This is a genomic window from Sphingomonas sp., assembly GCF_039594485.1.
GTDB lineage: Bacteria > Pseudomonadota > Alphaproteobacteria > Sphingomonadales > Sphingomonadaceae > Sphingomonas.
Map to the genome: position 1 here is coordinate 1 of NZ_JBCNNI010000033.1, position 44212 is coordinate 44212.

At 66.9% G+C, this 44212-nt stretch carries 34 protein-coding genes, 1 tRNA gene and 1 riboswitch; of the genes, 21 read left to right on the plus strand and 14 right to left on the minus strand.

Annotated features, from left to right (window positions below; genetic code table 11):
* The 4 genes from ABDV78_RS14865 to ABDV78_RS14880 form a co-directional block, all read left to right on the plus strand.
* On the plus strand, positions 1 to 1276 hold a 1276-nt coding region (locus ABDV78_RS14865), incomplete at its 5' end, for an aminotransferase class III-fold pyridoxal phosphate-dependent enzyme (RefSeq protein ID WP_343528204.1).
* Between the two features lie 35 nt (positions 1277 to 1311).
* A complete protein-coding gene (locus tag ABDV78_RS14870; RefSeq protein ID WP_343528205.1) occupies positions 1312 to 1806 on the plus strand; it encodes an Lrp/AsnC family transcriptional regulator in 495 nt (164 codons plus the stop codon).
* A 32-nt stretch (positions 1807 to 1838) separates the two neighbouring features.
* Complete coding sequence (locus ABDV78_RS14875) at positions 1839 to 2999, plus strand: M20 aminoacylase family protein (protein WP_343528206.1); 1161 nt, start codon at positions 1839 to 1841, stop codon at positions 2997 to 2999.
* A 221-nt stretch (positions 3000 to 3220) separates the two neighbouring features.
* Positions 3221 to 5401 carry a TonB-dependent siderophore receptor gene (locus ABDV78_RS14880; protein WP_343528208.1) on the plus strand — a complete coding sequence of 727 codons (2181 nt, stop codon included), beginning with the start codon at positions 3221 to 3223 and terminating at the stop codon, positions 5399 to 5401.
* A 94-nt stretch (positions 5402 to 5495) separates the two neighbouring features.
* On the opposite strand, the gene ABDV78_RS14885 is transcribed toward ABDV78_RS14880, so the two are convergent.
* From ABDV78_RS14885 to ABDV78_RS14925, 9 genes are all read right to left on the minus strand, one after another.
* Entirely contained in the window at positions 5496 to 7112 is a 1617-nt protein-coding gene (locus tag ABDV78_RS14885; RefSeq protein WP_343528209.1) for a long-chain-fatty-acid--CoA ligase, read from the minus strand.
* A 2-nt stretch (positions 7113 to 7114) separates the two neighbouring features.
* A complete protein-coding gene (locus ABDV78_RS14890; RefSeq protein ID WP_343528210.1) occupies positions 7115 to 8464 on the minus strand; it encodes a hypothetical protein in 1350 nt (449 codons plus the stop codon).
* Between the two features lie 16 nt (positions 8465 to 8480).
* Entirely contained in the window at positions 8481 to 9524 is a 1044-nt protein-coding gene (locus ABDV78_RS14895; protein WP_343528212.1) for an alpha/beta hydrolase fold domain-containing protein, read from the minus strand.
* Positions 9524 to 10816, minus strand: coding sequence for a family 1 glycosylhydrolase (locus ABDV78_RS14900; RefSeq protein WP_343528213.1), 1293 nt, complete (start codon positions 10814 to 10816; stop codon positions 9524 to 9526). The genes ABDV78_RS14895 and ABDV78_RS14900 overlap by 1 nt, the downstream gene beginning before the upstream one ends.
* Positions 10813 to 12153, minus strand: coding sequence for an alpha/beta fold hydrolase (locus tag ABDV78_RS14905; protein WP_343528214.1), 1341 nt, complete (start codon positions 12151 to 12153; stop codon positions 10813 to 10815). The genes ABDV78_RS14900 and ABDV78_RS14905 overlap by 4 nt, the downstream gene beginning before the upstream one ends.
* 13 nt (positions 12154 to 12166) lie before the next feature.
* Entirely contained in the window at positions 12167 to 14929 is a 2763-nt protein-coding gene (locus ABDV78_RS14910; protein ID WP_343528216.1) for a TonB-dependent receptor, read from the minus strand.
* Positions 14930 to 15011: 82 nt separating this feature from the next.
* Positions 15012 to 15980: a FecR domain-containing protein gene (locus ABDV78_RS14915; RefSeq protein ID WP_343528217.1), complete on the minus strand. Its 969-nt coding sequence runs from the start codon at positions 15978 to 15980 to the stop codon at positions 15012 to 15014.
* A complete protein-coding gene (locus ABDV78_RS14920) occupies positions 15977 to 16543 on the minus strand; it encodes an RNA polymerase sigma factor (RefSeq protein ID WP_343528218.1) in 567 nt (188 codons plus the stop codon). The genes ABDV78_RS14915 and ABDV78_RS14920 overlap by 4 nt, the downstream gene beginning before the upstream one ends.
* A 63-nt stretch (positions 16544 to 16606) precedes the next feature.
* Positions 16607 to 17266, minus strand: coding sequence for a TetR/AcrR family transcriptional regulator (locus tag ABDV78_RS14925; RefSeq protein ID WP_343528219.1), 660 nt, complete (start codon positions 17264 to 17266; stop codon positions 16607 to 16609).
* A 140-nt stretch (positions 17267 to 17406) separates the two neighbouring features.
* On the opposite strand from ABDV78_RS14925, the gene ABDV78_RS14930 reads away from it, so the two are divergent.
* Positions 17407 to 18117: a GDSL-type esterase/lipase family protein gene (locus ABDV78_RS14930; protein WP_343528220.1), complete on the plus strand. Its 711-nt coding sequence runs from the start codon at positions 17407 to 17409 to the stop codon at positions 18115 to 18117.
* On the opposite strand, the gene ABDV78_RS14935 is transcribed toward ABDV78_RS14930, so the two are convergent.
* Both ABDV78_RS14935 and ABDV78_RS14940 read right to left on the minus strand, forming a co-directional pair.
* Positions 18048 to 18422, minus strand: coding sequence for a tyrosine-type recombinase/integrase (locus tag ABDV78_RS14935; protein WP_343528221.1), 375 nt, complete (start codon positions 18420 to 18422; stop codon positions 18048 to 18050). The two genes, ABDV78_RS14930 and ABDV78_RS14935, sit on opposite strands and share 70 nt — an antisense overlap.
* Before the next feature lie 446 nt (positions 18423 to 18868).
* Positions 18869 to 18955 (minus strand) — tRNA-Leu (locus ABDV78_RS14940).
* A 104-nt stretch (positions 18956 to 19059) separates the two neighbouring features.
* Here ABDV78_RS14940 and ABDV78_RS14945 point away from each other — a divergent pair.
* The 8 genes from ABDV78_RS14945 to ABDV78_RS14980 all read left to right on the plus strand — a co-directional run bounded on the left by ABDV78_RS14945 (position 19060) and on the right by ABDV78_RS14980 (position 30284).
* A complete protein-coding gene (locus ABDV78_RS14945) occupies positions 19060 to 19992 on the plus strand; it encodes a complex I NDUFA9 subunit family protein (RefSeq protein ID WP_343528222.1) in 933 nt (310 codons plus the stop codon).
* An 83-nt stretch (positions 19993 to 20075) separates the two neighbouring features.
* Positions 20076 to 20885: an undecaprenyl-diphosphate phosphatase gene (locus tag ABDV78_RS14950; protein ID WP_343528224.1), complete on the plus strand. Its 810-nt coding sequence runs from the start codon at positions 20076 to 20078 to the stop codon at positions 20883 to 20885.
* A 153-nt stretch (positions 20886 to 21038) separates the two neighbouring features.
* Complete coding sequence (locus ABDV78_RS14955) at positions 21039 to 22490, plus strand: NAD(P)-dependent oxidoreductase (RefSeq protein WP_343528226.1); 1452 nt, start codon at positions 21039 to 21041, stop codon at positions 22488 to 22490.
* A complete protein-coding gene (locus ABDV78_RS14960; RefSeq protein ID WP_343528242.1) occupies positions 22490 to 23071 on the plus strand; it encodes a DUF2059 domain-containing protein in 582 nt (193 codons plus the stop codon). The genes ABDV78_RS14955 and ABDV78_RS14960 overlap by 1 nt, the downstream gene beginning before the upstream one ends.
* A gap of 3 nt (positions 23072 to 23074) precedes the next feature.
* The gene (locus tag ABDV78_RS14965) at positions 23075 to 23674 is read left to right on the plus strand and encodes a DUF2059 domain-containing protein (RefSeq protein ID WP_343528227.1); all 600 of its coding nucleotides are present in this window, start codon (positions 23075 to 23077) and stop codon (positions 23672 to 23674) included.
* Positions 23671 to 28188 (plus strand): glutamate synthase large subunit, encoded by a 4518-nt coding sequence (gltB, locus tag ABDV78_RS14970; RefSeq protein ID WP_343528228.1) that lies wholly within the window; start codon positions 23671 to 23673, stop codon positions 28186 to 28188. Before ABDV78_RS14965 ends, gltB begins: the two co-directional genes overlap by 4 nt.
* A gap of 270 nt (positions 28189 to 28458) precedes the next feature.
* The gene (locus ABDV78_RS14975; protein ID WP_343528229.1) at positions 28459 to 29550 is read left to right on the plus strand and encodes an AI-2E family transporter; all 1092 of its coding nucleotides are present in this window, start codon (positions 28459 to 28461) and stop codon (positions 29548 to 29550) included.
* A gap of 152 nt (positions 29551 to 29702) precedes the next feature.
* The gene (locus ABDV78_RS14980) at positions 29703 to 30284 is read left to right on the plus strand and encodes an OmpA family protein (protein ID WP_343528230.1); all 582 of its coding nucleotides are present in this window, start codon (positions 29703 to 29705) and stop codon (positions 30282 to 30284) included.
* A 57-nt stretch (positions 30285 to 30341) separates the two neighbouring features.
* On the opposite strand, the gene ABDV78_RS14985 is transcribed toward ABDV78_RS14980, so the two are convergent.
* Entirely contained in the window at positions 30342 to 31412 is a 1071-nt protein-coding gene (locus ABDV78_RS14985) for a low specificity L-threonine aldolase (protein WP_343528231.1), read from the minus strand.
* Between the two features lie 46 nt (positions 31413 to 31458).
* Positions 31459 to 31569: riboswitch (SAM-I-IV-variant riboswitch) on the minus strand.
* A gap of 141 nt (positions 31570 to 31710) precedes the next feature.
* On the opposite strand from ABDV78_RS14985, the gene ABDV78_RS14990 reads away from it, so the two are divergent.
* Together ABDV78_RS14990 and ABDV78_RS14995 are read left to right on the plus strand one after the other, a co-directional pair.
* On the plus strand, positions 31711 to 32781 hold the full coding sequence (locus ABDV78_RS14990; protein ID WP_343528232.1) for a LacI family DNA-binding transcriptional regulator: 1071 nt from the start codon (positions 31711 to 31713) through the stop codon (positions 32779 to 32781).
* Positions 32782 to 32948: 167 nt separating this feature from the next.
* Positions 32949 to 34373, plus strand: a complete 1425-nt coding sequence (locus tag ABDV78_RS14995; RefSeq protein WP_343528233.1) for a sugar porter family MFS transporter — start codon at positions 32949 to 32951, stop codon at positions 34371 to 34373.
* A gap of 87 nt (positions 34374 to 34460) precedes the next feature.
* Here ABDV78_RS14995 and ABDV78_RS15000 read toward each other — a convergent pair whose 3' ends face one another.
* A complete protein-coding gene (locus ABDV78_RS15000) occupies positions 34461 to 35705 on the minus strand; it encodes an ROK family transcriptional regulator (protein WP_343528234.1) in 1245 nt (414 codons plus the stop codon).
* Between the two features lie 148 nt (positions 35706 to 35853).
* Positions 35854 to 37053 carry a PQQ-dependent sugar dehydrogenase gene (locus ABDV78_RS15005; protein WP_343528235.1) on the minus strand — a complete coding sequence of 400 codons (1200 nt, stop codon included), beginning with the start codon at positions 37051 to 37053 and terminating at the stop codon, positions 35854 to 35856.
* A 177-nt stretch (positions 37054 to 37230) separates the two neighbouring features.
* Between ABDV78_RS15005 and rimP the strand changes: the two genes are divergently transcribed.
* The 6 genes from rimP to rbfA all read left to right on the plus strand — a co-directional run bounded on the left by rimP (position 37231) and on the right by rbfA (position 43824).
* A complete protein-coding gene (gene rimP, locus ABDV78_RS15010) occupies positions 37231 to 37809 on the plus strand; it encodes a ribosome maturation protein RimP (RefSeq protein ID WP_343528236.1) in 579 nt (192 codons plus the stop codon).
* Positions 37809 to 39428 carry a transcription termination factor NusA gene (nusA, locus tag ABDV78_RS15015; RefSeq protein WP_343528237.1) on the plus strand — a complete coding sequence of 540 codons (1620 nt, stop codon included), beginning with the start codon at positions 37809 to 37811 and terminating at the stop codon, positions 39426 to 39428. Before rimP ends, nusA begins: the two co-directional genes overlap by 1 nt.
* Positions 39428 to 39664 carry a 4-oxalocrotonate tautomerase family protein gene (locus ABDV78_RS15020; protein ID WP_343528239.1) on the plus strand — a complete coding sequence of 79 codons (237 nt, stop codon included), beginning with the start codon at positions 39428 to 39430 and terminating at the stop codon, positions 39662 to 39664. The genes nusA and ABDV78_RS15020 overlap by 1 nt, the downstream gene beginning before the upstream one ends.
* 76 nt (positions 39665 to 39740) lie before the next feature.
* Complete coding sequence (locus tag ABDV78_RS15025; protein ID WP_343528243.1) at positions 39741 to 40448, plus strand: DUF448 domain-containing protein; 708 nt, start codon at positions 39741 to 39743, stop codon at positions 40446 to 40448.
* Entirely contained in the window at positions 40445 to 43321 is a 2877-nt protein-coding gene (gene infB, locus ABDV78_RS15030; RefSeq protein WP_343528240.1) for a translation initiation factor IF-2, read from the plus strand. The genes ABDV78_RS15025 and infB overlap by 4 nt, the downstream gene beginning before the upstream one ends.
* A gap of 101 nt (positions 43322 to 43422) precedes the next feature.
* Complete coding sequence (rbfA, locus tag ABDV78_RS15035) at positions 43423 to 43824, plus strand: 30S ribosome-binding factor RbfA (RefSeq protein ID WP_343528241.1); 402 nt, start codon at positions 43423 to 43425, stop codon at positions 43822 to 43824.
* Positions 43825 to 44212 lie beyond the last annotated feature (388 nt).

The following is a 44212-nucleotide window of genomic DNA, read 5'->3' on the forward strand; positions in this document are numbered from 1 at the left end:
CGACGGCATGTACCTGACCGACATGGACGGCAACCGCCTGCTCGACGCGTTCGCCGGGCTGTGGTGCGTCAATGTCGGCTATGGGCAGGAGACGATCGTCGAGGCGGCGGCCGAGCAGATGCGGCGGCTGCCCTATGCGACCGGCTACTTCTCCTATGCGAGCGAACCCGCGATCCGGCTGGCCGAGACGCTGGTCGGACTGTCGCCCGCCAACCTGACCCGCGTCTATCTGACGCTCGGGGGGTCGGACTCGGTCGATTCCGCCGTTCGCTTCATCACCCATTATTACAATGCGACGGGGCGCCCGGCGAAGAAGCAGATGATCGCCCTCGACAAGGGCTATCACGGTTCCTCGACGACCGGCGCGGGGCTGACCGGGCTGCCCGCCTTCCATCGCCAGTTCGATCTGCCGCTCGGCTGGCAGCATCACATCCCCGCCCCCTACCCCTATCGCAGCCCGGTCGGCGATGATCCGCAGGCGGTGATCGACCGCTCGGTCGCCGACCTGCGGGCCAAGGTGGCCGAACTGGGGGCGGAGAATGTCGCCGCCTTCTTCGCCGAGCCGGTGCAGGGGTCGGGCGGGGTCATCGTGCCGCCGCCCGGCTGGCTGACCGCGATGCGGCGCGTCTGCACCGAACTCGACATCCTGCTGGTCGTGGACGAGGTCATCACCGGCTTCGGGCGGACCGGGCCGATGTTCGCCTGCGAGACGGAAGGGGTGGAGCCCGACCTGATGACGCTCGCGAAGGGGCTGACCGCTGGTTATGTACCGATGGGGGCGGTGCTGATGTCGGAGGCGATCTATGCCGGGATCGCCGACGGGCCGGACAGCCATCTGCCGGTCGGCCACGGCGCGACCTATTCGGGCCATCCGGTCAGCGCCGCCGTCGCGCTGGAGGTGCTGCGCCTCTATCAGGAGGGCGGGATCCTCGCCAACGGACAGCAACGCGCGCCGCAACTGGCGGCGGGCCTGGCCGAGCTTGGCCACCACCCGCTGGTCGGCGACGTCCGACAGGCGGGGATGCTGGCGGCGCTGGAACTGGTCCGCGACAAAGCGACCAAGGCGCGCTTCCCCGGCGAACTCGGTCTGGCCGAGCGGCTGGCACAGGCGGGATATCGCCACGGCATAATCTTTCGCGCATTCGGCGACGGGACGATCGGTCTCGCCCCGGCCCTGAGTTGCAGCGAGCAGGACATGGCGATCCTGGTCCAGCGTTTGCGCGCGACTCTGGACGAGGTACTGGCCCAGCGCGAGGTTTGTGACATAATGGCATAATCTGCTGCCAATCCGTCAGGATGATCCTATCGCTTATGAAGCACGCTCCCAAACTCGACCGGCTTGATTTCAAGATCCTGGCGCATCTCCAGCGCAACGGGCGCGTCACCAACGTCGAGCTGGCGGATGCCGTGGGCCTGTCGCCCAGCCCCGTGCTGGCGCGCGTCAAGCGGCTGGAGAGCAGCGGGTACATCACCGGCTATGGCGCGCATCTGTCGCTGGCCAAACTGGGATCGACCCTGACCGTCTTCACCGAAATGACGCTGAAGGATCACCGCAGCGCCGATTTCTCCCGCTTTGAACAGCGGGCCAAGAACGTGCCCGAAATCGCCGAATGCCATCTGGTCAGCGGCGGCTACGACTATCTGGTCCGGTTCATCGCCCGCGACGTCGCGCATTATCAGGAAACGATGGAAGCGATCCTCGACAGCGATTTCGGGATCGAGAAATATTTCAGCTATGTCGTGATCAAATCGCCGATCGTGAAGCGCTTCGATCCGCTGGAGACGCTGTTCAGCGAGCGCTTCTGATCGCCCGTTCCCTGCCATCATAGGAGGCCGTCATGGCCCTGTCCGTTTCCCCCCGTGCGATCGAAGCGCTGACGGCGCTGCGCCACGACCTTCATGCGCATCCCGAACTGGGGTTTCACGAGCATCGGACGGCGGGCATCGTCGCCGAACGGTTGCGGGCACTGGGGCTGGAGGTGACGACCGGGATCGGCGGCACCGGCGTCGTGGGGACGCTGCGGCATGGCGACGGGCCGGGCGCGCTGGGCTTTCGCGCCGACATGGACGCGCTTCCTTTCCAGGAGGAGGGTGAACCCGCCTATGCCAGCACCCGTGCGGGCATCTTCCATGGTTGTGGCCATGACGGTCATACCGCCACCCTGCTGGGCGCGGCCGGGCATCTTGCCGAAACGCGCCGCTTCTCGGGCACGGTGCACTTCATCTTCCAGCCCGCCGAGGAAGGGTTGGGCGGCGCGCGCGCCATGGTGCAGGATGGGTTGTTCGAGCGTTTTCCCTGCGACCGGGTCTTCGCGCTCCACAACTGGCCCGACCTGCCGGTCGGGGCGGCGCGCACGCGGGCCGGGCCGATCATGGCGTCCGCCGACAAGTTCCGCATCACCGTCTCTGGCCGGGGTGGCCATGCCGCCATGCCGCACACCACCCCCGATGCGATCCTGGCGGCGGCGACCCTCGTGCAGCAGCTCAACATGATCGTTTCGCGCCGCGTTCCGGCGCAGCGGTCGGCGGTGCTGTCGGTCACCCGGATCGCGGGCGGCCATGCGCATAATGTGCTGCCCGCGCAGGTCGAGGTGATGGGCACGGTGCGCACCTTCGATCCCGTGGTTCAGGACCGGATCGAGGAGTCGATCCGCGCCATCGCCGCGGGTGTCGCCCAGGCGACCGAAACCGAGATCGCGATCGATTACGACCGCTATTATCCCGCGACGATCAACGATGCGGAGGCCGCCGTGCAAGCGCTCGACGCCGCGCGGACGATATGCGCCGATGTCGCGATGGCGGAGGATCCGGCCTTCACCTCGGAGGATTTCGCCTTCCTGCTGCGCGAGCGGCCCGGCGCCTATCTGTGGCTGGGGCAGGGGGATGCGGCCCATGGCGCCCCGCTCCATCATCCCCGCTATGACTTCAACGATGCCGTCCTTCCGCTGGGGATCGGCTGGTTCACGGCGCTGGCCGAACGGCTGTTGCCGACCGGCTGAGCGCACCGGCATTTCCTGCGCATCGGAAAAGTCTTCGCGCCATAAACGTGCGGCGCTGTCACCGATTCGCAACAAAATGCCTGTGAGCGGCGCGCATGATCGGCAGGTCAGAAACCTGTTCGTGACACGCCAAGCCATAGCCTGATTGCAAATACATACAAAGAAGCAGCGGGGCGACAGGTCAGGAGAACGGTCAAAACCGACATTTCTCAAAGGGGGCCATGATGACGTTTCGCACATTTCTTTTGCTGGGCGCGGCCAGTTGTCACCTGATCGCGGGGAACGCCGCGGCACAGCTTTCTCCCAGGGCGGAGATGCAGGACGGTGACCCGTCGGGCGCCGAGCAGGGCACCGGTGATGTCGTCGTCACCGGACAGCGTCAGCAATATGTCTCCGACATTCCGGCCATCGAGGTTCCGCAGAGCGTTCAGGTCCTCACCGCTCAGACATTGCGCGACGCGGGCATCACGCGCCTCGACAACGCGCTCGACTTTGCCAGCGGCATCGCGCGGCAGAACAATTTCGGCGGCATCTTCGACAGCTTCGCCTGCCGCGGCTTTGCCGGCGACGAGAGCTCGGCCAGCAACTATCTGGTCAACGGTTTCAACGCCGCACGCGGCTATGGCGGGGCGCGCGACACGTCGAACGTCGAGCGGATCGACATCCTGAAAGGGCCCAATTCGGCGCTGTTCGGTCGCGGCGAACCCGGCTGCACCGTGAACATCATCACCAAGAAGCCCCATTTCGAACTCGGGGGCAGCGGCACGCTGTCCTATGGCAGCTTCAACACGCTGCGCAGCGAAGGTGATATCAATGTGCCGCTTTCGGGCTCGCTGGCGATGCGGGTGACCGGGGCTGCGGAAAAGACGGACAGCTTCCGCGACTCGCTCCATACGCGGAAATGGACGGTCACGCCCTCCTTCCTGTGGAAAATGGCCCCGGACACCAGCCTGTCCTATGAACTCGAATATATCCATCAGGAGGTTCCCTTCGATCGCGGCATCGTCGCGGTGAACGGCAAACTCGATACCCTGCCCATCTCCCGCTTCCTGGGCGAACCGGGCGACGGGCCGATCAAGGTGCAGGCGCTGGGCCATCAGGTGCAGCTCCAGCACGACTTCAGCCAGGACTGGTCGATGATCCTGGGGGCAGGCTATCGCGAAACCTCGCTGCTGGGCTATTCGACCGAGGCCGAACTGGCGGCGGGGCGGCAGAAGCTCTATACCGACGGCCGGACCCTCTCGCGCATCCGTCGCTATCGCGACTACAACACGACGGACATCACCTTCCGCGGTGAAGTCAGCGGCAAGTTCGACACCTTCGGTCTTGGTCACCACCTGCTCGTCGGGGCGGACTGGGACGATTATGAGATGATCATCGTCCAGGGGCGCTATCGCCCCCCAGCGGTCGCGTCACAGCGGACTGCGGCAATCGGCAACAGCGTCGATATCTTCGCGCCCTCCTATGGCAAGCTGCCGGCGACGCCGACCTTCCAGAATTATATCGAGCGCCAGTTTTCCTATGGCGTCTATTTCCAGGATCAGATCGATGTCACCCGCCGCCTGAAGGTCCGCGTCGGTGGCCGTTACGACAATTTCGAACAGGATATCCTCAACCGTTTCGCCGGAACGCGCACCGGGCAGAGCCGGTCGACCTTTAATCCGCAGGCGGGCCTGTCCTTCCTGCTGTCCGACGCCCTCTCGCTCTATGCCAATTACGGTCGCGGCTTCCGGCCGAATACCGGCACGACCTTCGACAACCAGCCCTTCACGCCGGAACGAACCCGCTCCTATGAAGGGGGCGCCAAGCTTTCCCTGTTCAACGAACGCCTGACCGGCACGCTCGCCTATTTCAACACCAAGAAGACGAATGTGCTGACGGCCGATCCGATCAATTCGGGCTTTTCGCTGGCCGTGGGCGAGGCGGAGAGCCAGGGGGCCGAATTCGAACTGTCGGGGAAGCTGCCCGCCGGGTTTCGGGTCCAGCTCAACTATTCCTATATCGATGCCCAGGTGGCGAAGGATGCGATCGACCCGAACTTCGGTTTCGCGCTGCGCAAGGGGGATCCGTTGATCGGGATTCCCAAGAACAGCGCCAGTGCCCTCGTCTTCAAGGACTTCGAGATCGGCGAGTTCGCCCTTACATTGGGCGCCGGGGTGAATTATGTGGGCAAGCGGTTGGGCGAGACAGGTTTCCGTTTCTCTGATGGATCGTTCTTCTACCTTCCCGGCTATACGCTGACCCGTGCGCTCATGACCTTCTCACCCACCAAGTCCATCCGCATTTCGGGTGAAGTCACCAACTTGTTCGACACCAATTATTACGCGAGTTCCTATTCGCGCCTGTGGGTGACGCCGGGAACGCCGCGACAGTTCATGGGTCGGATCGGCTTCTCCTTCTAAACCGAGAGCGGCTCGCGGTGATCGCCGATGCCGGCCTTTGGCCGGCAGGGGAGCGCCCATGATGCAAAGGCCGCGCGGACCATTCGCGCGGCCTTCATCCGCCGGCCACGCTCAACGCGCCGATTCGAAGGGCCTTCTTGTCGATCTTGCCGACGCTCGTGCGGGGCAAGGCGTCGAGGACGATCAGTCGGTCCGGCAGCGCATAGCGGCTGATGACGCCCTGGCGGACGAATTGCGAAAGGTGGACGAGGATCGTCGGCAGGTCCGGTGCTTCGGCCACGGGTACGATGAATGCGATCGGCCGCTCGCCCCAGCGATCGTCGGGTACGCCGACGACTGCCGCCGCCGCGACCTGCGGATGGCGCATCAACAGTTCTTCGATCTGGATCGAGGATATCCATTCCCCGCCGGACTTGATGACGTCCTTCAGCCGGTCGCGGACGACGATGTCGCCGCGCGGGGTGACCTGCACGACATCCTGCGTGTGCAGCCACCCCCCGCGCCACAGTGCGTCCGACGCATGCCGGTCGTCGCCATAGCCCATCGTGAGCCACGGCGCGCGTACCGTCAATTCTCCCTCCATGGCGTCGGCACCGCGCTCGTCGACGACGCGAACCTGGACGAGCGGGATGGGACGCCCGGCGAGGCAGCAATGCTCGGTGCTGTCGAGCGAGTCGCCCGGATCGTTCCGCGCGATCGATACGACCGGCGCGGTTTCGGACATGCCATAGCCGGCGAACACCATGATGCCGCGCTCGCGGGCGGCATCGCACAGGCTGCCCGGCAGCGCGGAGCCGCCGACGACCATCTTCCACGGGCGCTCGAGCGTGCGTTCGCCGAGCGCCTCGACCAGCATCTGCACAATGGTCGGGACGCCGTGCGAGAAGGTGACGCCCTCGTTCTCGCCGAGTGCCACGATCCGATCGGCGAGATACCGGCCCGGATAGACCTGTTTCAGCCCCAGCAGCGTCGCGACATAGGGCAGGCCCCAGGCGTGGACATGGAACATCGGCGTCAGCGGCATGTAGACGTCGTCGCGACGCAGCGCCTGATGGTCGGGCTGTCCGGCCATCGTCGCGAGGCCTGCCAGCGTGTGGAGCACGATCTGCCGGTGGCTGAACGCGACCGCCTTGGGCAATCCGGTCGTTCCCGTCGTATGGAAGGTCGTCGCGAGCGCATGTTCGTCGAAATCGACGAAGGGGAAGAGGTCGGAGCCCGCCGCCAGCAACGTTTCATAGTCGCCGGCGACTGCCATGTCCCCCACCGGCGATCCGTCGTGCATCGCGATCCTGCAGGTCAGCGCCGGCAGTTGCCCTTCGATCGTGCCGACAAGCGTTGCGAAGTCGGCATGGAACAGCAGCAACCGGGCACCGCTATCGGCGATCGTATAGGCGATCTGGTCGGGCGACAGGCGGACATTCACCGTCTGGAGCACCGCGCCCATCATCGGCACGGCGAAATAGGCTTCCAGATAGCGGTGGCTGTCCCAGTCCATCACCGCGACCACGTCCCCCGGGCCGATCCCATGATCTGCCAGCACCGCAGCGAGACGACCGACCCGCCGTGCGAATTCGGGATAGTCGTGGCGGCGGCCATCGGTGCCCACGATCTCGCACGGGCTGCGCACGTCGAGCGCGCTTTGCAGCAGGTGGCGGATCAGCAGCGGATAGGCATAGGCTTCCGGCGCCGGGGTGGCGAAACGATAGCCCATGGTCAGCGCAGTTCCGCGTCGGGCTTGCGGCCTTGTTCGACCCAGACACGCAACGCATTCCATGCGGCCAGCGTCTGCCCCTTGTCGAAACCGCAATGGGTATAGCCCTCGATCCCGCCGATGGGCAGCGGGGCGCGGGTCGGTGGGACGGTGAACTGCGCCAGCTTCGCGGTCCGTCCGGCCTTTGCCACCGCAGCGGCCAACTGCGCTTCCTGTGCGTAGGGGACCAGGGAATCGATCCGGTTGTGGAGGGTGACCAAAGGCACCTCGATCCGGCCGGTGGCGGTGCGCCATTTGCGGAGATAGGCGATGGCCTGTGGCGCGGCTTCGACCCGCTGGATGTCGCGGTTGAGCGCTGCGTTCTCTTCGGCCGTCAGCGATGGTGCCGCATAGACCTTGCCGATATTGCCATGGACCCAGCCGCCGGCGGTGGTCGCCATGTCGTCGGCGCCGAGTGCAGCGGTGACGAGCGGATAGGCAAGCGAGGCGGCGTCATAGTCGAACCCGCCGATTTCGGTGACGGCGTGGACGATCCGTGCCTCGCGGCCGGTCGGGTCCTTCTGCGCGGCGGTCCACAAGGCGAGTGGCGGCATGCCGACCTTGGCGATCTGGCCGAAGACATAGGCCTGTGCCGCCGTGTCCGGGGTTCCGGCGGGCGGACGTGACGACATCGCGTCGTGGCGAACGTCCTGGTTGCCGGGCAGCGCATAGGGCGTGCCCTTGGTCAGGGCATTATAGGCCAGGCGCATGTCGATCAGACGTCGGAGCAGGTCCTGCCAATTGGCAACGACGCCGCAGCGGGCGAAGCCACCGGCAAAGGCCCTGGGGTATAGTTCGAGGAGCGTGACGACGATCCCGCCGCCCATCGAATCGCCCATCACGTAGAGGCGCTTTCCGCCCATCCTTGCCAGCAGGTCGCGCAGGCGGGCGGTGGCTTTTGCTCCGGCTTCCACGCCCAGCCCGGCCTTGGCATAGGCGCTGTGGCCGACCGCGAAGCCCTGTGCATAGGCCTCGCCAAGTGCCCCGGTGCCCGGTCCCTTGTCGACCGGATCGGGCGATACCGCCACCGGCGTGCCGGGAGCCGAATAGCCATGCGCATAGAGCAGGCCGTCGCCCGTCCATTCCCGCGGGAAGGCAAGCGCGAACTGGTTGCCGTCGAGCCGGCCGTTGATCGTGACACCACCATCCGCTCGAGCCGTCGCGGTGACCTCGGTCGCCCCCAACCGTGTGGCCTTCGCCGCGAGCATCTGCTGGCTGGACGCCGGAACGTCCCGTCCGACGACCGGCACGATCGGGGTGGACAGCGCCACGGCACCGGCAATGAGCAGGGACGGTAAGGGAAAGGCGCGCATCGGGCATACTCCTTGGCTATCGGGGGCGCCGGCCCAGATGCCGGTCGAAGAAGCTCGCGATCAGGCGAAAGGCTTCGGTGGATTCTGGCATGTCGGGCCACATGAAGAAGGCGTGCGGCAGGCCGTCGAACAGTTGCAGCTCGCTCGTCACCCCGGCCGCGGCCAGCCGCCGATGGGCGCGCGTCAGGGCGCTGACCGCGAAGTCGCGTCCGCCCGCGAGCAGCAAGGTCGGCGGCATCGCGCGGGTCTCCGCGTCTGACTGGAGGGGATAGGCCGTCGGATCGCTGCCCGCCACGCCGGCCATGTACGGCGTCGGCAAGGTCGCGGGCAGCACGGGCGTCGGCACGATGTCGCCGCCCGTGATCGGCCCGGCAAGGTAGGGGCTGTCCCCTGAATAGGGGGCTCCGGTGCCGCAGAACGTCCCGATCGCGCCGGGGCGGGGCAGTCCGATCTTGCGGATCCAGGCGGTCGCCTGCGCGGTGATGATGCCGCCGGCGGAGCAGCCATAGATGCCGATATTCTCAGGGCGATGCGTCTTGAGCAACGCGCGGTAAACGGCCACCACATCCTCGGACGCGGCCGGATAGCGGTGTTCGGGTGCCAGCCGATAGTCCACCGTGACGACGCGCACCTGCATCACGGCGGCGATCGGGATCGCCTCGACCAAGGCGCCGCTGCCCGATCCCCACAGGAAGGCGCCGCCATGGACGTTGATCAGGACGCGCCGGGCATTGCCAGGGGGGATGCCGGTCGTCGGTTCGACGATGGCAACGGGTACGCCCGCGATCCTCTGCCGCCGCTCGCGTGTCGCGAAGTGGCGGCGCATCTCGGCGAGGCGGCGGTCGTTCCACTGCTGGTAGAAGGCACGTTGCCGTACCAGATCGCCGGCGATGTCCTTCGGTGCCGTTTCCGCCTTCATTCGCGCAAGCACCTGACGGGCCTCGGCGCTGAGCTGGCTGGATGGCGGCAGGGTAAAGGCCGGCACGGCCACGTCCTGCGCTGTCGCCGGCTGGCCGACCACGACCGAGAGGGCCAGCGCGATGATCGCCAGGCGCCGCATCACCGCCCTCCCGCCACGAGGGCGGCATAGGTGCGGGCGCTCGACTTCACCGTGCGGCGAAAACTGCTGCGGTCGACCGCGACCAGTCCGAACCTGGGGCCATAGCCCGAAAACCATTCGAAATTGTCGAGCAGCGACCAGTGGATATAGCCCAGCACCGGCACGCCGTCGCGCCGTGCGGCCTCTACCGATGCGATCGCGGCGGGGATGAACCGCGCGCGTTCGCGGTCGTCGGCGGCGTCGATGCCGTTTTCGGTCACCAGCACCGGCTTGCCGGTCGCGCGGTGGACATAGCGCACGACATTGCCGACTGCGGCGGGAAACCATTCGCGCCCGTCGGGACGGCGCGCCGCATCGGCGGGCAGCGCGATCTCGCGCTCCGCACCGATATAGGCGCGGCCATAGGTCTGGACGCCGACGAAATCGTCCTTGTCCATCACCGCGAAGAACGGGCCGTAGACATCGGCGCGTTTGCGCTCGATCGCGCTGTTCGCCCCGACCGCAACATCGTCCGGGATCGCCAGGCTGAGGCCGACGGGCAGGTCGCCCCGGACGGCCTTGATCGCCGCACGGGCCTGGACATGCGCTGCGGTGATGCCGGGGATCATGGGCCGGGGATCGCCGCCGTTCAGGACGGAGAAGCGGTCCGATCCGCTCGCCTTCGCCGCCGCCGCGACGCACGCGGCCATGCGCGCCGCGAAGGCGGGCGGGGGAGGGCTGGCGCTCCAGCGTCCGCCCAGCGCCAGATTGGGTTCGTTAAAGGTCAGCGCATGGCTGATCCCTGCCGCCATCGCGCGTGCGACGCGATCCGCGTAGCGTGCGAACAGCGCCGGTGCGTCCGCCTGTTCCCAGCCGCCGGCGGCGGCGAACCAGCGCGGGGCGGTGAAATGGCTGAAGGTGACGACGGGGGCGATGCCCTGTTCGCGACAATGGTCGACGATGCGGGCATAATGGTCGAGCCAGGCTTGCGAGAACTGGCCCTTGGCCGGTTCGATCCGCGGCCATTCGACCGAGAATCGATAGCAGTTGAGCCCTAGCGAACGGACGATCGCCACATCCTCGCGCCAGCGGTGCAGGCTGTCGCACGCATCGCCGGACGGTTCGGCGAAGACGGTCGGCGTGACCTGTTCGAGCAGCCAGATATCGGCATTGACGTTGCTGCCCTCGACCTGATGTCCCGCCGTCGCCGCACCCCATAGAAACGGGGAGGGCTTCGCGGCGCGTGCTGGCAGCGCCGCCGTCGCCGCGACCGCCGCGCTGAGCCCGAGCAGATCGCGTCGATCGATCGTCATCGCACCGCGTCCGGTGCCGGCTTGCGGCCGGTGCGGACCCAGGTGCGCATCGCGTCGAATGCGGCGATGTTCTGGGCCGGCGTGAACCCGCAATGGGTGTAGCCGGTCAACCCGCCAGGCAGCGGGATCGTCGTCGGCGGAACCGCATATTGCGCCAGCCGCGCGCCGTTGCCGGCGGCAGCGGTGATCCGCCCCAGCCCCTCGGATTGCGCGAACGGGACCAGTGAATCGATCGTCTGGTGTACGGTCACCAGCGGTATGCGGAACCGGCCGGTCGCCTCGTGCCAGCGCCGTGCATAGGCGACTGCGCGGGGATCGGCATCGTAGCGCTGCATCTTGCGGTTGAACGCCGCCGCTTGCGCCGCATCCATTTCCGGCGGTGCGTAGACGATATTGCGGTTACCGATCGGCAGGCCGCCCATCGTGGCCTTGATATCGTCCATGCCGAGCGCTGCCGATGAGATGGGGGCGCCCAGCGCCGCCGGATCGGGTGCGAAGCCGCCGACCGCCGCGACCTGCCGGATGATCCGCGCCTCCGGTCCTTGCGGGTTCGCCTTGGCAGCAAGGAACAGTGCCAAGATCGGCGACAGCAGCTTCGCCTTCTGCGCTTCGCGGAACGCATCACCTGGCGTCGGATCGTTGGCCGGCGGCACGATCGGCAGCGCCGAGCGGGTCAGGTCCTTGGCGCCGGGCAGTGCATAGGGCGTTCCCTCGGTCAGCACGTCATAGGCGCCGCGCATGTCGCTCAGTTGCCGGACCATCGCCAGCCAGCCCTGCGTCACCCCGCACATCGCCACCGCACCGGAAAAGGCCCGAGGGTGGTTTTCGATCAGCGACAGGACGATATTGCCGCCCATCGAACCGCCGACCGCGTAGAAGCGTGTCGCCCCAAGTTTCGCCGCCAGCGCGCGCAGCCGCATGGTGTTGCGCGTCGCGGTCTCGGTTGCGATGCCGTTCTTGTCCACCGCCGCGATGCCACTGGCGATCCCCTGCGCGTAAAGATGGTTGAACAACCCGCCCCCCGGGTCCTTCGCCAGCGGATCGGCGGGTACGGTCGGAGGTGTACCCGGCAGCGCATAGCCCTGCCCGAACAGCACCGTCTCGCCGGTCCAGTTCGGCGGGATCGTCAGGACGAACCGGCGCCCCTCGATCATACCGTTCAGGATCATGCCGCCGCCGGGCCCAGGCGATGCCGCAAGCCCGGTGGCGCCAGCCGCGCGTGCCTTTGATTGCAAGGCGGTCTGGGCAGCGCTCGGCTGAAACACGTTCGGCGCCTGCTGGGCAATGCTGGCGCTGGCCAACAGGACGACAGGGAAGATCGCGGAGTGGCGCATCATGTCCACTGCTCCCTTAAAAGCGATAGCGGAGCTGGACGCCATATTGCGCCGGCTCGCCATAGATCGAGCCGATAAAGCCCGAATTGTTGTAGCTGGGATTGGCGGTCACCCGATACTCCCTGTCGAGGATGTTGGTGCCGTAGACGGCGAGGTCGAGTGGGAAACCACGCACATCGCGCCAGTCGAGGCGGAGGTTGAGGAGACCATAGCCGGCGATGGTGTCGAACGGCTGGGCCTCGGGCGTGACGCGCTGGCTGGTCTGGTACGACCAGTTGCCGCTGAGTTGGAGCGTCCCCTCACGCTCCGGCATCGGCAAGTCGACGCTCGCCGTCAGGTTGTATTTGTGCTTCGGTACGAACGAGAATGGTGTGCCGGCAAGGTCGCGGCTCGGCTGCGCAGCGGTCAGCGCCTGCGGGATCGCCGGGATCGCGATCGTGTCATATTGCAGGTACTTGGCGGAGTTGTAGGAATAGGTCGCGCCGAGGGTCAGGCCCTTGACCGGCACCAGCATGCCTTCGAATTCCAGCCCCAGGACCCGCGCGCGCTGGGCATTGGTCAGGATGTCCGATCCCGCGATCGCGGCGCGCTGGATGACCTGGATATCGTTGTACCATGTGTAGAAGGCGGCGATGTTCGTGCGCGCCCTGACATCGCCGAAGGTCCAGTCGCGCTTCAGCCCGACTTCGGCGTCGGTCACCTGCTCGGGCTTCACCGCGAACAGCGGATGATCCTCGCCGAGGAACAGCGAGACGACCGGGTTACTCGCCCCTGATTTATAGCCCCGTCGCGACACGGCGTAGAGCAGGGTCTGCGGATCGGCCTGCCAGTCGAGCCCCAACTGCCATGTCGGGCCATCGCTCTTCCCCCGAAAGGTCGGCGACGTGCAGTTCGGATATTTGAGCGTCGGAAAGCCACCGGCGGCGACGGCCCGGAACGCGTCATAGACGCACAGGCCGGCGTTCAGCCCGACCACCTGTGCCGCCTGCGCGGGGCTGATGATCCCGAGTGCGGCGAGACGGTTGAAGATCTGGTAGCTGGCGGGATCCTGATAGCTCTGGATATCACCGCCGAACTCGTCCCAGGTCCAGCGGAAGCCGGCGGTGGCGGTCAGCGTCGGCACGATCTTGTACTGGACCTGTGCATAGGCGGCCTTGCTGCGTCCATCGACATGGGCGCTCGGTTGCAGGCTCAGTGCAGGGACGAGCGGACTTGTCAGTCCGAGCGCCGCCTGCAACGGCTGCGGGATCAGCAATGGACCACCGCCGAGGATGCCGCCGACCTGCATCGGGTTGACCGTCGCGAAGGTCAGCGGTGCCGGCGTCTTCTGGTCGAGGAAGAAGCCGCCCGCCTGTACCCGCAATGTGCCGTCGTCGTAGCGTGCCTGCACCTCCTCGGTGATGGTACGCAGGTTGTTGTTCCAGCTACCGGGATAGGCGCCGAGCAGGTCGGCAATCGGCAGCGTCGTCGAATCGCGGTCGGTGGCGCTGGTCGAGCGGGTGCGCGCGAAGCTGAAGATATTCTTGAGCGTGAACGTATCGCTGACGCGCCATTCGGTATTGTTGAGGACGAGGACGTTCTTCGCCTTCTCGAACGTCGGCACGCTCAGCGCGGTCTGGCGGACACCGCGTGCCTGCTGGGCCGCAAGATAGGGCTGCAGCAATGCGGCATAGGGGCGTGCGGGATTGACCGCGAGCAGGATGCTGCCCCCGCCATTCTCGTCCACCTCCTGGTAGCTGACAGCGGTATAGTTGCTGATCGTTGCGGTCGGATCGAACTGGATGCCGAGGCGCAGGCTGAAATTGTTGCGGTTCAGATAGTCGCGCCCGCTGACGACGTCGCGGACATAGCCTTCGCGCTTGTCCATCTGCCCGGCGAGGCGGATCGCCAGCACGTCGTTGATGATCGGGACGTTTAGCGCGCCCTGCACGCTCTTGCGCTGGAGGTTGCCGATCGTACCGTCGATATAGCCCTCGACCCGGTTCATCCGCGGCCGTTGCGGCTCCAGCAATACGGCACCGCCGGTCGTATTGCGGCCGAACAATGTTCCCTGCGGGCCTTTCAGGACCTGCAAGGATGCGAGGTCGTAGAAATTGCCCGGACCGCTGACGCTGGTGGGGACTTCGGCGAAATACCCGACCACGCCTGGACCGCTGCCCGTACCCGGACCGCCGGTGCCGCCCATGCCGCGGATGGTGTAGGTTTCCTGGTTACGTGCGACGTCGCCGACCACGGACAGGGACGGCGTGAAGTTCTGGAGGTCGGTCCCGTTGTTGATACCCTTTTCGCGGATCGCATCCTGCGAGAAGGCTGTGATCGCCACGGGAACCCGCTGGCCGCGTTCGGCCGTACGGCGCGCGGTCACGACGATATCGCCGATGCTGTCGTCCTCCTGCGCGGGCGCTGCTGCCGGTTCCGCGACAGGAGCGCTCGCCGCCGTGCGGTCCGGGGCCGGCATCCGCGTCACGGCGATCGCACCGCTGCGATCGCGATGCAGGATGAGGCCGGAGCCGCTCACCACCGCCCGCAATGCGGCCATGGCGTCCAGCATCCCATGAATGCCGCGCGAGCGCAGCGGATCGACTTCCTCACTGCGGTAGAGCAGCGGCGTGCCGGACTGCCGCGACCAGGCGTCCAGCGCGCCCCGCATCGATCCGGGCGCGATGCTGTAGGTGCGGAGCCGGTTGGTGGTGTCCGCCCGCGACTGTGACCATGAAGGCGTTGTCGCCCAGGCACTTGCGAGCGCCGCCACGATCAGGAACCGATACTTTCCGGCCATATTCCCCTCCGATACTGCACGGCCTCTTCGGGCCTTCTGCAACGCTAGACGGACGGCGCGCGGAAAGTCGTAACGCAACCGATCAGGAATTAATGGTAATCACATTTCCGTCTTCGCGCACCGCCAGTCCGAACCCCGCATGCAGCAGCCGCGCGAACGCGTCGACGTCGGTTGCCTCGAACGTGCCCCCGATTCGGATCTCAGCCGCCTGCTGGTCGGCGATACGGATCTGACGGCGATTATAGCGGTTGAACTCGGCCGCGGCTTCCCCCAGCGTCGTCCGGTCGAAGGTGAGCATGCCCCGCCGCCACGACAGCGCCGCTTCGGCCCGCGCGGGCGACCGGTCGGTCAGCAGCATCGACGTTCCTCGTGAAATGGCGACGTTACCAGCGGTGATGACGGCTGCCCGCCCGCGCTCGCCCCCGGCGGCATCCTCCACCCGGACGCGACCTTCGACAACGGCGACGGTGACCATCCCGCCGTCGCGTCGTACCGAGAAGCGGGTGCCCAGGACCGTCACCACCCGGTCCCCGGCATGGATGACGAATGGATGGTTCGTGTCATGGGCCACGTCGAAATAGGCTTCGCCACGATCGAGCCAGACGGCACGTTGGCCACTGTTGACCGCCGTCCGCATCACGCTGGCCGTGTTCAGCGTCACCGCGCTGCCATCGGGCAGGTGCACCGCGCGATGCTCGCCGACGGTGGTGGTGAACCGGCGAAGCGGCGGTGGCTGGTTGCTTCGCACCCATTCCGGCACGATCGCCGCAGCGAACAGGCATATCAGGATGAAACTGGCCGCCAGCGCCTGAAGCGGGCGGCTTTCCCGCAATCGGTACAGCGGCGGTTGTTCGACGGCCACGTTCCGCATCGCGGCGAGCCGCGCCGTGGCCTCCCAGCCGGCTTCGAGCCGCCAGAACGCGACCTTGTGCGCATCGCTCTGCGCCAGCCATCCTTTCAGCGCCTTGTCATCCGTCGCGCTCCATTCGGGCTGGTCGCGGCGTACCAGCCACGCCGCGGCGCACTCTTCGATATCGTTGCGGCCGGTCATGGCGTCCGCTTCCGTCGCGGGGCCAGCCCCGGCTTGCGTTCGATCCGCGCATTCCCGCCGAGCATGAAATTGGCCAACGCCCGGAGGCCGAGCGTCAACTGCCGCTCGACCGTATGGTGGCCGACGCCGAGCCTATCGGCGGTTTCCCGGATGTTCAGCCCTTCCATGCGCCGCAGCCGCACGACCTCCCGGCAACGAGGGGGCAACTGATCCAGCCCGGCCATGGCCCGGCGGAGTTCGTCGCGCGCCGTCAGCGCGCGATCCGCCTCGGCAAGATCGGGTATGTTCAGTTCGTCGAAGTCAGCCATTTGTTCGAACGAGACCACCTTCGCCCGCCGTGCACGATCAATGAGCAGATTGCGCGCGACCGTCAGGACGAAGGGGCGCGTATTGAGCGGAAGCCCCTTGCGCGCGGAGGACACCGCATGTTCGTACACTTCCTGCCGGAGGTCGATGACATCGTCCGGCGACCGGCAATGTCGCGCGAGATATCGCTCGAGGTCGCGCTCCAGCGGCAGCACGTCCGCAACGAACCAGCGCTTCAGGACATCATCGTCGGTCATCAAGAAGTCGTGACGAATGACATGCGAAAACCCGTAACGTCCTTCCGTTGCCAGATCAGCTTATCATGTCTTCGTCGAGCCTGCCTTCATGCTGCGTGATGTGCGGTAAAGGTCCAGCGGCACCAAGGCCGTCTGCGCAATCCCTTCCAGTTCTTGCGCAGAAGCGCCGTCCCGCGCCTGGATAGACATTCCTTGCAAGGTAGCCGCGTAGAAGGCCGCAAGCGCGCGGGTGTCCGCGGCCTGCGGCAACTCACCGGCCTGCCTGCCGCGATCAAGCCGAGCTTTGATCGCGTCACGTGCGGCAGATCGTCGCTCCTCCATCCGTTGTGCGATCTCGCGATGTTCGACGCCGCAGCTCAGGACACCCAGTGCGATCAAGCAGCCGCCCGTCCGATCGCTACGCGCGTAACGGACGGCAGCTTCCATAAGGAGGCCATGGATCGCGTCGAACGCCGTACTGGCCCGTTCGAGCGCTGCTGCTGCGAACGCCCCCTCGGTGTTTTGGTATAGCGCGATGGCTTCTTCGAAGAGCGCCTCCTTGCTGGGAAACACACCGTACAGGCTGGTGGCGGACACCCCGATCGCCTGGGTCAGATGCGCGATCGAGGTGCCTTCGTAACCGTGCGCTCTAAACAGTGACAGCGCCGTGGCGACGGCATGGTCGCGATCGAATTGTCGCGGACGGCCGCGGGGGCGACTGTCGACCGGAGAAGCCTTTTTCATAGTGATCGATACAATAATACGTTGACAAGCGACAACGCAAGCGCATCTATTTCCGTATCGATCACTGCAAAAGGTTGCAGCCCATGCTACATCGAGTCTGGTTGGCCGTGGGAGCGCTGCTACCCATCGCCCTTTGCGGAATGGCTGTCGCTGCCGAGCCTCGCCGCATACTCGTCTACGGCGACAGCAATAGCTGGGGCTATGAAGCGCGCAGCGACGGTGGGCCGACGCGTCGCTTTCCAGCCGATCGGCGGTGGACGGGCATTTTGCAGCGGCAGCTTGGCTCCGGCTACGTGGTGATCGAGGATGGCTTGAACCTCCGCACCACCGACCTCGACGGCGAAGATTGGCCCGGCAGCATCATGCGGCCAGATACCGTCAACGGCGCCAAGCACCTGCCTGCGTCAATCGCGGCGAACATGCCGCTTGATCTCGTCATCATCATGCTCGGCACCAACGATCTCCAGGCGCGATACCGGCGCACCCCTCGCCAGATCGCGGATGCCGCGGTGTCGCTTGCACGAAAGGTCCAGGCGTCATCGGGCGGTATCGGCACTCGTTATCCTGCCCCAAAAGTGCTGATCGTGTCACCGGCGCAGGTTTCCACGATCCCGATCGAGGAGTGGAACAGGCGCTATGCTGGCAGCCGCGACAAGTCGGCTGCACTCGCTGCCGCGTTCAAGGAGGCCGCCGCTGCTGCACACATTCCGCAGTTCGACGCTGCTGCGGCGATCGGCGGCACCGCACATGGTGTGGATGGCATTCATCTGTCCATGTCGGATCACCGCAAGCTGGCAGCGAGTATCTTGCCCGCGATCCGACAGGCCCTCCGTTCGCAGTCGGGTGAATAGAATCGTCGCCGTACGGCACTGACATCAGGATGCGCGAGCTGCTTCTCGATTGCATCGGGGTTCCAGATGCCTGTCTCGTTGAGCAGCGTCGCCGCCATGGCGCGGAAACCGTGTGCGGTCATTTCGTGCTGGGTGTAGCCCAGGCGGCGCAGCGTCTGGTTGACGGCGTTCTCTGACATCGGCCGTTTCGGATTGCCCATGCATGGACAAAGATAGTCGCGGTGGCCGGTTTGGTCCCGCAACTCCTGAATCAGTTCCAGCACCTGGCATGACAGCGGGACGCGGTGCGGTCGGCGCATCTTCATCCGTAGGGCTGTCCTTAAGTGGGTGGACAAATGCATCTCGAAAGGACCGCAAGGCCGTGTTCGATGCTCGCTTCAAGGATGCACCCAGGTTGTGGGCAAGGCGTGCGATCTGAGCGGGGGTGGGCTTGTCGTACTTCTGCGTCGCAAGCTTCTCGGCCTTTTCGACCGTGTCAAACCATAGGCGAGCGGCTTCGCTGTAACGGGCGACCGTTACTGAATTGCTCAGATCAGTCCCCGCAAGCGAGCGCTTCAGCTCGGTCGGGTTGCCGGGAATGAAGGGGCAAAGCTCAGGCGGATAACCCACCGATAGCTCAAGGGCCGGTACGTTTGTCGGCCTGTACGTGCTGATATTCCACGGGAAGACCCATGCTCGCATGTACCCCGTGATGTACCGCCTGAGCGGCTGATAGTCACGGTTTTCTGCGATCCCTCTGCATGAGAGGGGGTGGTGCCCAGAAGAGGACTCGAACCTCCACGACCTTGCGATCGCCAGCACCTGAAGCTGGTGCGTCTACCAATTCCGCCATCTGGGCACGGGGTAGGCCCGCGCCTTTAGGGGAGGCTTCGAATCCTTGTCAACGGCTTTTTTGCGGGGCAAAGGGGCGAGGCACAAAAAATCTGGCGAATAAGGACGGGCATGACGAACAAGCTGGTGACGCTGATCGGCGGCGGGGGTTTCCTGGGTCGCTATGTCGCGCGCGACCTGATGCGGACGGGCGCGCGCGTCCGGGTGGCGCAGCGTGATCCGCGCCAGGCCTATTTCCTCCGCACGCAGGGCGGGCTGGGCCAGACCCAGTTCGTCGCGGCCGACATCGCGCGGCCCGACACCGTCGCACGGGCGATCGAAGGCGCGGATGCGGTCGTCAATCTGGTCGGTGTGATGGGCGGCAATATGCAGCGCATCCATGTCGACGGGGCGCACGCCGTGGCCCAGGCCGCGCGGGCGGCGGGCGTCGGCGCGCTGGCACATGTCTCGGCGATCGGCGCCGATGCGAATGGTGCGGCCGCCTATGCCCGGACCAAGGGCCAAGGCGAGGCGGCGGTGCGTGAGGCGTTCCCCGATGCCACCATCCTGCGCCCCTCGATCGTGTTCGGTCGCGAGGACCAGTTCGTGAACCGCTTCGCGGGCATGGTGGCCGCGCCGGTCGTGCCGATCCTGCGCGCGGGCGTGAAGTTCCAGCCGGTCTTTGCCGGGGATGTCGGTCAGGCGATCACCGCCGCGCTGTTCGATCCCGAATCGCATGGCGGCCACACCTATGAGCTGGGCGGCCCCGACATCGTCACCATGGGCGAGCTGATCCGCTGGATCGCCAAGACGCTGGGCCGCAAGCCGAGCTTCGTCGAGCTGCCCGACTTTGCGGGAGCGCTGCTTGCGCGCCTGCCGGGGGCGCCGATCAGCCGCGACCAGTGGTTGATGCTGCAACAGGACAATGTCGTGGCGGCCGGCGCGTCGGGCCTGGGTGAACTGGGCGTGACGCCCGCACCGCTGGCGACCGTGGCGCCCGAATATCTGATCCGCTTCCGCAAGGCGGGGCGCTTCGGGCGACGGGCGGAAACGCTGGCGGCCTGAACCGTCCCACCCGTGATCTCTTTGTCGTTTCGCTCGCAGCCCCGTCGCCCTATGGCGGCGGGGCTTAGCTTTTGGGGACTCGCGTGAACGATCTGATAGCCGCCATCATCCTGGGCATCGTCGAAGGGGTGACCGAGTTTCTGCCGGTGTCGTCGACCGGGCATCTGATCCTGGCGGGCGCGCTGCTCGGCTATGACGATGCGCGGTGGCAGATGTTCAACATCGTCATCCAGCTTGGCGCGATCCTGGCGGTCGTCGTCCTGTACTGGCGGACCTTCTGGACGGTGCTGGTCGGTCTTGCCAGGCGCGATCCCGGTTCGATCCGTTTCGTGCGCAACCTGTTGATCGCCTTCATCCCCGCCGCCGTCATCGGCGTGCTTGCCAAGAAGCATATCGAGGCGTTGCTGCTCCAGCCCAAGGTCGTCGCCATCGCGCTGATCGTCGGCGGCTTCGCGATCCTGGTGATCGAACGGGTGGTGAAGCCCGGCAACACGCGCGGCATCGCGGCGGTCCCGGCCAAGACCGCGCTGGGCGTCGGCTTCCTGCAATGTCTGGCGATGATCCCGGGGGTCAGCCGTTCGGGCGCGACGATCCTGGGGGCGCTGACCCTGGGTGTCGAGCGACGGACGGCGGCGGAGTTCAGTTTCTTCCTCGCCATCCCCACCATGCTGGGCGCGAGCGTGGTCGAGACGGCGGGGCATCTCGATGCGATGCGCAGCGGCAACAGCGTCGGGCCGATCGAGATTGCGGTGGGCTTCGTCGTGGCGTTCATCGTCGCGCTGCTGGTGGTGCGCTGGTTCGTCGGGATCGTCGGCAAGCACGGTTTCGGCCCGTTTGCCTGGTATCGAATCGTCGCGGGCAGCATCGCCCTGGCGCTGCTGACGCTCCATTAATACCGATATGGACCTATTTTATTGCGGATCGATCGCAATAGGAGGCTTGGGGCCAAGGTATACCCGTCAAATGCGGCAGTCATGTTGTCCTATGTGACGATTTGCCCGTGACACGATATGGTTTGCGCAATATCCGGCTCTTCGGAGGCGCATATGGCGAACGATTCTATGTTGAAATTCGTGGCCCGCGATCAGGCCTATCCGGCCAAGCGGTCCGCATCGACGCGCGCGGAGGATTTCCGGGAAATCGCGGAGCGTTATGCGCCACCGGCGGCGGAGGACCAGGCGGGGCGCTGCTCGCAATGCGGCGTGCCCTATTGCTCGGTCCATTGCCCGCTGCACAACCATATTCCCGACTGGTTGCGTCTGACCGCCGAGGGCCGGTTGCGCGAAGCCTATGAACTGTCGAACAGCACCTCGACCATGCCCGAGATCTGCGGCCGCATCTGTCCGCAGGACCGGCTGTGCGAGGGCAATTGTGTCATCGAGTTTTCGGGCCACGGCGCGGTCACGATCGGATCGGTCGAGAAGTTCATCACCGACACCGCCTGGGAAGAGGGCTGGGTCGAGCCGCTGGTCCCCGGACCTGCCCGCGGCCAGTCGGTTGCGGTGATCGGTGCGGGGCCTGCGGGCCTGACCGCGGCCGAATATCTGCGCGTGTCGGGCTATGACGTGCATGTCTATGACCGGCACGACCGGGCGGGCGGGTTGCTGACCTATGGCATCCCCGGCTTCAAGCTGGAAAAGCCCGTCGTCATGCGCCGCGTCGAGCGGCTGAAGGCGGGCGGCATCGTCTTCCACGAAGGTTTCTCGGTCGGCGAGCATGCCTCGCTCGACGAACTGCGCCAGCGGCATGACGCGGTGCTGATCGCGACCGGCGTCTACAAGGCGCGCAACGTCGAGGTCGATGGTGCGGGCGCGAACGGCGTGATCGCGGCGCTCGACTATCTGACCGCCTCCAACCGCAAGAGCTTCGGCGACACCGTCGAGGCGTTCGAGAACGGCGCGCTCAATGCCGAGGGCAAGAATGTCGTCGTGATCGGCGGCGGCGACACCGCGATGGACTGTGTCCGCACCGCGATCCGCCAGGGCGCCAAGTCGGTGAAGTGCCTGTATCGCCGCGACCGGGCGAACATGCCGGGGTCGCAGCGCGAAGTCGCCAATGCCGAGGAGGAAGGCGCCGAGTTCGTGTGGCTGTCCGCTCCGCTCGGCTTCGAGGGCGGCGAGACGGTGACGGGCGTGCGCGCCGCCAAGATGCGGCTGGGTGCGCCCGACGCATCGGGCCGCCGCGCGCCCGAGGTGGAGCCGGGCGGCGACCATCTGCTGGAGGCCGATATGGTCATCAAGGCGCTGGGCTTCGATGCGGAAGACCTGCCGACCCTGTTCGGCTCGGCCGAACTGGGTGTCAGCCGCTGGGGCACGGTGCTGGTCGATGGCCGCACGCTGATGACCAGCCTGGACGGCGTGTTCGCCGCCGGTGACATCGTGCGCGGGGCGTCGCTGGTCGTGTGGGCGATCCGCGACGGCCGCGACGTGGCCAAGGCGATGCACCAGTGGCTGAAGGTGCGGGCGAAGACGGCGGCGCGCGAGAAGGTGGCGGCGTGATGCGCCTTCTCGCGCTCGCGGCGCTGGGATTTGCCGTGCCAGTGGCGGCCCAGACCACCCCCCAGTCGGCTCCTGCCCTCACCGCGACTCGCGATGCGGGTGGACGGATCGAGACGGCGCGGGCGCTGGTCGGAAAGCTGAATCTCGAGCGGACGCTGGACTTCCAGTTCTCCAGCCTGATGCCGCTCGTCTCGAGCAATATCGTCACCTCGATCCAAGGGTCGGCCACGTTGCCGCAGCCGGTCAAGGATCGGCTGGCGACGCCCGAGGGCCGTCAGCAGGCGATGACCATCGCGGGCGAGGAAATGATGGCCGCGTTCCGCGCGCGCTACCCCACCATCGTGGAGGCGGCAGCCGAGGAGTATCGGCGCAATTTCTCCGAGGACGAGTTGAAGGCGATCGCGGCCTTCTATGATTCGCCGTCGGGCAAGCGGATGCTGGAACTGCAACCCGTATTGCAGCAGCGCCTGGCGGAGGCCGGGAGGACGGTCGGTGGTGAGGCGGGAGTGGCAGCCTTCTCCAAGGCAATGGAACGTATCCTGGCGATGGCACCCCCTGCTGCTCCGGCCAAGGGGAAGTAGCGGATGTTGTTCACCAGCCTGCTGGCGCTGGCCTTTATGCCCGGTGGCATCGGACAGGCTGCGCCTTCGCCGCCTGTCGCCCTGAACAGCGCGCGTCCGGCGGCGAAGGCGCTGGCGCAATTGCTCTACCCGGAAGCGATCATCGTCAGGATGGCGGCGATCGACACCGACGTGATGACGACGCAGTTGCTCGCCGCCGACCCGAAGATGCAGGCGCGTGAGCGGGCGCACCCCGGTATCGTCCGGGCGATCGCCCAGGCGGTGCAGCCGTTGCGCGCACGGTCGATGCACGAGCGGATGCCGATCCTGTGGGGGCGTCAGGCGGCGATTTACGGTGCGGCGTTCAGCGACGCCGAACTGGTGGCACTGAACCGCTTCTACGCCTCCGCCGCCGGACAGGCGTTGATCGCGACGATGCAGAGCGGGGCCGTCCCGTCGAGCATGAAGAAGGAGGCCAGGCTGGTCGATCGCGTCCGGGCGCTTCGGCCCCGGACCGAGGCCAATGTCCTGGCCTGGCTGAATGATGAAGCGCCTTGGGAAGAGGCGGAAACGGAAAAGGCCGTGGCCGGGGTGATGACCCGGTTCGGGGCAAGCGGAGAATGACGATGGATCAGCGCCAATATCTCGCCGAGCACGGCATGTACCGCCCCGAGTTCGAGGGCGATGCGTGCGGCGTCGGCATGGTCGCGGCCACCGATGGCCGGCCCTCGCGCCGGGTGGTCCAGTCGGCGATCGACGCGCTGAAGGCCGTGTGGCATCGCGGCGCGGTCGATGCGGACGGCAAGACCGGCGACGGTGCGGGCCTGCATGTCGACCTGCCGCATCGCTTCTTCGACGACGCCATCGCCGCGTCGGGGCACAAGGTGCTGCCCAACCGGCTGGCGGTCGGCATGATCTTCATGCCGCGCACCGATCTGGGCGCGCAGGAAACCTGCCGCACCATCGTCGAGAGCGTCATCATCGAGGCGGGCTATACCATCTATGGCTGGCGCCAGGTGCCGGTCGACGTGTCGGTCATCGGCATGAAGGCGCAGGCGACGCGCCCCGAGATCGAGCAGATCATGATCGCCGGGCCGATGCCCGACGAGGTCGATGCCGCCGAGTTCGAGAAGAACCTCTATCTGGTCCGCCGCCGCATCGAAAAGCGGGTGATCGCGGCGCAGATCAGCGGCTTCTATATCTGCTCGCTGTCCTGCCGCTCGATCATCTACAAGGGGCTGTTCCTCGCCGAGAGCCTGTCGGTCTTCTATCCCGACCTTCAGGACCATCGGTTCGAGAGCCGCGTCGCGATCTTCCACCAGCGTTATTCGACCAACACCTTCCCGCAATGGTGGCTGGCGCAGCCTTTCCGCTGCCTGGCGCATAACGGCGAGATCAACACGATCCGCGGCAACAAGAACTGGATGCTCAGCCACGAGATCCGCATGGCCTCGATCGCGTTCGGCGACAATTCGGAGGACATCAAGCCGGTGATCCCGGCGGGCGCGTCCGACACCGCCGCGCTGGATGCCGTGTTCGAGGCGATCTGCCGTTCGGGCCGCGACGCGCCGACCGCCAAGCTGATGCTGGTGCCCGAGGCGTGGCAGAAGGACCTCGACGCGCCCAAGGCGCATGCCGACATGTACCAGTATCTCGCCTCCGTCATGGAGCCGTGGGACGGTCCCGCCGCGCTCGCCATGACCGATGGCCGCTGGGCGGTGGCGGGCATGGACCGCAACGCGCTGCGTCCGCTCCGCTACACGCTGACCGCCGACGGCCTGCTGATCGTCGGGTCGGAAAGCGGCATGGTGGTGGTGCCCGAGGCCACCGTCACCGCCAAGGGCCGGTTGGGGCCGGGGCAGATGATCGCGGTCGATCTGGCCGAGGGCAAGCTGTACGACGACCGCGCGATCAAGGACCAGATCGCGGGCGAGCAGGACTATGCCGCGATGATCGGCGAGTTCCTGACCATGGACCAGTTGCCCGCACCGTCCGAGGAGGACGCGCTGGTGCGGATGCCGCGCGCGGAAATGCTGCGCCGCCAGGTCGCCGCCGGGCAGACGATGGAGGATATGGAACTGATCCTGTCCCCCATGGCCGAGGGGGGCAAGGAAGCGATCGGATCGATGGGCGACGACACGCCGCTGGCGGTCATCTCCGACAAGCCGCGCCTGATCAGCCAGTTCTTCCGCCAGAATTTCTCGCAGGTGACGAACCCGCCGATCGATTCCTTGCGCGAACGCTATGTGATGTCGCTCAAGACGCGGTTCGGCAATCTCGCCAACATCCTCGACACCGAGGATCGGCGGGAACGGGTGCTGGTGCTCAACTCGCCGGTGCTGACGGGGGCGGACTGGCATCGGTTGAAGACGCATTTCGGCCGCTCGGCCGCCGAGATCGACTGCACCTTCGAGGCGGAGGGCGGTCCCGACCGCCTGCGCGCCGCGATCCAGCGTATCCGCAACCAGGCCGAACAGGCGGTGCGCGAGGGCCGGTCGGAACTGTTCCTGACCGATGAACATGTCTCCGAAGGCCGCGTCGCGATCGCGGGCGTGCTGGCGGCGGCGGCGGTGCACACGCATCTCGTCCGCCGGGGGCTGCGCTCCTATGCGTCGATCAATATCCGCTCGGCCGAGTGCCTCGACACCCATTATTATGCGGTGCTGATCGGTGTCGGCGCGACCACGGTGAACGCCTATCTGGCCGAAGCCGCGATCGTCGACCGGCATGGCCGCGGGCTGTTCGGCGACCTGACCATCGAGCAATGCCTGACCAACCATCGCACCGCGATCGAGGACGGCCTGCTCAAGATCATGGCCAAGATGGGGATCGCGGTGATCTCCAGCTATCGCGGCGGCTATAATTTCGAGGCGGTCGGCCTGTCGCGCGCGCTGGTCAACGACCTGTTCCCCGGCATGCCCGCCAAGATCTCGGGCGAGGGTTACAACTCGCTCCATTATTCGGCGATGCTCCGGCATGACGCGGCCTGGGACCAGCATGTCGCGACGCTGCCGATCGGCGGCTTCTATCGCCAGCGGGACGGCGGCGAGACGCATGCCTATTCGGCGCAGCTCATGCACCTGCTCCAGACGGCGGTGGCGACCGACAGCTATTCGACCTATCTGCAATTCTCGCGCGGCGTGGGCGACCTGCCGCCGGTCTATCTGCGCGACCTGCTCCAGTTCAACTTCCCCAACGAAGGCGTGCCGGTCGATCAGGTCGAGGCGATCACCGAGATCCGCAAGCGTTTCGTGACGCCGGGCATGTCGCTGGGGGCGCTCTCGCCCGAAGCGCATGAGACGCTGGCGATCGCGATGAACCGGATCGGCGCGAAGGCCGTGTCGGGCGAGGGCGGCGAGGACAAGCTGCGCTACCAGCCCTATGACAATGGCGACAACGCCAATTCGACGATCAAGCAGATCGCGAGCGGTCGTTTCGGCGTGACGGCGGAATATTTGAACGCCTGCGACGAGATCGAGATCAAGGTCGCGCAGGGTGCCAAGCCCGGCGAGGGCGGGCAGTTGCCCGGCTTCAAGGTGACCGAGTTCATCGCCAAGCTGCGCCATGCGACGCCGGGCGTGACGCTGATCTCGCCGCCGCCGCACCATGACATCTACTCGATCGAGGATCTCGCGCAGCTCATCTATGACTGCAAGCAGATCAACCCGCGTGCGCGTGTCTGCGTGAAGCTGGTGTCCTCGGCAGGCATCGGCACGGTCGCGGCGGGCGTGGCGAAGGCGCATGCCGACGTCATCCTGGTGTCGGGCCATGTCGGCGGCACGGGTGCGAGCCCCCAGACCTCGATCAAATACGCCGGCACGCCCTGGGAAATGGGTCTGTCGGAGGTCAACCAGACGCTGACCCTGAACGGCCTGCGCGGTCGTATCCGCCTGCGCGCGGACGGCGGCCTCAAGACCGGGCGCGACATCGTGATCGCGGCGATCCTGGGTGCCGAGGAGTTCGGCATCGGCACGCTGTCGCTGGTGGCGATGGGCTGCATCATGGTGCGCCAGTGCCATAGCAACACCTGCCCGGTCGGTGTCTGCGTGCAGGACGAGCGGCTTCGCGCCAAGTTCACCGGCACGCCGGAAAAGGTCATCAACCTGATGACCTTCATCGCCGAGGAAGTCCGCGACATCCTGGCGCGCCTGGGCGTGCGCTCGCTGGACGAGGTGATCGGGCGGACCGAGTTGCTGCGCCAGGTCAGCCGCGGGGCCGAGCATCTCGACGATCTCGACCTCAACCCGGTGTTGGCCAAGGTCGATGCGACCGATGCCGAGCGGCGGTTCAGCCTGTCGACCTTCCGCAACGAAGTGCCCGACAGCCTGGATGCGCAGATCATCAAGGACGCGGCCGCGGTCTTCTCGCGCGGCGAGAAGATGCAGCTGACCTATTCGGTGCGCAACACGCACCGCGCGGTCGGCACCCGCCTGTCGTCGGAGATCACGCGCAAGTTCGGCATGAGCAAGCTGGCCGACGGACACGTCACCGTGCGGCTGCGGGGGAGCGCGGGCCAGTCGCTGGGCGCGTTCCTGTGCAAGGGCGTGACGCTGGAGGTGTTCGGCGACGCCAATGACTATGTCGGCAAGGGCCTGTCGGGTGGCACCATCATCGTGCGCCCGGCGGTCAGCTCGCCGCTGGCCAGCCAGAAGAACACGATCATCGGCAACACCGTGCTCTACGGCGCGACGAGCGGAAAGCTGTTCGCGGCGGGCCAGGCGGGCGAGCGTTTCGCGGTCCGCAATTCGGGCGCGACCGTGGTTGTCGAGGGCTGCGGCGCCAATGGCTGCGAATACATGACCGGCGGCATCGCGGTGGTGCTGGGTCAGGTCGGCGCGAATTTCGGCGCGGGCATGACCGGCGGCATGGCCTTTATCTACGACGCGGACGAGCGCTTCGCCCGCCGTGCCAATCCCGAGAACATCGTGTGGCAGCGTCTGGCCTCTTCCCATTGGGAAGGCGTGCTGCGCGATCTGGTCGAACAGCATGCCGCCGCGACCGACAGCAAGTGGTCGAAGGGGCTGCTCGAGGATTGGGACCGGATCGCCGGGCATTTCTGGCAGGTCTGCCCGAAGGAAATGCTGACCCGGCTGGCGCATCCGCTGGACGATTCGATCGAGGCGGTCGCGGCGGAGTAAGGGGCGCACCTCCGCCCCGGTAAGGGGAGGGGGGCGTGCGAAGCATGGTGGAGGGGTATCGCCACACGGGTGTTGCCCCTCCGTCAGCGCTTCGGGCCGCGTCTCCGCTTGCAGGGGAGGAACCAGCGTGCCTGCCCGCTCGTGCGCCATCGAGCCAGGGCCACACCGCCCTTCACCAAGGATGACATCCCCGTCATACCCCTGACCCATATTGCGGAACCGCGCTGCCGGTGTGACGGTTGGGGCGCGATACGAAAGGGGGATGCCGGCATGACCATCGACCGCCACCGGATCGAGCGAGGGGGATTCATCCTCTTCCTCGTCCTCATCACCATCGCATTGACGGCGGTGATCTCCAGTTTTCTGGTCGCGCTGCTCTGGGCGGCGCTGGCGGCGATCCTGTTCCGGTCGCTGTTCCAGTGGCTGCTGGTCAAGACCGGCGGACGGCGCAACATGGCCGCCGGGCTGACCATGTTGATCATCACCTTCGCGGTGGTGGTGCCGACCCTGCTGATCGGCAGCATGGTCGTGGATCAGGCCTCCGGCGTCTATATGAAGATGCGCACCGGCCAGATCGACTTCGCGCAATATTTCCAGCAGGTACGCGACGCGTTGCCCACCCGCCTGCGCCAGATGCTCGACAATTCCGGCATCGACAGTTTCGAGAGGCTGCAATCGCGCATCTCGCGCACGCTGAGCAGCAGCGTCAGCCAGATCGCGACCCAGGCGCTGTCGATCGGGCGTAACGCCTTTGCGTTCGCGCTGGCCTTTGGCGTCGGGCTCTACGTCGCCTTCTTCCTGATCCGCGACGGCGACCGGCTCGGCTCCGATTTCGTCCGTGCACTGCCGCTCGACCGCGCGGTCGCGACGCGCCTGGTCGATACCTTCGTCGCGGTGGTGCGCGCGACGATCAAGGGATCGGTCATCGTCGGGCTGGTGCAGGGCGGGCTGGGCGCGATCACCTTCTGGATCGTCGGACTGCCCGCCGCGCTCCTCTGGGGATTGCTGATGGCGATCGCCGCGCTGCTGCCCGCGATCGGCCCGGCGATCATCTGGGGGCCGGTCGCCTTCTATCTGCTCGCCACCGGCGCGATCTGGCAAGGGGCGGTGGTCGTCGCCTCTGGCGTGCTGGTCATCGGTCTTGCCGACAATATCCTGCGCCCCATCCTGGTCGGGCGGGACACCGGGCTGCCCGACTGGATCGTGCTGCTGACCACGCTGGGCGGGATCGAGATGCTGGGGCTGAGCGGGATCGTCGTCGGCCCGGTCGTCGCCGCGCTGTTCCTGACGGGCTGGCGCATCCTCAGCGAGCAGCGGGGCGTGGCGCCTCCAGAATTGACCGGGGAGGAAGCAGCAGCCTGACGACCGGCGCGCCTGTCTCTTTCTGATCCGTTTCTTTCACCAAAGCCGGTTTGCGCCGCAACAAGCGCCTCCTTATGGTCCCGCGCGGCCTGGGCGGGCAGGGCGAGTCATGGGGACAATGCCCATGCCACCGGCCTAACGAAGGGACGGGCATGACGGTGCGGTCGGGGCGGTCGATGGGAATGGTGGCGGTCGCCGGCTTCGCCTCGCTGCTGGCGGGCTGCGGCGATGCAGGCGGAAATAGCGTGGCGCGCGCGGCCGGCACCAACGGCGCCACCATCGAGATGGCGATCCCCGATCCCGCGCCCTCGGCCAGTGCCACGCCGCACGCGGCCGCGACCGATGGCCTGTCCGGCCTGAACGCGCCGAATCCGGGCCCGACCGTGGCGACCATCGGCTTTCCGCAAGGGGGAGCGGTGCTCGACACCCAAGCCCGCGCCGCGCTCGACCGGCTGGCGGCGGACCCGGCGGCGGGCAAGGGCCGGATCATCCTGCGCGGCCATTCGGACAGCGACGGCGATGACGAGGCCAATCGCATCATGTCACGCAAGCGGGCCGAAGCGGTGCGCGACTATCTGGTGCGAAAGGGGCTGACGGCGGCGCGCATCGGGGTGATCGCGCTGGGCGAGACCCGCCCCGTCGCCCCCAATGCCAAGCCCGACGGCAGCGACGATGCCGCCGGTCGTGCACGCAATCGCCGGGTCGAGATCGAACTGGCTGCTGCCGATCGATAAGCCGGCGGGCACGTGGCACCGGCAGGGGGCGATCCTGCCGGCCCATGGACACCCCGTTCAGGCCGCCTGCAATGCCTCCGCCGCGACCGCCGCGATATCGTTGCCCAGTTGATCGACCCGCGCCGGATCGGCGTCCCAGGCGAACATGAAGCGCGCGCCTCCCCCGATGAAGGTGTAGAAGCGCCAGCCACGCGCGCGAAGCGCGTCGAGCGCGTGCGGTGGCGCGCTCAGAAACACCGCATTGGCCTCGACCGGGAACATCGGCGCGACGCCGGGAAGCCCCGCGACCCGCTCGGCCAGCCGCCGCGCACAGGCATTGGCATGGGCGGCGTTGGACAGCCAGGCACCGCTGTCGAGCATCCCGATCCACGGCGCGGCGAGATAGCGCATCTTGGAGGCCAACTGCCCCGCCTGTTTGCAGCGATAGTCGAAATCCTCCGCCAGCACCGGGTCGAAGAACAGGATCGCCTCGCCGACCGCCATGCCGTTCTTGGTCCCGCCGAAGCACAGCACGTCGACGCCCGCGCGCCAGGTCATGTCGGCGGGGGAGCAGCCGAGTGCGGCGCAGGCATTGGCGAAGCGCGCCCCGTCCATGTGCAGCCGCAGGCCCAGTTCGCGGCATGTCGCCGACAGCGCGCGAATCTCGGCCAGCGTATAGACCTGCCCCGTCTCGGTCGGCTGGGTGATCGTCACCGCGCGAGGCTTGGGGAAGTGGATGTCCGACCGGCCGGTGGCGAGCGCGCGCACGGCCTCGGGGGTCAGCTTGCCGTCCTCGGTCTGCGCGACCAGCAGCTTCGATCCGTTGGAGAAGAATTCGGGCGCGCCGCACTCGTCGGTCTCGACATGGGCCGAGGCCGAGCAGATCACGCTGTGATAGCTCTGGCAGAGCGCGGCCAGCGCCAGCGAATTGGCGGCCGTGCCGTTGAAGGCGAAGAACACCTCGCACTTGGTTTCGAACAGCGTGCGGAACGCATCCGCCGCGCGGTCGGTATAGGGGTCCTCGCCATAAGCGGGGACATAGCCCTGATTCGCTTCGGCCATCGCCGCCCAGGCCTCGGGACAGATGCCGGCATAATTGTCGCTGGCGAATTGCTGGGGAGCGATTGCGGGGGGTGGGGCCGTTTCCATCACAAATCCTTGCGTCCGTTCGGGCGAGTCGGATGAGGAAAGTGGCGGTTCGTCCCGTTTTTGCCGGTTCGGCCACATCCCTCTCCATGCTGGAGAGGCACCACCTTGCCGGGAGGCAGGTTGGTGCCGGGCGATGGCCCGACTCTTGATGCTGGTGAGCGGCATAGCCGGGCGTGCGCGATCGGGCAAGAGGGCGGAGGGTTCACGGGATCGCGCGGCGGCGGCGCGGTGCCGGCCGAAGGCGGCTTCCGGGTCGCCGGGCATTGCGTATCGGCCCGAAAGGTGTGAGCTTTATCCCATGACGATAAGACCTTCGCGCCGCGGCAGCAGCGCTCCCACGATCAGCGACGTCGCTCGTGCCGCCGGTGTTTCGTTGATGACCGTCTCGCGCGTCATCAACAAGGAAGCCAATGTCCGTCCCGCTACCCGCGAAAAGGTCGAGGCGGCGATCGCGCAGCTCAACTATGCGCCCAACCCGGCGGCGCGCAGCCTGGCGGGGGCGGCGCAGATCCGCGTCGGCATGCTCTACAGCAATCCCAGCCAGGGCTTTCTGAGCGAATTCCTGCTCGGCACGCTGGACCAGGCGTCGCGGCTCGACATCCAGATGGTGGTCGAGAAATGCGAGATCGGCGACCATGAGGTGGAGGTGGCGCGCCACCTGATCGCCGGCGGGATCGACGGGGTGATCCTGCCCCCGCCGCTGTGCGAGGCGGAGGCGGTGCTGTCGCTGCTGCGCGAGGCGGGCGTGCCCGCCGTGGTGGTGGCGACGGGCATGGCGCCCGACGAGCTGGCCGATTCGACCCTGGCGGTGCAGATCGACGACCGCGCCGCCGCCGAGGAGATGACCCGGCACGTCATGGCGCTGGGCCATCGCCGGATCGGCTTCATCTGCGGCAACCCCAATCTGACCGCCACCGCGCGGCGCTATGAGGGGTTCCGGGCCGCATTGGAGGCGGCGGGCGTGCCGTTCGACGAAAATCTGGTCGCGCCGGGCCTGTATACCTATCGCTCGGGCCTGGACGCGGCGGAGCGGCTGCTCGATCGGCCCGAACCGCCGACCGCGATCATCGCCTCGAACGACGACATGGCGGCGGCGACCGTGGCGGTGGCGCACCGGCGCGGGCTGGACGTGCCCAGCGACCTGACGGTGTGCGGGTTCGACGACACCACCTTGTCGACCACCATCTGGCCCGAACTGACCACCATTCACCAACCGATCGCCGACATGGCCCGCGCGGCGGTGGAGATGATGGCGACCGCGATCCGCCAGAAGAGCGGCGACGCCCCGACCCGCCGCATGCTCGACTACCGCCTGATCCGGCGCCAGTCGGATGCCGCGCCGCGCCGCCGCCCGCGCGAGATCGTGTGATACGCCACGATCGGGGCTGCGGCGGGACCGGCGCCGCATCGACACCCGCTTGACGGGCCGTTGTTTTAAGATAGCGTTACCATTCGTACCGTTCGCATATTGCGACGGTGACAGGACAAGCCCGCGCGGATAGGCGATAGCGCGTGTAGCGGGTGAGGAGAGGGTTCGTGACCGATACGACAAGGGGATTGGACGCCGCACGCGTCAATCATGGTTTCATTGCTGCGATCGTCGTGGTGGCGACCATCGGCGGTTTCATGTTCGGCTATGACTCGGGCGTCATCAACGGCACCCAGAAGGGGCTGGAGGCCGCGTTCGACCTCGGTCGGCTGGGCATCGGCGTCAATGTCGGCGCGATCCTGGTCGGATCGGCGATCGGTGCGTTCGGGGCCGGACGGCTGGCCGATGCGATCGGCCGCCGCAACGTCATGATGCTCGCCGCCTGTCTCTTCCTGGTCAGCGCGCTGCTGGCCGGTGCGGCGAGCGGGTCGGAGATCTTCATCCTGGCGCGCATCATCGGCGGCCTGGGCGTCGGCGCGGCCAGCGTCATCTCGCCCGTCTATATCTCGGAAGTCACTCCGGCCTCGATTCGCGGGCGACTGTCGAGCGTGCAGCAGGTGATGATCATCACCGGCCTGACCGGCGCCTTCGTCGCCAATTTCGCGCTCGCCCGCTATGCCGGTGGCTCGACCGCCGAATTCTGGCTGGGCTTCCCGGCCTGGCGCTGGATGTTCTGGCTTCAGGCGATTCCGGCGGCGATCTATTTCGCGGCGCTGACCATCATCCCGGAAAGCCCGCGCTTCCTGGTCGCCAAGGGCCGCGATGCCGAGGCGCACGCCGTGCTGACCAAGTTGTTCGGCGAGGGTGAGGCGACCCGCAAGGTGGCCGAAATCCGCGCCTCGCTCGCCGCCGATCACCACAAGCCCAAGCTGTCGGACCTGGTCGACAAGACCACCGGCAAGATCCGCCCGATCCTGTGGGCGGGCATCGGCCTTGCCGTGTTCCAGCAGCTCGTCGGCATCAACGTGGTCTTCTATTATGGCGCGACCCTGTGGGAAGCGGTCGGCTTCTCGGAGGATTATGCGCTCCAGACCAACATCCTGTCGGGCGTGCTGTCGATCGGCGCGTGCCTGTTCACCATCGCGACGGTGGATAAGATCGGTCGCAAGCCGCTGTTGCTGATCGGCTCGGCGGGCATGGCGGTGACGCTGGCGATCGTCGCCTATGCCTTCTCGACCGCCGTCACCGCCGCGAACGGCGCGGTGAGCCTGCCCGGCAATAACGGCCTGATCGCGCTGGTTGCGGCGAACCTCTACGTCATCTTCTTCAACGCCAGCTGGGGCCCGGTCATGTGGGTGATGCTGGGCGAGATGTTCCCGAACCAGATCCGCGGATCGGGGCTGGCGGTGTCGGGCTTTGCCCAGTGGATCGCCAACGCCGCCATCTCGGTCAGCTTCCCCGCGCTTGCGGTGTCGCCGGGCCTGAGCGTGACCTATTTCGGCTATGCCTTCTTCGCGGCGCTGTCGTTCTTCTTCGTCCGCGCGATGGTGAACGAAACGCGCGGTCGCGAGCTGGAAGACATGGCGGGATAATCCCCGCCTTCCCACGTGGCGCCGGACAGGCCCGCTTCCCCATGGGAGGCGGGCCTTTTCGTTCGGGCCGGACGGATGCGGGAGAGGCTAGCCCCGCCCCGCCTGCATCAGGATCGAGTCGGAGGGCAGCAGCCGGTCCATGAAGGGCAGCATCGCCGCACCGATCGCGGGGGCGTCCTGCGCCATGCGGGCGGGGCGGATGGCGGGACGGGCGGGCAGCTCGATGGCGGCGAGCGCCTGTCGCAGTCCTTCGGCCAGCCGATGGAGTAGCCGGCAGGGCAGCCGTCCGCCGATCAGGATGGCATCCGGGTCGAACAGGGTGGTGACCGCGACGAAGGGCTGGGTCAGCGCGTCGATCGAATCGGCGATCCACTGATCGATCACCGCGCGCATGACCGGATCGTCGCTCTCGTCCAGCGTTTCGGGCGAATCCAGCCTGCGCCCCGCCGCCGCCAGTCGCACCTGAAGTCCCGCGAGCGACACCGTATCCTGCACGATCGCGTTGGGGCGTCCGGCGGTCGGGTCGGGCATCAGCCCGATCTCGCCCGAACGGCGATGCGCGCCGCGATGATAGCTGCGATCGATGATCAGCCCGCCGCCCAGCCCCGCGGTGATCAGCAGGTAGAAGAAGCTGGGGCAGTCGAAATCGCGATCATATTGCGCCTCGCCCAGCGCGGCCGCGGCCGCATCATTGTCGCGGTGGATCGGCCAGGGCAGCACGGGGGCGAGCAGCGCGTTCAGCGCAACCCCGGTCCAGGCATCGTAGCCGCCCGTCTGATTGGGGAGCGATCGGTCGACCCCGTCGGGCATCGCCACCCCTACGCCCAGCACGCGCGTCCGGTCGACGCCGCCCTCGGCCAAGGCAGGCTCCAGCACGTCATCCAGAAAGGCCAGGACGTCGGCCGGACTGGGAAAGCCGATCTCGCGCGTCGCCCGCGCCCGCACCACCCCGCTCAGGTCCAGGACGGCCAGCGCCAGATGGTCGCGGTCGATGGTCAGGCCGATGCCGAACGCGCCGTCGGGGCAGAGTTCGATCTTCCATGCCGGTTGGCCGCGCCCGCCCTGCATCCGCCCGGCGGTGCGGATCAGGCCCATCTCGGTCAGCCGCCCGGTGATGTTGGCGATGGTCGGCGGGGTCAGCCCGGTCTGGTTGGCGATCGCGATCCGGGTCGTTTCGCCGTGGAAGCGGATGACCTGCAGCACGGTACGGAGATTATAGTCGCCCGCCCGTTCCATATTGGTGCCCGAAAGCCCGCGCGACAGCCGGGCATCGCGGCTATGCGCATCCGCCATGTGCAATCGGGCAGGCGGCTTGGACTGCGGCGGTCGCATCTGGTTCGTCTCCCATGGTGAAGCGAACCTGTATTCATTCGCCCTTGTTATGCGGCTGTCAGGATCGACCCGACGGACCGGGCAGGTCAAGCGCTATCGATCGACCGGATCGCCGCCCCGGGCATCGGCGCGACGATCCGGTGCGCGATCAGGCGGCGGGCGTCAGCCGGATCAGCCGTCCCTGCGACTCGCCACCATCCTCCAGCACATAGATCGCGCCGTCCGGCCCCTGTTCGACCTCGCGGATACGCGCGCCCATGTCCCACTGGTCGCCCTTGGCGGCGCTGGTGCCGTTCAGGTCGACGCGGACCAGCGACTTGCTCGACAGCCCGCCGATAAAGGCGTCGCCACGCCATTGCGGGAATAGCGAGCCGGAATAGATCATCAGCCCGCCCGGCGAGATGACCGGGTTCCACCAGACCTTGGGCGCTTCATAGCCGTCGCCCGCGCGGTGGTCGGGAATGTCGCGGCCGTCATAATGCGAACCGTTGGAGGCATTGGGCCAGCCATAGTTGCGGCCCGGCAGGATCAGGTTGACCTCGTCGCCGCCCTTGGGCCCCATCTCCTGCTCCCACAAATTGCCCGAGGCATCGAAGGCGAGGCCGAGCAGGTTGCGATGGCCATAGGACCAGACCGCCGGATCGAAGCCTTGCGCCGCCAGCGGATTGCCGGCGGCGGGCTTGCCGTCCAGGGTCAGGCGCAGGACCTTGCCCAAGGTCGCCTTGGGGGCTTGCGCAGGGGTGAATTTCTGGCGCTCGCCCGCGGTGAAGAACAGAAATTGGCCATCGGGGGAGAAGGCGATGCGGCCCGAATAATGGCCGTCGCCCGTCACGGCGGGGCTGGCGCCCCACAAGGTCTCGATTCCGGTCAGTTGCGCGGTGCCGTTGGCCTCCTGCAACCGGCCCCGCGCGAGCACGACATGCTTGCCGCCCTCGGTCGCGGCCGAATAGCTGAAATAGACACGGCCGCTCTGGGCGAAATCGGGGGCGAGGACCACATCCATCAGGCCGCCCTGGCCCGCCGAATCGACGCCGATCCGCGCGATCGTCTGGCGCTGCTGCCCGTCCGCGCTGACCAGCAGCATCCGGCCGTCCTTCTCGGTGACGAGCATCCGCCGGTCGGGCAGGAAGGTCATCGCCCAGGGCGCATCGAAATCGGCGATGACGGTACGGCCGAAGGGCTGGCCATCGACCACCGTCGCGGGCGGCGTGGCGGACGTGGAGGGCGAGGGCGTCGCGCCGGGGGAAACCGTGACGGGGGACGTGCCGCCCGTCCCATCGGACGCCGGACCATTGCCCGAACAGGCGATCAGCGCCACCGGAAGGGTGGCGAGCAGCGGCAGTTTCATGGTCGTCTCTCCCGTCCGGGGCCGGCGCGGCTCCGATCAAGTGGCGTAACGTTTCGATATGCGTGCTTGTTTCGCAAGAGCGTTGCGCGTATATACTGCGACATTCTCTTACATCGTCGGGTGAAAGAGGCTGCGGGAAGACTTCCGCGGCACCGATCCGGCACATCTGGAGCTTTCATGGCGGACATCGCCCTTCTGACGCAACTCATCGAACCCGAGGCCAAGGCGCTCGGCTTCGAACTCGTGCGCGTGAAGATGTATGGTGGCACGTCGGACCCCACGCTTCAGGTGATGGCCGAGCGCCCCGACACGCGCCAGCTCAACATCGACGACTGCGCCGACCTGTCGCGCCGCATCTCCGACGTGATGGACGCGCTGGAGGCGGAAGGCCGCGATCCGATCGACCATGCGTACCGGCTGGAGGTTTCCTCGCCCGGTATCGACCGCCCGCTGACCCGGCTGAAGGACTTCGCCGACTGGGCGGGGCATGAGGCGCGGATCACGCTGGCCGAGAAGCTGAACGGTCGCAAGCAGTTCAAGGGCGACCTGAACGGGGTCGAGGGCGAGACGGTGGCGATCACCGATGGGGAGGGCGTTCGCCACGAACTGCCCTTCGCCGCGATCGACGACGCCAAGCTCGTGATGACCGACCGGCTGATCGCCGCGACGGTGCCGCTGTCCCCCGAGGGCGCGGAAGAGGTTTATTATCAGGACGCGCCCGACACGGACGGCGCCACGACGGAAGGACGGCACTGATGGCTACCGCCATTTCCGCCAACAAGGCGGAACTGATCGCGATCGCGAATGCGGTCGCGTCCGAGAAGATGATCGACAAGGCGATCGTCATCGAGGCGATGGAGGACGCGATCCAGCGCGCCGCCCGTGCCCGCTACGGCGCCGAGAACGACATTCGCGCGAAGCTCGATCCGAACTCGGGCGACCTTCGCCTGTGGCGCGTCGTCGAGGTGGTCGAGCAGGTCGATGACTATTACAAGCAGATCGACCTTAAGGGTGCCGAGAAGCTGCAAAAGGGTGCCGCGATCGGCGACTTCATCGTCGATCCGCTGCCCCCGATCGAATTCGGCCGCATCGCGGCGCAGGCGGCCAAGCAGGTCATCTTCCAGAAGGTCCGCGATGCCGAGCGCGACCGTCAGTATGACGAGTTCAAGGACCGCCAGGGCGAGATCATCACCGGCGTCGTCAAGCGCGTCGAATTCGGTCACATCGTCGTCGATCTGGGCCGCGCCGAGGGCGTGATCCGTCGCGACCAGCAGATCCCGCGCGAAGTCGTCCGCGTGAACGACCGCATCCGCTCGCTGATCCTGAACGTCCGCCGCGAGAATCGCGGGCCGCAGATCTTCCTGAGCCGCGCGCACCCCGACTTCATGAAGAAGCTGTTCGCGCAGGAAGTGCCCGAAATCTATGATGGCATCATCGAGATCAAGGCCGCCGCGCGCGATCCGGGCAGCCGCGCCAAGATCGGCGTGATTTCGCACGACTCGAGCATCGATCCGGTCGGCGCCTGTGTCGGCATGAAGGGCAGCCGCGTCCAGGCCGTCGTGCAGGAAATGCAGGGCGAGAAGATCGACATCATCCCCTGGTCGCCCGACACCGCGACCTTCGTGGTCAACGCGCTCCAGCCCGCCAATGTCAGCCGCGTCGTGATCGACGAGGAAGAGGACCGGATCGAGGTCGTCGTCCCCGACGATCAGCTCAGCCTCGCCATCGGTCGTCGCGGCCAGAATGTGCGCCTCGCCAGCCAGTTGACCGCCAAGGCGATCGACATCCTGACCGAGGCCGATGCCTCCGAGAAGCGTCAGAAGGAGTTCGTCGCGAACTCCGAGATGTTCCAGAACGAGCTGGACGTGGACGAGACGCTGGCCCAGCTGCTGGTCGCCGAGGGCTTCGGTGCGCTGGAAGAGGTCGCCTATGTCGAGCTGGACGAGCTGGCCGCGATCGAGGGCTTTGACGAGGACCTGGCGCAGGAGCTGCAGAGCCGTGCGCAGGAAGCGCTGGACCGCCGCGAACAGGCCGCCCGTGACGAGCGTCGTGCGCTGGGCGTCGAGGATGCGCTGGCCGAGATGCCGTACCTGACCGAGGCGATGCTGGTCACGCTGGGCAAGGCGGGCATCAAGACGCTGGACGATCTCGCCGACCTCGCGACCGACGAACTGGTCGAGAAGAAGCGTGCCGAGCCGCGTCGCCGTGGCGACGATACCCCGCGCGCAGCGCCGAAGGGCGGGATTCTCGCCGAATACGGCCTGAGCGACGAGCAGGGTAACGAGATCATCATGGCCGCCCGCGCCCACTGGTTCACTGATGAGGAGGAACCCGTCGCCGCTGAGACCGCCGAAGCGGAGGGCGACGAAGCCTGATGCCGTTCGTCTCGATCCGTCTGGCGGGCACCGCCTCCAAGCAGCAAAAGGCCGAGATCGTCGCCGACGTGACTCGTTCGCTGGTGGAGCGGCTGGGCAAGAACCCGGCCGCCGTCCAGATCGTGATCGAGGAGGTCTCCACCGAAAATTACGGCGCGGGCGGTCTGCTGATCGCCGACCGTGATGCTCCTGCCTCCAGCACCCGGGGAGACGCGCATGCGGAACCGGGACAATGAGCGCGGTGGCGTAACATCCGCTCCGGCCAGGAAGGGCCGGAGTCCCAGAGAGTCCGCGAAGGCCGCCCGCGATTCGATCGACGGGCCGGTCCGCCGCTGCATCCTGTCGGGCGAGCATGACGCGCGCCCGCATCTGATCCGTCTGGCGCTCGCGCCCGACGGGCGGGTGCTGCCCGATGTGCGTGCGAAAGCGCCGGGCCGGGGCGGCTGGATCGGCGTCACGCGCGGCGAACTCGAAACCGCGATCGCCAAGGGGCGGTTGAAGGGGGCATTGGCGCGCGCGTTCAAGACGGGCGAGTTCTCGATCCCCGACGACCTGCCCGCGCTGATCACCGCCGCGCTGGAGCGCAATGCGCTCGACCGGCTGGGACTCGAGTCGCGCTCGGGGATGCTACTGACGGGATCGGACAAGATCGCGACGGCGGCACGATCGGGACAGTTGCATGCACTCTATCACGCCGCCGATGCGGGCGAGGATGGGTGCCGCAAGCTGGCGCAGGCGTGGCGCGTGGGATCGGACCGTGAAGGTTCCGATCTCAAGGGGTTGGCACTGCCCGCCACACGCCCCATATTGTCATTGGCGTTGGGCCGCGAAAATGTGGTACACATCGGCCTGACAGATCGTAACGCGGCAAAGCGGGTGAGCGAAGCGCTCGACCGCTGGCTGCATTTTATCGGACCTGACCCTGTGGCAACGCCTTGCGAAACGGCCTCGCAAGGCGCATCGGCGTCCGACCTTACTGGTGACCGACCGGCCGTGACCGTACACGAGGATTTTGAGTGAGCGAGACCGACAACGACAAGCCGAAACTCGGAATGCGCCAGCCCCTGGGGCTGAAGCGCACGGTCGAGACCGGCAAGGTGAAGCAGAGCTTCAGCCACGGCCGCTCGAACACCGTGATCGTCGAGACGAAGCGCCGTCGCGTCCTGGGCCCGCAGGGTGGCGCCGCCCCCGAGGCGGCCGCCCCTGCGCCGACCCCGGCACCCGTGGCTGCGCCCGCGCCGACCCCGGTTGCCCCGCCGCGTCCGATCCCGTCCAACGAGACGGCACAGGAGCGTCAGGCTCGCCTGCTGCGCGAGGCCGAGGAACAGCGCCTCGCCATGCAGGAAGAGGCGCGCCGCCGCGAAGACGCCGAGCGTCAGCAGCGGGCCGAGGAAGAGCGCCAGCGCGCCGAAGAGCGTGCGCGTGCCGCCGCCGAGGCTGCTGCCGCGCCCGCTCCCGCCCCTGCACCGGAACCCACGCCGGCCCCGGCTCCCGCTCCCGCCCCGGAGCCTGTCGCCGAGGCCCCCGCGCAGGAAGCCGCGCCCGCCGCGCCGACCATCTCGGTACAGCCGCGTCCGTTCCGTCCGGTCGAGCGCCCGGTGATCCCGGCCCCCGAACCCAAGGTGGAAGCGCCGAAGGTGGAAGCCCCCAAGGTCGAGGCTCCGGCCCCGACTCCGGCGCCCGCACCCGCTCCGGTCGCGGCGAAGCCCGCCCCTGCGCCCGCTCCCGCTCCGGTCGTTCCGACGCCGCCGGTTCTGGGTCGCGACCCTTCGATGCCCGCGCCGCGCCGCTTCTCGCCGGTGCAGCGTCCCGAAATCCCCAAGCCCGCGCCCAAGCCTGCCCCGGCACCCGCGGCGGCGGCCGCTCCGGCGGCTGCGCCCTCGGGCAATGCCGGTTCGGCTCCCTCGGGCGGTGCTCCGCGTTCGATGCCTGCGGGCCAGCCCACTCCGCGCAACGCGCCGCCCAGCCGTCCGCAGCAGCGCGACCGCAAGGGTGACGAGCGTCGCGGCGGCAAGCTGACCGTCAACCGCGCCCTGAACGAGGACGGCGCGCGCGCCCGTTCGCTGGCCGCGCTGAAGCGTGCCCGCGAAAAGGAAAAGCGTGGCTTTGGCGGCCCGCGTGAGCCGCAGGTCAAGCAGGTCCGTGACGTGCAGGTGCCCGAGGCGATCACCGTCCAGGAACTGGCCAACCGCATGGCCGAGAAGGGCGCGGACCTGGTCAAGGCGCTGTTCAAGATGGGCATGCCCGTCACCATGACGCAGACGATCGACCAGGACACGGCCGAGTTGCTCGTCACCGAGTTCGGGCACAATATCGTCCGCGTCTCGGACAGCGACATCGACCTGGCGCTCGACACCAGCGAGGATGCGGTCGAGAGCCTGCAGCCGCGCCCGCCGGTCGTCACGATCATGGGCCATGTCGATCATGGCAAGACCTCGCTGCTCGACGCGCTGCGCGGCACCGACGTGGTGCGCGGCGAGGCGGGTGGCATCACCCAGCATATCGGCGCCTATCAGGTCACGCTGAAGGACAAGTCGAAGATCACCTTCCTCGACACGCCGGGCCACGAGGCCTTCACCCAGATGCGCGCGCGCGGCGCCGACGTCACGGATATCGTGGTGCTGGTGGTTGCGGCCGATGACGGGCTGATGCCGCAGACGATCGAGGCGATCAACCACACCAAGGCGGCCGGCAAGCCGATGATCGTGGCGATCAACAAGATCGACAAGCACGACGCCAATCCGCAGCGCGTCCGTGAGCGTCTGCTGGAGCATGACGTGCAGGTCGAGGAAATGGGCGGCGAAACCCAGGACGTCGAAGTGTCGGCGCTGAAGAAGATCGGCCTGGATACGCTGATCGAGAAGATCCAGCTTCAGGCCGAGCTGCTCGAACTGGCCGCCAACCCCGATCGCGCCGCCGAGGGCAGCGTGGTCGAGGCCAAGCTCGACAAGGGTCGTGGTCCGGTTGCGACCGTGCTGGTCACGCGCGGCACGCTGAAGGTCGGCGACGTGTTCGTCGTCGGCGCGGAAAGCGGCAAGGTCCGTGCGCTGGTCGATGACAAGGGCCGTCAGGTGAAGGAAGCCGGACCTGCGATGCCGGTCGAGGTCCTGGGCCTGTCGGGCGTGCCGCAGGCAGGCGATCTGCTCCAGGTCGTCGAGAACGAGGCCCGCGCCCGCGAGGTCGCCGAGTATCGCCAGAGCGTGCTGCTCCAGAAGCGCACCACCTCGGCCCCGGCCAGCCTGGAGTCGATGTTCTCGGCGCTGAAGGCGAACCAGGCCAAGGAATATCCGCTGGTCGTCAAGGCGGATACGCAGGGGACCGTCGAGGCGATCGTGGCGTCGATCAACAAGATCGCGTCCGACCTCATCAAGGCGCGCATCCTGCACTCGGGCGTCGGTGGCATCACCGAGTCGGACGTGACGCTGGCGGCCGCCAGCGGTGCGCCGATCATCGGCTTCAACGTCCGTGCCAATGCCAAGGCGCGCGAGATCGCCGAGCGGAACAAGGTGGCGTTGAAATATTACGACGTCATCTATGACCTGATCGACGAGATCCGGGCGGGCATGGCCGGTGAGCTGGGTCCCGAGGCGTTCGAAACGGTCGTCGGCCGCGCCGAAATCCGCGAGGTCTTCTCGGCGGGCAAGATCGGCAAGGCCGCCGGTCTGCTGGTTACCGAGGGTGTCATCCGCAAGGCGCTCAAGGCGCGCATCACGCGCAACGACGTCATCATCTACCAGGGCGAGATCAACTCGCTCCGCCGGTTCAAGGACGATGTCGCCGAGGTTCGCGCCGGTCTGGAATGCGGTGTGACGTTCACGCAGAACTTCACCGACATCAAGCCTGGCGACTATCTCGAAACCTTCGAGGTCGAACTGCGCGAGCGTTCGCTCTGATGCGGGCAGGGTGGTGGGATCGCTCCTGCCGCCCGCCTTTGCCGGACATGATCGCGGTCGTCCGTCGGGCGGCCGCGATTTCCGTTTGAAGAAGAACTATCATGGTCCAAGCCAAAAACCCCGCCGAACCCTCGGTCCGCCTGCTCCGCGTCGGCGAGCAGGTCCGCCATATCCTGTCGGAAATCCTGGCGCGCGGCGACGTGCATGACGAAACGCTCGCCAAGCACATGGTCAGTGTGACCGAAGTCCGCATGTCGCCCGACCTGCGCCACGCGACGGTGTTCGTGAAGCCGCTGCTCGGCAAGGACGAGGACGTGGTGATCAAGGCGCTGCGCACCAACACCGCCTATCTCCAGCGCGAGGTCGCGACGCGGGTGAAGATGAAATACGCCGCCAAGCTGAAGTTCCTGGCCGACGAGAGCTTTGACGAGGGCAGCCATATCGACTCGATCCTCCGCTCGCCGCAGGTCGCGCGCGATCTGGACGAGGGGGACGAGGGCTAAAGGACCCTCGCTCCCGAAGTCGAAGGCCAAGGGTTATAGTTCGCGCGGAGGCGCGGAGGCGCCGAGAAGAAGGCTTCCGTGTTCGAATGTTGTACCACCCAGACAGAAGGCTGGGGCCGAGTAACCCCGTCGTCGATGGCGCGCCGCGCCGGGGTGGGGCTCGGGGAGATTGGGCAACCCCCTCTGCGCCCCTGCGCGAACCAAGATCAGACCGAATTCCTTCTCCTTCGCCTTCGCTAAGGCTGAGCGGTCGTCGGGAATGATCTAGAGCGTCGAGCGTGAAGCAGGAATCAAGGGGGATTCCACTTTATCAGGAAATGTGATTCCTCCTGATCTGGAGGTGGATCATGGGTCGAGCATATTCAGGCGATCTACGGGACCGGATAGT

Bases quoted from the DNA above. Each gene is read 5' to 3' on its own strand.
- ABDV78_RS14990 (WP_343528232.1), top strand. From the start codon at position 31,711: ATGACGATAAGACCTTCGCGCCGCGGCAGCAGCGCTCCCACGATCAGC.
- ABDV78_RS14885 (WP_343528209.1), bottom strand. From the start codon at position 7,112: ATGGGCTATCGTTTCGCCACCCCGGCGCCGGAAGCCTATGCCTATCCG.
- gltB (WP_343528228.1), top strand. From the start codon at position 23,671: ATGACGATGGATCAGCGCCAATATCTCGCCGAGCACGGCATGTACCGC.
- ABDV78_RS14965 (WP_343528227.1), top strand. From the start codon at position 23,075: ATGTTGTTCACCAGCCTGCTGGCGCTGGCCTTTATGCCCGGTGGCATC.
- ABDV78_RS14870 (WP_343528205.1), top strand. From the start codon at position 1,312: ATGAAGCACGCTCCCAAACTCGACCGGCTTGATTTCAAGATCCTGGCG.
- ABDV78_RS15020 (WP_343528239.1), top strand. From the start codon at position 39,428: ATGCCGTTCGTCTCGATCCGTCTGGCGGGCACCGCCTCCAAGCAGCAA.
- ABDV78_RS14930 (WP_343528220.1), top strand. From the start codon at position 17,407: ATGGCTGTCGCTGCCGAGCCTCGCCGCATACTCGTCTACGGCGACAGC.
- ABDV78_RS14980 (WP_343528230.1), top strand. From the start codon at position 29,703: ATGACGGTGCGGTCGGGGCGGTCGATGGGAATGGTGGCGGTCGCCGGC.
- ABDV78_RS14960 (WP_343528242.1), top strand. From the start codon at position 22,490: ATGCGCCTTCTCGCGCTCGCGGCGCTGGGATTTGCCGTGCCAGTGGCG.
- rimP (WP_343528236.1), top strand. From the start codon at position 37,231: ATGGCGGACATCGCCCTTCTGACGCAACTCATCGAACCCGAGGCCAAG.
- ABDV78_RS15000 (WP_343528234.1), bottom strand. From the start codon at position 35,705: ATGCGACCGCCGCAGTCCAAGCCGCCTGCCCGATTGCACATGGCGGAT.
- ABDV78_RS14900 (WP_343528213.1), bottom strand. From the start codon at position 10,816: ATGACGATCGATCGACGCGATCTGCTCGGGCTCAGCGCGGCGGTCGCG.
- ABDV78_RS14910 (WP_343528216.1), bottom strand. From the start codon at position 14,929: ATGGCCGGAAAGTATCGGTTCCTGATCGTGGCGGCGCTCGCAAGTGCC.
- ABDV78_RS14890 (WP_343528210.1), bottom strand. From the start codon at position 8,464: ATGCGCGCCTTTCCCTTACCGTCCCTGCTCATTGCCGGTGCCGTGGCG.
- ABDV78_RS14935 (WP_343528221.1), bottom strand. From the start codon at position 18,422: ATGAAGATGCGCCGACCGCACCGCGTCCCGCTGTCATGCCAGGTGCTG.
- ABDV78_RS14915 (WP_343528217.1), bottom strand. From the start codon at position 15,980: ATGACCGGCCGCAACGATATCGAAGAGTGCGCCGCGGCGTGGCTGGTA.
- ABDV78_RS15005 (WP_343528235.1), bottom strand. From the start codon at position 37,053: ATGAAACTGCCGCTGCTCGCCACCCTTCCGGTGGCGCTGATCGCCTGT.
- ABDV78_RS14955 (WP_343528226.1), top strand. From the start codon at position 21,039: ATGGCGAACGATTCTATGTTGAAATTCGTGGCCCGCGATCAGGCCTAT.
- ABDV78_RS14925 (WP_343528219.1), bottom strand. From the start codon at position 17,266: ATGAAAAAGGCTTCTCCGGTCGACAGTCGCCCCCGCGGCCGTCCGCGA.
- ABDV78_RS14880 (WP_343528208.1), top strand. From the start codon at position 3,221: ATGATGACGTTTCGCACATTTCTTTTGCTGGGCGCGGCCAGTTGTCAC.
- ABDV78_RS14920 (WP_343528218.1), bottom strand. From the start codon at position 16,543: ATGACCGACGATGATGTCCTGAAGCGCTGGTTCGTTGCGGACGTGCTG.
- ABDV78_RS14895 (WP_343528212.1), bottom strand. From the start codon at position 9,524: ATGCGGCGCCTGGCGATCATCGCGCTGGCCCTCTCGGTCGTGGTCGGC.
- nusA (WP_343528237.1), top strand. From the start codon at position 37,809: ATGGCTACCGCCATTTCCGCCAACAAGGCGGAACTGATCGCGATCGCG.
- ABDV78_RS14945 (WP_343528222.1), top strand. From the start codon at position 19,060: ATGACGAACAAGCTGGTGACGCTGATCGGCGGCGGGGGTTTCCTGGGT.
- ABDV78_RS14905 (WP_343528214.1), bottom strand. From the start codon at position 12,153: ATGATGCGCCACTCCGCGATCTTCCCTGTCGTCCTGTTGGCCAGCGCC.
- ABDV78_RS14975 (WP_343528229.1), top strand. From the start codon at position 28,459: ATGACCATCGACCGCCACCGGATCGAGCGAGGGGGATTCATCCTCTTC.
- ABDV78_RS14875 (WP_343528206.1), top strand. From the start codon at position 1,839: ATGGCCCTGTCCGTTTCCCCCCGTGCGATCGAAGCGCTGACGGCGCTG.
- ABDV78_RS14985 (WP_343528231.1), bottom strand. From the start codon at position 31,412: ATGGAAACGGCCCCACCCCCCGCAATCGCTCCCCAGCAATTCGCCAGC.
- rbfA (WP_343528241.1), top strand. From the start codon at position 43,423: ATGGTCCAAGCCAAAAACCCCGCCGAACCCTCGGTCCGCCTGCTCCGC.